This window comes from Streptomyces sp. NPDC005752 (assembly GCF_040630715.1).
Classification (GTDB): Bacteria; Actinomycetota; Actinomycetes; order Streptomycetales; family Streptomycetaceae; genus Streptomyces.
Window position 1 is genome coordinate 115344 of record NZ_JBEXYB010000014.1, and the last position, 53610, is coordinate 168953.

Annotated in this window: 55 protein-coding genes, 1 tRNA gene, 1 pseudogene and 1 riboswitch (1 of these 58 cut by a window edge); of the genes and pseudogenes, 23 read left to right on the forward strand and 34 right to left on the reverse strand. The window is 69.6% G+C overall.

Translation table 11 applies throughout. The features are described 5' to 3' along the window. From ABZ441_RS14470 to ABZ441_RS14480, 3 genes are all read right to left on the reverse strand, one after another. On the reverse strand, positions 1-556 hold the 5' portion of the coding sequence (locus ABZ441_RS14470; protein WP_358972705.1) for a YceI family protein. 260 nt of this gene lie to the left of the window's left edge; only the first 556 of its 816 coding nucleotides appear in the window; its start codon is at positions 554-556; the stop codon falls past the left edge of the window. A gap of 183 nt (positions 557-739) precedes the next feature. Then, on the reverse strand, positions 740-3235 hold the full coding sequence (locus tag ABZ441_RS14475) for an MFS transporter (protein WP_358972708.1): 2496 nt from the start codon (positions 3233-3235) through the stop codon (positions 740-742). A gap of 23 nt (positions 3236-3258) precedes the next feature. Continuing rightward, positions 3259-3771, reverse strand: a complete 513-nt coding sequence (locus ABZ441_RS14480; protein WP_358972711.1) for a MarR family winged helix-turn-helix transcriptional regulator — start codon at positions 3769-3771, stop codon at positions 3259-3261. Positions 3772-4096: 325 nt separating this feature from the next. Between ABZ441_RS14480 and ABZ441_RS14485 the strand changes: the two genes are divergently transcribed. Further along, positions 4097-4312 carry a hypothetical protein gene (locus ABZ441_RS14485; RefSeq protein WP_358972714.1) on the forward strand — a complete coding sequence of 72 codons (216 nt, stop codon included), beginning with the start codon at positions 4097-4099 and terminating at the stop codon, positions 4310-4312. A gap of 245 nt (positions 4313-4557) precedes the next feature. Here ABZ441_RS14485 and ABZ441_RS14490 read toward each other — a convergent pair whose 3' ends face one another. From ABZ441_RS14490 to ABZ441_RS14535, 10 genes are all read right to left on the reverse strand, one after another. Next, positions 4558-5424 (reverse strand): RNA polymerase sigma factor SigF, encoded by an 867-nt coding sequence (locus ABZ441_RS14490; protein ID WP_358972717.1) that lies wholly within the window; start codon positions 5422-5424, stop codon positions 4558-4560. A 234-nt stretch (positions 5425-5658) separates the two neighbouring features. Then, positions 5659-6516 carry an RNA polymerase sigma factor SigF gene (locus ABZ441_RS14495; RefSeq protein ID WP_358972721.1) on the reverse strand — a complete coding sequence of 286 codons (858 nt, stop codon included), beginning with the start codon at positions 6514-6516 and terminating at the stop codon, positions 5659-5661. Positions 6517-6702: 186 nt separating this feature from the next. Next, positions 6703-6996 (reverse strand): Dabb family protein, encoded by a 294-nt coding sequence (locus ABZ441_RS14500; protein ID WP_358972724.1) that lies wholly within the window; start codon positions 6994-6996, stop codon positions 6703-6705. A 9-nt stretch (positions 6997-7005) separates the two neighbouring features. Then, the gene (locus ABZ441_RS14505) at positions 7006-7170 is read right to left on the reverse strand and encodes a hypothetical protein (protein WP_205019220.1); all 165 of its coding nucleotides are present in this window, start codon (positions 7168-7170) and stop codon (positions 7006-7008) included. Positions 7171-7552: 382 nt separating this feature from the next. Beyond that, positions 7553-9157, reverse strand: coding sequence for an MDR family MFS transporter (locus tag ABZ441_RS14510; RefSeq protein WP_358972853.1), 1605 nt, complete (start codon positions 9155-9157; stop codon positions 7553-7555). Between the two features lie 95 nt (positions 9158-9252). Then, positions 9253-9894, reverse strand: coding sequence for a TetR family transcriptional regulator (locus ABZ441_RS14515; RefSeq protein WP_358972728.1), 642 nt, complete (start codon positions 9892-9894; stop codon positions 9253-9255). Positions 9895-10033: 139 nt separating this feature from the next. Continuing rightward, positions 10034-10118, reverse strand: a tRNA-Ser gene (locus tag ABZ441_RS14520). Positions 10119-10197: 79 nt separating this feature from the next. Continuing rightward, positions 10198-10626 carry a tRNA adenosine(34) deaminase TadA gene (tadA, locus tag ABZ441_RS14525; protein ID WP_358972856.1) on the reverse strand — a complete coding sequence of 143 codons (429 nt, stop codon included), beginning with the start codon at positions 10624-10626 and terminating at the stop codon, positions 10198-10200. An 81-nt stretch (positions 10627-10707) separates the two neighbouring features. Then, a complete protein-coding gene (locus ABZ441_RS14530; protein ID WP_358972730.1) occupies positions 10708-11274 on the reverse strand; it encodes a hypothetical protein in 567 nt (188 codons plus the stop codon). A 216-nt stretch (positions 11275-11490) separates the two neighbouring features. Then, positions 11491-11673, reverse strand: coding sequence for a hypothetical protein (locus ABZ441_RS14535; protein ID WP_239580000.1), 183 nt, complete (start codon positions 11671-11673; stop codon positions 11491-11493). Between the two features lie 168 nt (positions 11674-11841). Between ABZ441_RS14535 and upp the strand changes: the two genes are divergently transcribed. Next, positions 11842-12477 carry a uracil phosphoribosyltransferase gene (upp, locus tag ABZ441_RS14540; RefSeq protein WP_031097280.1) on the forward strand — a complete coding sequence of 212 codons (636 nt, stop codon included), beginning with the start codon at positions 11842-11844 and terminating at the stop codon, positions 12475-12477. A 10-nt stretch (positions 12478-12487) separates the two neighbouring features. Here upp and ABZ441_RS14545 read toward each other — a convergent pair whose 3' ends face one another. The 6 genes from ABZ441_RS14545 to ABZ441_RS14570 all read right to left on the reverse strand — a co-directional run bounded on the left by ABZ441_RS14545 (position 12488) and on the right by ABZ441_RS14570 (position 17859). After that, positions 12488-13084 (reverse strand): LytR C-terminal domain-containing protein, encoded by a 597-nt coding sequence (locus tag ABZ441_RS14545; RefSeq protein ID WP_358972859.1) that lies wholly within the window; start codon positions 13082-13084, stop codon positions 12488-12490. Between the two features lie 143 nt (positions 13085-13227). Continuing rightward, positions 13228-13524, reverse strand: coding sequence for a type II toxin-antitoxin system VapB family antitoxin (locus tag ABZ441_RS14550; RefSeq protein ID WP_014155093.1), 297 nt, complete (start codon positions 13522-13524; stop codon positions 13228-13230). A 250-nt stretch (positions 13525-13774) separates the two neighbouring features. Further along, on the reverse strand, positions 13775-15295 hold the full coding sequence (locus tag ABZ441_RS14555; RefSeq protein ID WP_358972735.1) for a M20/M25/M40 family metallo-hydrolase: 1521 nt from the start codon (positions 15293-15295) through the stop codon (positions 13775-13777). Positions 15296-15468: 173 nt separating this feature from the next. Continuing rightward, positions 15469-16080, reverse strand: coding sequence for an HhH-GPD-type base excision DNA repair protein (locus ABZ441_RS14560; RefSeq protein WP_358972738.1), 612 nt, complete (start codon positions 16078-16080; stop codon positions 15469-15471). Positions 16081-16143: 63 nt separating this feature from the next. Next, positions 16144-17391, reverse strand: a complete 1248-nt coding sequence (locus ABZ441_RS14565; protein ID WP_358972741.1) for a sigma-70 family RNA polymerase sigma factor — start codon at positions 17389-17391, stop codon at positions 16144-16146. A gap of 39 nt (positions 17392-17430) precedes the next feature. Beyond that, positions 17431-17859: a YciI family protein gene (locus ABZ441_RS14570; protein ID WP_358972744.1), complete on the reverse strand. Its 429-nt coding sequence runs from the start codon at positions 17857-17859 to the stop codon at positions 17431-17433. Between the two features lie 182 nt (positions 17860-18041). Between ABZ441_RS14570 and cbiE the strand changes: the two genes are divergently transcribed. Both cbiE and cobM read left to right on the forward strand, forming a co-directional pair. Next, positions 18042-19304, forward strand: coding sequence for a precorrin-6y C5,15-methyltransferase (decarboxylating) subunit CbiE (cbiE, locus tag ABZ441_RS14575; protein ID WP_358972747.1), 1263 nt, complete (start codon positions 18042-18044; stop codon positions 19302-19304). Beyond that, complete coding sequence (gene cobM, locus ABZ441_RS14580) at positions 19301-20050, forward strand: precorrin-4 C(11)-methyltransferase (RefSeq protein WP_358972750.1); 750 nt, start codon at positions 19301-19303, stop codon at positions 20048-20050. The genes cbiE and cobM overlap by 4 nt, the downstream gene beginning before the upstream one ends. A 39-nt stretch (positions 20051-20089) precedes the next feature. Here the strand turns inward: cobM and ABZ441_RS14585 are convergent, their stop codons facing one another. Next, positions 20090-21208: a cobalt-precorrin-5B (C(1))-methyltransferase gene (locus ABZ441_RS14585; RefSeq protein WP_358972753.1), complete on the reverse strand. Its 1119-nt coding sequence runs from the start codon at positions 21206-21208 to the stop codon at positions 20090-20092. Between the two features lie 15 nt (positions 21209-21223). Here ABZ441_RS14585 and ABZ441_RS14590 point away from each other — a divergent pair, with 15 nt between their 5' ends. Then, positions 21224-21973, forward strand: a complete 750-nt coding sequence (locus ABZ441_RS14590) for a cobalt-precorrin-6A reductase (RefSeq protein WP_358972756.1) — start codon at positions 21224-21226, stop codon at positions 21971-21973. 77 nt (positions 21974-22050) lie between these two features. Here the strand turns inward: ABZ441_RS14590 and cobJ are convergent, their stop codons facing one another. The 3 genes from cobJ to cobG form a co-directional block, all read right to left on the reverse strand. Then, the gene (gene cobJ / locus ABZ441_RS14595) at positions 22051-23586 is read right to left on the reverse strand and encodes a precorrin-3B C(17)-methyltransferase (protein ID WP_358972759.1); all 1536 of its coding nucleotides are present in this window, start codon (positions 23584-23586) and stop codon (positions 22051-22053) included. Beyond that, a complete protein-coding gene (locus tag ABZ441_RS14600; protein WP_205019232.1) occupies positions 23583-24209 on the reverse strand; it encodes a precorrin-8X methylmutase in 627 nt (208 codons plus the stop codon). The genes cobJ and ABZ441_RS14600 overlap by 4 nt, the downstream gene beginning before the upstream one ends. A 70-nt stretch (positions 24210-24279) precedes the next feature. Then, positions 24280-25584, reverse strand: a complete 1305-nt coding sequence (gene cobG / locus ABZ441_RS14605) for a precorrin-3B synthase (RefSeq protein ID WP_358972763.1) — start codon at positions 25582-25584, stop codon at positions 24280-24282. A gap of 161 nt (positions 25585-25745) precedes the next feature. Further along, positions 25746-25820, forward strand: a riboswitch (cobalamin riboswitch). A gap of 83 nt (positions 25821-25903) precedes the next feature. Here cobG and cobN point away from each other — a divergent pair. Together cobN and ABZ441_RS14615 are read left to right on the forward strand one after the other, a co-directional pair. Continuing rightward, positions 25904-29503, forward strand: a complete 3600-nt coding sequence (cobN, locus tag ABZ441_RS14610; protein ID WP_358972766.1) for a cobaltochelatase subunit CobN — start codon at positions 25904-25906, stop codon at positions 29501-29503. Between the two features lie 85 nt (positions 29504-29588). Continuing rightward, on the forward strand, positions 29589-30338 hold the full coding sequence (locus tag ABZ441_RS14615) for an IclR family transcriptional regulator C-terminal domain-containing protein (protein WP_358972769.1): 750 nt from the start codon (positions 29589-29591) through the stop codon (positions 30336-30338). A gap of 58 nt (positions 30339-30396) precedes the next feature. Here the strand turns inward: ABZ441_RS14615 and ABZ441_RS14620 are convergent, their stop codons facing one another. Beyond that, positions 30397-31131, reverse strand: a complete 735-nt coding sequence (locus tag ABZ441_RS14620) for an SDR family oxidoreductase (RefSeq protein ID WP_358972772.1) — start codon at positions 31129-31131, stop codon at positions 30397-30399. Positions 31132-31279: 148 nt separating this feature from the next. Here ABZ441_RS14620 and ABZ441_RS14625 point away from each other — a divergent pair, with 148 nt between their 5' ends. The 6 genes from ABZ441_RS14625 (at position 31280) to ABZ441_RS14650 (ending at position 35790) form a co-directional block, all read left to right on the forward strand. Next, a complete protein-coding gene (locus tag ABZ441_RS14625) occupies positions 31280-31756 on the forward strand; it encodes an Rrf2 family transcriptional regulator (protein ID WP_358972775.1) in 477 nt (158 codons plus the stop codon). 297 nt (positions 31757-32053) lie between these two features. After that, positions 32054-32668, forward strand: coding sequence for a glyoxalase (locus tag ABZ441_RS14630; protein ID WP_358972778.1), 615 nt, complete (start codon positions 32054-32056; stop codon positions 32666-32668). An 87-nt stretch (positions 32669-32755) separates the two neighbouring features. Continuing rightward, positions 32756-33205 (forward strand): helix-turn-helix transcriptional regulator, encoded by a 450-nt coding sequence (locus ABZ441_RS14635; protein WP_358972781.1) that lies wholly within the window; start codon positions 32756-32758, stop codon positions 33203-33205. A 5-nt stretch (positions 33206-33210) separates the two neighbouring features. Further along, the gene (locus ABZ441_RS14640; RefSeq protein WP_358972784.1) at positions 33211-33621 is read left to right on the forward strand and encodes a VOC family protein; all 411 of its coding nucleotides are present in this window, start codon (positions 33211-33213) and stop codon (positions 33619-33621) included. Positions 33622-33884: 263 nt separating this feature from the next. After that, the gene (locus ABZ441_RS14645; RefSeq protein WP_358972787.1) at positions 33885-34430 is read left to right on the forward strand and encodes a GNAT family N-acetyltransferase; all 546 of its coding nucleotides are present in this window, start codon (positions 33885-33887) and stop codon (positions 34428-34430) included. A gap of 253 nt (positions 34431-34683) precedes the next feature. Continuing rightward, positions 34684-35790 (forward strand): endonuclease NucS domain-containing protein, encoded by a 1107-nt coding sequence (locus tag ABZ441_RS14650; RefSeq protein WP_358972790.1) that lies wholly within the window; start codon positions 34684-34686, stop codon positions 35788-35790. A 305-nt stretch (positions 35791-36095) separates the two neighbouring features. Here the strand turns inward: ABZ441_RS14650 and ABZ441_RS14655 are convergent, their stop codons facing one another. Beyond that, positions 36096-36872 (reverse strand): SDR family oxidoreductase, encoded by a 777-nt coding sequence (locus tag ABZ441_RS14655; RefSeq protein WP_358972793.1) that lies wholly within the window; start codon positions 36870-36872, stop codon positions 36096-36098. A 789-nt stretch (positions 36873-37661) separates the two neighbouring features. Between ABZ441_RS14655 and ABZ441_RS14660 the strand changes: the two are divergent. Continuing rightward, a pseudogene (locus tag ABZ441_RS14660) lies at positions 37662-38369 on the forward strand (UvrD-helicase domain-containing protein); the annotation flags it as partial. 394 nt (positions 38370-38763) lie between these two features. Here the strand turns inward: ABZ441_RS14660 and ABZ441_RS14665 are convergent. Genes ABZ441_RS14665 through ABZ441_RS14675 form a run of 3 tightly spaced genes read right to left on the reverse strand, consistent with a single transcriptional unit; the run spans position 38764 to position 40195 of the window. After that, positions 38764-39066 (reverse strand): hypothetical protein, encoded by a 303-nt coding sequence (locus ABZ441_RS14665; protein WP_358972869.1) that lies wholly within the window; start codon positions 39064-39066, stop codon positions 38764-38766. Further along, complete coding sequence (locus ABZ441_RS14670) at positions 39054-39689, reverse strand: transposase (RefSeq protein WP_358972796.1); 636 nt, start codon at positions 39687-39689, stop codon at positions 39054-39056. The genes ABZ441_RS14665 and ABZ441_RS14670 overlap by 13 nt, the downstream gene beginning before the upstream one ends. 11 nt (positions 39690-39700) lie before the next feature. Continuing rightward, positions 39701-40195: a winged helix-turn-helix domain-containing protein gene (locus ABZ441_RS14675; protein WP_358972799.1), complete on the reverse strand. Its 495-nt coding sequence runs from the start codon at positions 40193-40195 to the stop codon at positions 39701-39703. 144 nt (positions 40196-40339) lie between these two features. Here ABZ441_RS14675 and ABZ441_RS14680 point away from each other — a divergent pair, with 144 nt between their 5' ends. The 4 genes from ABZ441_RS14680 to ABZ441_RS14695 are packed head-to-tail and all read left to right on the forward strand — an operon-like array spanning position 40340 to position 43501. Continuing rightward, entirely contained in the window at positions 40340-40582 is a 243-nt protein-coding gene (locus ABZ441_RS14680) for a 3'-5' exonuclease (protein ID WP_358972861.1), read from the forward strand. Then, entirely contained in the window at positions 40579-41241 is a 663-nt protein-coding gene (locus tag ABZ441_RS14685) for a DarT ssDNA thymidine ADP-ribosyltransferase family protein (protein WP_358972802.1), read from the forward strand. Before ABZ441_RS14680 ends, ABZ441_RS14685 begins: the two co-directional genes overlap by 4 nt. Further along, complete coding sequence (locus ABZ441_RS14690; protein ID WP_358972805.1) at positions 41238-42941, forward strand: ADP-ribosylglycohydrolase family protein; 1704 nt, start codon at positions 41238-41240, stop codon at positions 42939-42941. Before ABZ441_RS14685 ends, ABZ441_RS14690 begins: the two co-directional genes overlap by 4 nt. Then, positions 42938-43501, forward strand: coding sequence for an HD domain-containing protein (locus ABZ441_RS14695; protein ID WP_358972808.1), 564 nt, complete (start codon positions 42938-42940; stop codon positions 43499-43501). The genes ABZ441_RS14690 and ABZ441_RS14695 overlap by 4 nt, the downstream gene beginning before the upstream one ends. Here ABZ441_RS14695 and ABZ441_RS14700 read toward each other — a convergent pair. Then, positions 43489-43956: an NUDIX domain-containing protein gene (locus ABZ441_RS14700; protein WP_358972811.1), complete on the reverse strand. Its 468-nt coding sequence runs from the start codon at positions 43954-43956 to the stop codon at positions 43489-43491. The genes ABZ441_RS14695 and ABZ441_RS14700 overlap by 13 nt on opposite strands. After that, positions 43943-44716, reverse strand: coding sequence for an XRE family transcriptional regulator (locus ABZ441_RS14705; protein WP_358972814.1), 774 nt, complete (start codon positions 44714-44716; stop codon positions 43943-43945). The genes ABZ441_RS14700 and ABZ441_RS14705 overlap by 14 nt, the downstream gene beginning before the upstream one ends. Before the next feature lie 98 nt (positions 44717-44814). On the opposite strand from ABZ441_RS14705, the gene ABZ441_RS14710 reads away from it, so the two are divergent. The 5 genes from ABZ441_RS14710 (at position 44815) to ABZ441_RS14730 (ending at position 48331) form a co-directional block, all read left to right on the forward strand. After that, complete coding sequence (locus ABZ441_RS14710; RefSeq protein ID WP_358972817.1) at positions 44815-45507, forward strand: haloacid dehalogenase-like hydrolase; 693 nt, start codon at positions 44815-44817, stop codon at positions 45505-45507. A 108-nt stretch (positions 45508-45615) separates the two neighbouring features. Then, entirely contained in the window at positions 45616-46518 is a 903-nt protein-coding gene (locus tag ABZ441_RS14715; protein WP_358972820.1) for a radical SAM protein, read from the forward strand. Next, positions 46511-47152 (forward strand): hypothetical protein, encoded by a 642-nt coding sequence (locus tag ABZ441_RS14720; RefSeq protein WP_358972823.1) that lies wholly within the window; start codon positions 46511-46513, stop codon positions 47150-47152. Before ABZ441_RS14715 ends, ABZ441_RS14720 begins: the two co-directional genes overlap by 8 nt. Further along, positions 47070-47723 carry a class I SAM-dependent methyltransferase gene (locus ABZ441_RS14725; protein WP_358972826.1) on the forward strand — a complete coding sequence of 218 codons (654 nt, stop codon included), beginning with the start codon at positions 47070-47072 and terminating at the stop codon, positions 47721-47723. Before ABZ441_RS14720 ends, ABZ441_RS14725 begins: the two co-directional genes overlap by 83 nt. Positions 47724-47743: 20 nt before the next feature. Next, positions 47744-48331, forward strand: a complete 588-nt coding sequence (locus tag ABZ441_RS14730; RefSeq protein ID WP_358972829.1) for a class IV adenylate cyclase — start codon at positions 47744-47746, stop codon at positions 48329-48331. Positions 48332-48899: 568 nt separating this feature from the next. Here the strand turns inward: ABZ441_RS14730 and ABZ441_RS14735 are convergent. The 4 genes from ABZ441_RS14735 to ABZ441_RS14750 all read right to left on the reverse strand — a co-directional run bounded on the left by ABZ441_RS14735 (position 48900) and on the right by ABZ441_RS14750 (position 53551). Further along, the gene (locus ABZ441_RS14735) at positions 48900-50624 is read right to left on the reverse strand and encodes a mobilization protein (protein WP_358972833.1); all 1725 of its coding nucleotides are present in this window, start codon (positions 50622-50624) and stop codon (positions 48900-48902) included. 4 nt (positions 50625-50628) lie between these two features. Beyond that, complete coding sequence (locus ABZ441_RS14740; RefSeq protein ID WP_358972836.1) at positions 50629-51180, reverse strand: MobC family plasmid mobilization relaxosome protein; 552 nt, start codon at positions 51178-51180, stop codon at positions 50629-50631. A gap of 321 nt (positions 51181-51501) precedes the next feature. Beyond that, on the reverse strand, positions 51502-52296 hold the full coding sequence (locus tag ABZ441_RS14745) for a DUF2637 domain-containing protein (RefSeq protein WP_358972863.1): 795 nt from the start codon (positions 52294-52296) through the stop codon (positions 51502-51504). Between the two features lie 295 nt (positions 52297-52591). Continuing rightward, positions 52592-53551 (reverse strand): AAA family ATPase, encoded by a 960-nt coding sequence (locus ABZ441_RS14750; RefSeq protein ID WP_358972866.1) that lies wholly within the window; start codon positions 53549-53551, stop codon positions 52592-52594. Between the last annotated feature and the right edge of the window lie 59 nt (positions 53552-53610).

Genomic DNA, 53610 nt, shown 5'->3' on the forward strand with positions numbered 1-53610 from the left:
GGCCTGCCGGGGTCAGCGCACGGGAGCGGTAGGTGATCTCCGGGAACGCTTCCACGTCCAGGAAGTCCGCCGAGCGCAGGTGCTTGTCCCGCATCGCGTTTCCCGTGTCGATGCTGGAGGAGGCGATGAAGGCATCCACCCGGGACCGCTGGACGTCTTCGCCGATCTCGATGCGGCCGCCGAATTCGGTGAACCGGCCGTGCACGCTGGAGATCCCCAGGTGCTGTGCGACCGCCGCCACCGATGAGTGGACCGGGTCCAGTGACCACGTGCCCGGCGGCGGAAGCTGCACGCCGCCCTGCCGGGCCAGGACGACGGTGCCGGCCTCGACCCGGCCGCTGGCCGTGACGAGCGCGGTGGACGCGGCGGGGGCGTAACCCACCGCGGTGACGATGACCGTGTACGCGCCGGCCTGCAGCAGGCCCTCGGTGCGGACGGCCCCGTTCTCGTCGGCTGCGGCGCGGAGCACCTGGGTGCCCGTCATGTCGGTCACGGTGACGACCGCGTGCTGGACCGCCCAGCCGTCCCGCGTGCGTACCTGTGCGCGAAGTCCCATCCCGTGTTCTCTCCTTGCTCAAATCACTCGTGAAGCAGCGACTCAATGAGTCGGGCCCCGGGGCGGGATCGGCAGGCCGTCCCCTGCCTGCCGTTCCCGCCCCGGGGCCCATTTCCGCCGACGGCCACAGCCTCTCCGCTCGAAGCGCTGTACCGCCAGGGGTCTTTGTGAATCTTCCGGTGGTTACTCGCCCGGGTGGGCGAGTTCGATGTCGTGACCGTCGACTCCGCCGCCGCTCACGGTCAGCGAGCCGGCCACCGGCGGGTAGCCGGTCGCGATCACGGAGTACTCACCGGCGTCCAGGTCGGTGAAGGCGTACACGCCGTCCTCCCCGGTCGTCGACGTGGCGACCACGTTGCCTGCCGCGTCGATCAGTGTGACCCGGGCGTCGTTCAGCGCTGCCCGGCCGGAGCCGGCCCTGACGACGCCCTTGACCAGCGCACCGGACCGCAGTGCCACGTCGACCCGGGTGACGCCCTGGCCGCCGACCTCCACCGGCAGGGCCAGCGGACGGAAGCCCGCAGCCGTGACGGCGACGGTCACCGAGCCGGGGATCAGCTCACCGAAGGTGAAGTCACCCGCGTCACCCGAGACGCCCGTGGCCAGCACGTCGCCGCGCACATCGGTCACGACGACCATGGCTCCCCGGACGGGGGTGCTGCCCTCGGCGGTCCGCACGGTCCCGGAGAGACCGCTCGTACCTGCGAGCAGGATGTCGAAGGACAGCGGCTCGTCACCGACGACCACGGTGGACGCCTGCGGCTGGAAGCCGTCGGCGGAGGCGATCAGGACGTAGCTGCCGGCACCCGGCGCGTCCAGTACGTAGCCGCCCTCGGCCTGGGCGACGGAGCGCCCCAGCTGCCGGCCGCCCAGCGAGATCAGCGTGACGGCGGCGCGGGCGACGGGTGCGCCCTCGACGCCCCGCACCACACCGCGTACGGGCGTGCCCTGGGTGCTCGGCTCCCTCACCGCGACCGTCTCGTCCAGGGCCTGGACGGAGGTGACCCCGGCCGTTCCCTCGGCGATCAGCGCGGTGCCGGTGGTGGCCTCGACGGACTCGGTCGCGGCGGACACCTCGGCCGGGGTGTCGTCGTTGCCGGCCCTCGTCTTCAGGGCGACCTCCTTGATGAAGAGGGTCAGGACGAAGGCGACCAGCGCGGCCGGCGCGGCGTACAGGAAGACGTCGGCGACACCGTGGCCGTAGGCGACCTCCATGACCGTGCGGAACGGGGCGGGGAGCTTGTCCAGGTCGGGGATGCCCCCGCCGCCCGTACCGCCGTGGCCGAAGGCTGCGCCCTCGGGGCCGAGGTCGGCGAGGCCGTCCTTGACGTAGTGGGTGACGCGGTTGCCCAGGACGGCACCCAGCGCCGAGACGCCGATCGCACCACCGAGGGAACGGAAGAACGTCACGACGGAGCTGGCCGCGCCCAGGTCGGCGGGAGCCACCTGGTTCTGCGTGGCGAGCACCAGGTTCTGCATCATCATGCCGATGCCGAGGCCCATGACGAACATGAAGATCGCGATGTGCCAGTACTCGGTGTCGTACCGGATGGTGCCCAGGAACCCCAGACCCGCGGTGAGCAGGAAGCCACCGGAAACGAGCCAGGCCTTCCAGCGGCCCGTCTTGGTGATGATCTGGCCCGACACGGTCGAGGACAGGAACAGTCCGGCGATCATCGGGATGGTCATGACGCCGGACATCGTCGGCGACTTGTCCCGCGCCAGCTGGAAGTACTGGCTGAAGAAGACGGTGCCCGCGAACATCCCGATGCCGACGAACAGCGAGGCCGCGGAGGCCAGCGTGATCGTGCGGTTACGGAAGAGGCGCAGCGGGATGATCGGTTCGCGAGCCTTGGACTCGATCAGCAGGAACAGCGCGGCGAGGACGACGGTGCCGCCGAGCATCGTCCAGGTCTGCCAGGAGACCCAGTCGTACTTGTCGCCCGCGAAGGTCACCCAGAGCAGCAGCAGCGAGACCGCGGCGCTGATGAAGAACGCGCCGGACCAGTCGATCTTGACTCCCTCGCGCTTGACCACGGGGAGCTTCAGGGTCTTCTGGAGCACGATCAGGGCGATGATCGCGAACGGGACACCCACGTAGAAGCACCAGCGCCAGCCCATCCAGCTGGTGTCGGTGATGACGCCGCCGAGCAGCGGGCCGCCGACGGTGGCGACGGCAAAGACCGCGCCGAGGTAGCCGCTGTAGCGCCCGCGCTCGCGCGGGGAGATCATCGCGGCCATCACGATCTGGGCGAGGGCGGAGAGTCCGCCGACGCCGATGCCCTGGACCACACGGCAGATGATGAGCATGCCGCTGCTGGTCGACAGGCCGGCGACTATGGAGCCGCCCACGTAGATGAGCAGGGCGATCTGGACCAGCAGCTTCTTGCTGAAGAGGTCCGCGAGCTTGCCCCACAGCGGGGTGGTGGCCGTCATGGCCAGGAGCGAGGCCGTCACGACCCAGGTGTAGGCACTCTGGCCGCCACCGAGGTCGGAGATGATCTCGGGCAGGGCGTTGGAGACGACCGTCGACGAGAGAATCGCGACGAACATGCCGAGCAGCAGCCCGGCCAGCGCTTCCATGATCTGCCGGTGTGTCATCGGCGTGCCCGGGGGAGCCTCTGGGGCCCCGTGCTTGGCGTGGCCGCCCCGCACACCGGATGGTGTGGTCGTAGCCATTGAATTCCTTCTCTTTGCTTCTGTTACAGGGGTGTACGGGTGCGTGCGTGGTCGGCGTGCCCGACGTGGCAGTCGCCGCTGTGCTTTCCGGGGACGCACCCTCCGGAGCCGCGGCAGGAGAAGCTGTCGCGCAGCCGGGACAACAACGTGTTGAGCTGTCCGACCTCGTCGTCGGACCAGTCGATGAGGTTGTGGGCGAACATCTCGGTGGTCCGCCGGGTCAGATCGTCGAGCAGTTCGTCGCCCGCGGGGGTAAGCCGCAGGATGCGGGACCGCTTGTCCTCCGGGTCCGGAAACCGTTCGACCCAGCCGTTCTCCACCACGTGGGTCACATGACGGCTGGTCACCGACATGTTCACGGACAGGAGCTCGGCAAGCCGGGTGATCCGCATCTCGCCGTACTTGGCCAGCAGCGTCAGCACGGTGGCCGAGCCCCCGGGACACTCGGCGGGCAGGATGCGGGCGAGTCCCCGTTTGACGGCTCCGACGGCGCTGAGCTGCCGGGCCAGTTCCTCGTACTGGCTCCGTGCCGCCACTGGCCCTCCATACGTTTCGCGGGGTCATCTTGTTGCTTAGGGCAACGATAGAAGCAGTTGGTTGCCGCAGGCAAACGAAATGGGGCTTGCAGAAGTAAAGGAAAACCCAAGCCTGTGTAGGTGCCGGGTCAAGCCCGCAGCGCACGGGAGGTGAGCTCCGGTGGATGTGTTCCTCGTCACGAGACGCGCAGGTGAGGGGGCGCGTGGAGACGGTGCGGCGAGCTCCGGCGGGCGGGTGGAGAGGCGGTGTGCGTGGTGGAAGCGCATCACCCTCTGTGGACCCGGGGGTTGGGCGGAAGGGCTGCGTTCGCTAGTGTCCTGGGCCATGGCACACAACCCCCACGCCCCGCAGCCGGGCCCCGAGGGCACTCACGACCCGGCGGGCAGTACGCAGATGTTCCGCGCGTTCGTCGACGACGGCGAGCCGCAGGGCAGGCAGCAGCCTGCCGTGACCTCGTCCGGCCCGAAGACCGGGGTGATCGCGGCCGTCGTGGCGGTCGTCGTCATCCTCGGAGCCGTCGCCTGGCTCGCGCTCGGCTGACCGTCCCCGTCCCGGCCGGCCCACCGCTCCCGTGACCGGGGCGGGTGGCCCGCCCGGCGTCCACGCGAGCGTGGACGCCGTCCTTCCGGAACGCTCCCGCACCGCACGTCGGCGCGGGAGCGTCCGCGTTCGCCCCCGCGGTGCGGGAGCGCCCGCGCGGCCCGGGACGACCGGACACGGCGACGCCGCCGGAGGCGTCGGCGGTGGCGCCCCCGGCGGCTGATGCGCATGCGTGCGGACTCGGGTCAGTCGGCGATGAGCCCTTCCCGAAGCTGGGTGAGCGTTCGTGTCAGCAGCCGGGAGACGTGCATCTGCGAGATGCCGACCTCCTCACCGATCTGCGACTGCGTCATGTTGGCGAAGAAGCGCAGCATGATGATCTGCCGCTCGCGCGGGGCGAGCTTGGCCAGCAGCGGCTTCAGGGACTCGCGGTACTCGACGCCTTCCAGCGCCGCGTCCTCGTACCCCAGGCGGTCCGCCAGCGAGCCCTCGCCGCCGTCGTCCTCGGGGGACGGCGAGTCCAGCGAGGAGGCCGTGTAGGCGTTGCCCACGGCCAGGCCGTCGACCACGTCCTCCTCGGACACCCCGAGCGCCTTGGCCAGCTCCGGCACCGTCGGCGAGCGGTCGAGCTTCTGGGCGAGCTCGTCGCTGGTCTTGGTGAGGGCGAGCCGCAGCTCCTGGAGCCGGCGCGGGACCCGCACCGACCACGAGGTGTCGCGGAAGAAGCGCTTGATCTCCCCCACGACGGTCGGCATCGCGAACGTGGGGAACTCCACGCCCCGTTCGCAGTCGAAGCGGTCGATCGCCTTGATCAGGCCGATCGTCCCGACCTGGACGATGTCCTCCATGGGTTCGTTACGGCTCCGGAACCGCGCCGCCGCGTACCGCACCAGCGGGAGGTTGAGCTCGATGAGTGTGTCCCGCACATAGGTTCGCTCCGGGCTGTCCGTTCCGTCGGGGCCCGAGGCGGGACCCAGCGCGGCGAGCCGCAGGAACAGGGAGCGGGACAGAGTGCGGGTGTCGATGGCTTCCGGCGAGCTGGTGAGCACGGCGGGTGCCGGCGCGCTCTTCGTGAGCGTGAGCACCTTCGAGCTGCCCTGTTCTGTGGACATGCCACCCCCTTGAGGTCGCGGACGGTCGCGGTGGCCACGACCATCGGAGGAACGCAGCCTCCACCTGAATACCGGAGGTGGGGCTGCGGCAAACGCGGTTCCAGCAGAATGTCACATGTCGGCAACGCGCTGTAGTGACATGTCGACAAGTCAGCGCCGAAACTGCGCAGGAAACAGGGGGTGTGCGGCTTTTACGCCCCCGGATCCGGCCCTCCAGGGGTCTACCCGTTCCGGTTACGCTTCGATCCTGTTTGCTGATCGCAGCCGGGCGAAACTTCTGGCCAGAAGCCTTGACACATGCATCTGGGAGACACCCAGTTCGGCGCTGATCTGTGACTGCGTCAGGTTGTTGTAGTAGCGCAGCAGCAGGATCCGCTGCTCGCGCTCGGGCAGTTGTACGAGCAGGTGCCGCACCAGATCGCGGTGTTCGACCCCGGCGAGCGCCGGGTCCTCGTAGCCGAGCCGGTCGAGGAGTCCTGGCAGCCCGTCACCTTCCTGTGCGGCCTCCAGGGAGGTCGCGTGGTACGAGCGGCCCGCCTCGATGCAGGCGAGGACCTCGTCCTCGGAGATCTTCAGGAGCTCGGCGATCTCGGCGGTGGTCGGTGAACGCCCGTGAGCGGTCGTCAGGTCCTCCGTGGCCCCGGTGACCTGGACCCAGAGTTCGTGCAGCCGCCGCGGGACGTGCACGGTCCGTACGTTGTCCCGGAAGTAGCGTTTGATCTCGCCGACCACGGTGGGCATGGCGAACGTGGGGAACTGGACGCCGCGCTCCGGGTCGAAGCGGTCGATGGCGTTGATCAGGCCGATGGTGCCGACCTGGACGACGTCCTCCATCGGCTCGTTGCGGCTCCGGAAGCGGGCCGCCGCGTACCGCACGAGCGGCAGGTTCGCCTCGATCAGCGCGGTGCGCACCCTGTGGTGCTCCGCGGTGCCGGGGTCGAGGTCCTTGAGCCTGGCGAACAGCACCTGGGTCAGCGCCCTGGTGTCCGCGCCCCGGGTCCTGGCGGGCGCCGCGGGGTCGGGTGTCTCGGTCTGGACGTCGTCCGTCTGGACGTTCTGGGGCGGGACTTGAGGCGCTGTACTGGCCGGCACGGTGTCGCCACCCCTTTGCGGTCAACTACGGTCAACTCATCCGTCAAAAGCGGTCATAGCATCACAAGACATGTCCACTGTGCGCAAGCACCGCATGGAGTCGTGTTGAAGAGTATTTGGTTTAAACATGCCGAAAAGCCCCTCTCCTGTACGGGAGGGGCCGGCGGGACCGGAGGTCCGAAAGGGTCAGAAGGGGTAGTCGGCGATCACCCAAGTGGCGAACGCGCGCCACTGGCCGGCCGCCGCCTGGTGCTCGGGGTGCTCGATGTACCGCTTGAGCGCGTCCTCGTCGGCGACCGCCGAGTTGATGGCGAAGTCGTAGGCGATCGGCCGGTCGGTCACGTTCCAGGCGCACTCCCAGAACGTCAGCTCGGGGATCTTCCCGCCGAGCTCCCGGAAGGCCTCCGCGCCCGCGACGACCCGCGGGTCGTCGCGCTCGACGCCGTCGTTCAGCTTGAACAGGACCAGGTGGCGGAGCATGGGGTTCCCCTAGTTCACGAGCTCGGACATGAAGTCTCCGACGCTCTCGGCGGCGCTCGAAATGCCCTCGAATCCTATTTGGACGAGGTCGGCGCTCCGCTTGGGAGAGGTGATGATCGTGTACAGCACGAAGACCACAATCATGTAGAGCGCGATCTTCCTTGCTTGCGCCACGGCCCCGGTCCCTCCCCTTCGATCACCTGTGCAGTCGGGTGAGTCTAGCCGTACACATGGCCGTACCGGCGGGCCGTTTTCGATCACTGATGGCGCTTTTAGGGTCGAAGGGCCTGCTGATTCGGGCCCTTTGTCAGCGGCCGCGGCATACGCCGGGGAGGAGGATGGGGAGTGAGCCCGTCGCGCAGGCAGGATTGCGCGGGCCGAGGAACGGGACCTCCACGAGGTCCCCACCGCGTGACTTCCCCCCGACCGCGGCGAGGGCCTACGGTGCCCGTTCTCACCGGGGGAAGCGGCTTGTCCCCCCGATGCCGCTTCCCCCGACCTGACGACCGAAGGGCCCGGCGCATCGCCGGGCCCTTCGGTCGTTCGTCCGTGCGGGTCAGTCCTTCTTCAGGCCGACCGGCCCGGGGGTGGCGTCCTGGACGCCGGCTTCGGCGCCGTTCCGCGGCGAGGGGACGGTCACGGCCGCGTCCTCGGCGGCGAGGCGTTCCATGCCGCTCGTCGTCTTGAGGGGCTTCTCCTTGATGAAGAGCACCGCGACGAGTCCCAGGAAGGCGAAGGGGGTGGCGATGAGGAAGAGGTCGCCGGTCGCGACGCCGTACGCGTGCTCGACGATGTTCTTCATCGGCTCGGGCAGCTTGGTCATGTCGGGCACGGCGCTGCTGTGGCCGCCGCCGGTCACCGGGAGCCCGTTCTCCGCGAGGCCCTTGGTCATCTCACTGGCCACGCGGTTGGCGAGGATCGCGCCGAGCACGCTGGTGCCGATGGTGCCGCCGAGGCTGCGGAAGAAGGACAGCACGGAGGTGGCGGCGCCCAGTTCGTGCGCGGGCACGTCGTTCTGCGCGGCGAGCACGAGGTTCTGCATCAGCATGCCGACGCCGATACCCATGAACGCCATGTAGACGCTGAGCAGACCGAAGTGTGTGTCGGCGTCGATGGTCGAGAGCAGACCGAGGCCGGCCGTCATCACGACGGCGCCCGAGACGAGGTAGACCTTCCACTTGCCCGTCGCGGAGATGATCTGCCCGGCGACCGTCGAGGACACGAGCAGACCGCCGATCAGCGGGAGGCTCATGAGCCCCGCGACGGTGGGTGTCTTGCCCAGGGAGATCTGGAAGTACTGGGAGAGGAACACGGTCCCGGCGAACATCGCGATACCGACGAAGAAGCTCGCCAGCGTCGTGAGCGTCACCGTGCGGTTGCGGAAGATGTCCAGCGGGATGATCGGCTCCGCGGCCCTGGACTCGACGAAGACCGCCGCCACCAGGAGCAGCACGCCGACGGTCACCAGAACGGCCGTCTGCCAGGACGCCCAGTCGAAGCTGTTGCCCGCGAGGGACGTCCAGATGAGCAGCGCGCAGACGCCGGACACGATCAGGAAGGCGCCCAGCCAGTCGATCCTGACCTGACGGCGCACGGTCGGCAGCTTCAGGGTGCGCTGGAGCAGCACGATCCCGGCCAGCGCGAACGGTACGCCGATGAAGAAGCACCAGCGCCAGCCGAGCCACGAGGTGTCCACGAGGACACCACCGATCAGCGGACCGGCGACCGTGCCCACGGCGAAGACCGCGCCGAAGATCCCCGCGTACTTGCCGAGGCGGCGCGGCGGGATGATGGCGGCCATCACGATCTGGGCCAGTGCCGTCAGGCCACCGGCGCCGATGCCCTGGATGACCCGGCTGACGATCAGGGTCACGACGTCCTGGGAGAAGCCGGCCACGAGGGAGCCGACCACGAACATGCCGAGCGAGAGCTGGAGCAGCAGCTTCTGGTTGAACAGGTCGGCGAGCTTGCCCCACAGCGGCACGGTGGCCGTCATGGCGAGCAGCTCGGAGGTCACGACCCAGGTGTACGAGGACTGGCTCGCGCCGAGGTCCGCGATGATCCTCGGCAGGGCGTTGGCCACGACCGTACCCGCGAGGATGGCGACGAACATGCCTGCCATCAGGCCGGACATCGCCTGGAGTATCTGCTTGTTCGACATGGAGGTGGGCGCCTGCTCGGGCGCCTCGGTAGCGGTCACGGTGTCCTTCTTCGGTACTGGAGCAGAAACAGGATCGGTGGTGCGCGGGGCTACGCCTACGGCCGGGGGAGGCCCTGCGACAGCTGGGCGAAGACGTCCCCGAAGACCTCCGCCAGCACCGTCTCGCCGGGGCGGTCGCACCAGTGCTCGACGGCGACCCGCAGGGCGGTCTGGGTGACGGCGGCGAGGAGGTGGGGGAAGACGTCGGCCCCGGGCGGCCCGGTCGCGACGGGGCGGGTGGCGTCGAGCCAGTCGGTGATGGCGACGGCGAGGGCCCGTTCCTCCGCCACGTGCGCCTTCAGACCGCGGTGGATGAGGTGGGGCGAGCGCTGGAGCACCTTGCACTGAAGGGTCCACAGCTCCTTGCGTGCCTCGAACCCGTCGAGTTCGGCGACGAGGGCGTCTCGTACGACGTCGAGCGGCGGCAGGTCCGCGGGGGCGCGGCGCACGGACTCCCTGATCCGCTCGCCCACCTCGTCGTCGACCAGCACGAACGCGTCGTCGTGGCTGGGGAAGTAGTTGAAGAACGTCCTGGGCGAGACCCCGGCAGCCTCACTGATGGCTTCGACGGTGACGTTCTCGACACCGTGCTCGGCGGCGAGCCGCACGGCCGCTTCGGCGATGGCCCGGCGCGTGGCCTGCTTCTTGCGCTCCCGCAGCCCGGGTACGGATGTCGTCGTCTTCGCCACATCGTGCATAGTAGGCAAAGATGCACATCCTGCAAAATTATTTACCACCGGCCCGAACAGGCGCGGCCGGACCGACCGGCCAGGTGGAAACCGGCCCGGAACGCAGAGAAGGGGCAGACCCTCGCGGGTCTGCCCCTTCATCCATCTGCGGTAGCGGAGGGATTTGAACCCTCGGTGAGTTTCCCCACACTCGCTTTCGAGGCGAGCTCCTTCGGCCGCTCGGACACGCTACCGAGAGAGAGCTTAGACCATGCCGGCCCCTGGTTTGAAATCCGTATCCCGCAGGTGGGCCGAAGCGCCCGGGGCGGGGCCTCAGCGCTCCCGGAAGAACGCCGTCAGCAGGTCCGCGCAGAGGTCCTCGAGGACACCGTGGATCACCTCGGGGCGATGGTTGAGCCTGCGGTCGCGTACGACGTCCCAGAGCGAACCGGCTGCACCGGCCTTCTCGTCCCGTGCCCCGTAGACCACCCGGCCGATCCGGGACTGGACGAGCGCGCCCGCGCACATCGTGCAGGGCTCCAGGGTGACGACCAGCGTGCAGTCGGTCAGCCGCCAGGAGCCGAGGGCGGCGGCGGCCCGGCGCAGGGCGAGCACCTCGGCGTGGGCCGTGGGGTCGCGGGTCGCCTCGCGCTCGTTGTGGCCGGCGGCGAGCAGTGCGCCGTCCGGTCCCAGCACGACGGCGCCGACCGGCACATCGCCGGCCGACGCCGCCTGCGCGGCCTCGTCCAGGGCCCGGCGCATGGGTGCCTGCCACGGGTCCCGTACGGGATCGGGGGAAGGCGGTGGGTGGGGTGTGGGCGGTCGTGCGTTCACCCGCGGACCCTAACGGACGGCCTCCAGCACCTCGGCCGCTCCGAGCGCGTCCGCGATCTCCACCAGCGCGTCGGTACGCAGGGTCAACAGGACCTTCTCGGACAGACCGAGGTCGGTGAGGACTCCGACTTCACCGAGCGGCCCCGCCGGTACGGCGTCGGGGTCGTGGTCCGGATCGGGTTCGCCGGCATCGGTGTCGGTGCCGTCCCTGGGGCCCTCGTCCGGATCGCCGTCCTCCGTACCGTCGAGGCCGACGAGCTCCTCGAGTGCGGCGATCTCGTCCTCGGCCCCCGGTTCGCGGCCGAGCAGTTCATCGGTGAGCAGGATCTCCCCGTACGAGGAGCGGGCGGCGGCGGACGCGTCCGAGACGTAGATACGGGGGTCCTCCTCACCGTCCACCCGGACGACGCCGAACCAGGCGCCCTCCTGCTCGATGTAGACGATGACCGTGTCCTCGTCCACCGAGGCCTCACGGGCCAGATCCGTCAGGTCGGACAGGGTTTCCACATCGTCGAGCTCCGTGTCGCTCGCTTCCCACCCGTCTTCGGTGCGCGCGAGCAGTGCGGCGAAGTACACCGTGACTCTCCCACTGGTCTTAGGCGAATCGGTCCGACGGGAGGGCAGACGTTCATCCGGCTGCTCTGGGCCCCGCCCAATCGGCATCGTGGCAGAAACGAGAGCGCTGCGAGACCTCTTCGGCCGTTGCGTCGGCATCAGTTACCCGAGTGCGTGTCCGCCGATGGTGTTCTTACGGCCCCTGCGGAGGCCCTGCCGACCGCCCCGAGAACCGCCTCACCAGCGGAACGTACGCATCCGCATCTGTTGGCGCATACGGGCTGCGCGGGCGCGGCGCGGCTGGACCCGGTCCCGCAACTGCTTCGCCTCGTGGAGCTCGCGGAGGAATTGAGCCCTGCGCCTCCGGCGCGCCGCGTCACTCTCCTGCGTGTCGGGCACGCTCTCCTGAGCGTCGGGCAGGCCGCGTACGTCGCGTCCGGCCTGCCGCTGACTCCGCTGCTCACCGTCGGGCAATCGTCACACCACCCCAAGCCTGGGTCCGTATCCCCCACCTTCCCCCCGAACTGGTGACTGATGCCAGTGCGGACCGGCGGGAAGCCCGTCCGGGGCCCGGTTACTGTTGACGGCATGCGGATCCACGTCGTCGACCACCCGCTGGTCGCGCACAAACTCACCACGCTGCGCGACAAGCGCACCGACTCCCCGACCTTCCGGCGGCTCGCCGACGAGCTGGTCACGCTCCTCGCATACGAGGCCACCAGGGATGTGCGGACCGAGCAGGTCGACATCGAGACCCCGGTGACGCCCACGACCGGTGTGAAGCTGTCGTACCCGCGCCCCCTGGTCGTCCCGATCCTGCGCGCCGGTCTCGGCATGCTGGACGGCATGGTGCGGCTGCTCCCGACCGCCGAGGTCGGCTTCCTCGGCATGATCCGCAACGAGGAGACGCTTCAGGCGGAGACGTACGCCACGCGTATGCCCGAGGACCTCTCCGGCCGTCAGGTCTACGTCCTGGACCCGATGCTGGCCACGGGCGGCACGCTCGTCGCGGCCATCCGGGAGCTGATCAAGCGCGGGGCGGACGATGTCACCGCTGTCGTGCTCCTCGCCGCGCCCGAGGGCGTCGAGGTGATGGAGCGCGAACTCGCCGGCACGCCGGTCACGGTGGTCACGGCCTCGGTCGACGAGCGGCTCAACGAGAACGGCTACATCGTGCCGGGGCTCGGCGACGCCGGTGACCGGATGTACGGCACCGCCGACTGACCTGGCGAGTTCAGCAGGAGGACGGGGCCGGGGACGGCTTCGTCAGGGCGTCAAGCGCCGATGCGGCCGCCGCGGGGGTGCTGAACGCCTTGAACTTCGTACCGATGATCAGATCGACGTCCGCCGTCCTGCGGGCGTCGGTCTTCTGCGCGGCCCCCGGCAGCTGTGTGCCGAGCACCGGGAACGAGCCGTTCATGGCCTTCGGGCCGCCGAGCAGCATCCCGGTGCCGGGCACCTTCTTGTCGTACGCGGCCGGGGCGTTGTCCACCTTGCCGATGGCGAAGCCGCGCTTCTTGAGTTCGTCCGCGGCGGCCTTGGCCAGTCCGCTGCGAGGCGTGGCGTTGTAGATGTTGACCTTGATGGCCGCCGGTTTCGGCAATGCCTTCGCCGCCGTCGTCGCGGTCGGCGTGGGGCAGGCCTTCGGGCGGTCGGCCGCGTTGGCCTGTCCGTCGCCGCCCGTGAAGACGTCGACGATCTGGAGCGTGCCCCAACCGGCCAGCCCGAGGGCCACCACGGCGGCCGCGGCCGAGAGGGCCAGTTTGCGGCGATGACGGGGGCGGCGCATGCGGGGGTAGGTGTTACCCGTGATGCGGTACTTTCCGCCCATGCCGGGAGGGGTCAGCATGCTCATGGGCGCAGCGTAGTGCGACCTGGTGATGATGCCTACTAAACGATCAACCTATGGCACCCGTACGAGCATAAAAGCACCCGAAAGGCCCGAAATACTCCACGGGTGGGAGTGGCGGGCGCTCAGCCCATCTCGAGCACGCGGGCGTGCAGCACCTGACGCTGCTGCAGCGCGGCGCGCACGGCGCGGTGCAGTCCGTCCTCGAGGTAGAGGTCGCCCTGCCACTTGACGACGTGGGCGAACAGGTCGCCGTAGAACGTGGAGTCCTCGGCGAGCAGGGTTTCGAGGTCCAGCTGTCCCTTGGTGGTCACCAGCTGGTCCAGGCGGACCGGACGCGGCGCCACATCCGCCCACTGTCGGGTGCTTTCCCGGCCGTGGTCGGGATATGGCCGCCCATTTCCGATGCGCTTGAAGATCACACGGAAAGCCTACCGGGCAAGGGCCTCCGGGCGCAGCCAGGGAACAGGACTGCCGTGTCGTTCGAAACGCTGCAGAAGCCGTGAAGTGCCGCCGGTCCGGCATGTGCGCGGGAACGTGTCCGTGAGGTCGCCCCGGTGGCTGCGTGATGACAGGGCGATGTCCGGGCGGTGGCGGTCCCGTGACGCCCGGTGCGCCGCCGCGCGGGCGGGGGGCGTGGCTCGACGCCCGCGCCGGCGCGGCGGCGGCGCGCTACTCGGTGACGCCGTGCGCGTGACCCTCCCGCAGGCCGCCGCTGCGGCGCTCGCCGGTGTCGGACGCGGCAGGGACCGGGCGTGTCAGGGAGCCCAGGTCATGGGCGTAGGTGCCCACCGCATGGGCGATCACATCGATGTTGGTGTCGAAGTGCCCCATGTCGACGTTGTCCAGGTCGTCGCAGGCTGCGTGGTAGCAGGGGTCGTAGGCGACACCGGCCGTACCGCCGTACGTCTCGGCCTGCGCGGCCGTCTTGATGCCCTCCGCGCCCGTGTCGGTGCCGCCTGCCGGGATGCCGGCCTCGATGAACGGCCCGTAGTCGGAGCGCCCGTTGAAGTCCGTGCCGGTGTGCGGCTTGTCCTCTCGGTCCAGGAACGCGTTTATGTCGTGCTCCAGTTGGGCCGAGCCCTCGGGGCCCGGGCCCTCACCGACGCCGTCGGAGTCGTCGCCGTCGAAGACGAACTGCGCGCCGTTGGGGGATGCGATCATGTCGAAGTTGAGGTAGAGCGCCGTCTTCCCGCGCTGTGCCTCGGAGAGTTTCGCGACGTACGCCTCGGAGCCCAGCAGGCCGTTCTCCTCGGCCGACCACCAGGCGAAGCGCACCTTGTTGGTGGGGCTGCGGTGGGTCTTCGCGAGTTCCAGGGCGACTTCGAGGAGGCCGGCCGATCCGGAGGCGTTGTCGTTGATACCCGGGCCGTCGGAGACCGAGTCGAGGTGTGCGCCGAGCATGACCGTCTTCGCCGCGTTCCCTCCGCGGGTCTCGGCCACGACGTTGCGGGTGGTGCGATCCTCCTGGAGCTCACGGACCTCGAAGGCGACCTTCACCTCGCCCTCGGCCAGGTCTGCGACGAGCTTCTCGCCCTCGGCCAGGGTGAGTCCGCCGGTGGGGATCTTCCCCGATGCGACGTCGCCCAGGGTCCCGGAGAGGACCCCCTCGGTGTTGTTGTAGACCACCGCGCCCGCGGCGCCGGCCACGGACGCCGCGGCCTGCTTCTCGGCGAACGAGCAGCCGCCCCGCTTGATGAGGGCGATCGCACCGGTGAAATCGGCCGAGGCGTAGTCGGCGGCCTCGCAGCCGGTGGTGTCGTCGGCGGGGACGGCGACGAGAGCCGCGGTGATCCCGCCCTCCGGGGTGGAGGGGGTGTAGGTCATCGCCTTGATGCCGACGTCGCGGGGCGTGGGGGAGACCACGGAGAGTTTCTCGGCGAGGGTCTCGGTGTAGACGAAGTCGAAGGTCTGGTAGTCGACGCGGTAACCGGCCTTGAGGAGCAGCCGGTGGACGTAGGCGGCGGAGGCGTCGTGGCCGGGCGAGCCGGCGGCGCGGTGGCCGTCCGCCGCGTCCGCTATCGCCTGGAAGCGCTCCAGGTGCCGGAACGCGTCCTTGGCGGACGAGCGGTCGACCAGCTTCCGCGCGAGCTCGGCGGCATTCTTCGACGGGTCGTGCGGGGAGTGTCCGTGGTGCGGGGACGCGGCGAGGAGGAGCGGTGCGGCCAGGGCGGTGGCGGCCACAACAGCCATGGCTCTGCGACGTGTTGCGTGCACAGGAGTCCTTCCGGTCTGAACGGATGTGCAGGAAAGCTAGCGAGCCCACCGCCGTCTGTGAACAGCTGAGGCCGTTCCTGATCGTCCGCGTGGCCTGTCGCTGATCGTGCGGGTGCAGGTTCCTGGCGATCCGCCGGGTTCGTCCGTGATCATGTGGACCGCCTCGCCGCCTTGGCCGCCGCCTTCGCCTGCTGCTTGTACGCCCGGACCTCGGCGAGCGAGTCGGGCCCGGTGATGTCGGCCACCGAGCGGTGCGAGTCCTGTTCCCCGTACGCCCCGGCGGCCTCCCGCCAGCCGGCCGGGCGTACGTCGAACTGCTTGCCCAGCAGGGCCAGGAAGATCTGCGCCTTCTGGGTGCCGAATCCGGGCAGCGCGTCGAGCCGTTCCAGCAGCTCCGCCCCGGTGGAGGCGTCCTCCCAGACGGCTTCGGCGCGCCCGTCGTACTCGGCCACCAGGTACTGGCAGAGCTGCTGCACCCGCTTTCCCATGGAGCCCGGGTAGCGGTGCAGGGCGGGCTTCTCGGTGAACAGGCCGGTGAAGGCCTCCGGGTCGTACGCGGCGATCTCACGGGCGTCCAGGTCGTCCGATCCCAGGCGCTGAGCCAGCGTGAACGGGCCGGTGAACGCCCATTCCATCGGGACCTGCTGGTCCAGCAGCATGCCGACGAGGGCGGCCAGCGGGCTGCGGGCCAGCAGCGCGTCCGCGGCGGGCTCCTGGGCGATCCGCAGGCTGCGGGCCTTGCCGTTCCCACTCTTGGTCATGTAACCGATGATCGCGAGAGTGCCCGGGATCGGCGACTCGGTGAGCCGGTGCGGTGCCCCCGCCTATCCGGCGGGCGGCGGCGGCAGCCGGGCGGCCCGCATCCGCAGATAGTGGGCCTCCGGTGCGCTGAGCGTGTGGTCCGCCGCCCGCAGGTAGGCGGAGCGTGCCGGCCCGGTGTCCCCGGCCTCGTCCAGCAGATGGGCTCGTACGGCATCCAGCCGGTGGTGGCCCGCCAGCCGGTCCTCCAGGGCCGTCACGGCGTCCAGCCCGGCCCGGGGGCCCTCCACCATGGCGAGAGCCACCGCCCGGCCGAGTTCCGCCATCGGGTCCGGCCCGCGACGCACGAGCAGGTCGTACAGGGCGAGGATCTGCGGCCAGTCGGTGTCCTCGGCGCGGGCCGCCTCGTCGTGCAGCGCGGCGATGGCCGCCTGCAGCTGGTACGCCCCGGCGGGGCCCTGGGACAGGGCCTCCTCCACCAGGGCCGTGCCCTCGCCGATCGTCGCCCCGTCCCAGAGGGCACGGTCCTGCTCGTCGAGCGGGACCAGTTCGCCGTGCGGTCCGCTGCGGGCGGCGCTGCGCGCCTCGGTGAGCAGCATCAGGGCCAGCAGCCCGGTCACCCGGCCGTCCCGGGGCAGCAGTCCGCGCACGGCACGGGTCAGCCGGATCGCCTCCCGGGCCAGGTCGGCGCGGTGCAGCTCGCTGCCGGACGTCGCGGTGTAGCCCTCGTTGAAGATCAGGTAGAGCACCTGCAGCACCGCGGCAAGCCGGCTGTCGCGGTCGTCGGGGCCCGGCTGCCGGAACGGCACACCGCGCACCTTCTGCTTGGCCCGGCTGATCCTCTGCCCCATCGTCGCCTCGGGCACCAGATGGGCCCGGGCGATCTCGGCCGTCGTCAGACCGCCGACGGCCCGGAGGGTCAGCGCGATCTGCGCGGCGGGGGACAGCTCGGGGTGGCAGCAGAGGAAGAGCAGGGTGAGTGTGTCGTCGGCGGCCGGTGCGCGGCTCTCCCCGGGCGGCGGGGCCGTGAACGCGTCACGGGGGGTGAGGGCGGCGGCCCTCTCCTCACGGCGCTGCCGTGCGGTGTCCCTGCGCAGCTGGTCCGTCAGCCGTCTGGAGGCGGTCCGGATGAGCCAGCCGCGCGGATTGTCCGGGAGCCCTTCGGCCGGCCACTGCCGGTAGGCGGCGATCAGCGCCTCCTGCACGGCGTCCTCCGCCGTGTCGAAGTGGCCGTAGCGGCGTACGAGCGCGCCGAGGACCTGCGGCGCGTGGTGGCGCAGCAGATCCTCGATCGCGGTCGGTCCGCCGTTCACACGTCCCCTCTCACCTGTGCCCCGAGGAGGACCCGCGTCCTACTCGGCGGCGCCCACGGGCTCGCAGTCGCCGTCGTCGATCGGCCGGATCAGCACCGGGTAGACGGGGGCGCCCTCGGGCTGCGGACACCGGGCGACGCGCGCGGCGATCTCGGTGACCCTCTCCAGACTCTCGCAGTCGAGCACCCAGTACCCGGCGAGCTGTTCCTTCGTCTCCCCGTACGGGCCGTCCGTGATCACGGGCCGGCCGTCGGAGCCCGGCAGCACCGCGCGGGTCCTGGCGGGCTCGACCAGGCCGTTGGCGTCGACCATCTCGCCGGACTCGGCCAGGTCGTTGTTGATGCTCTCCATGAAGGCGAACATCTCCTGCATGTCCTTCTTGCTCCAGACCGGGCTCCCGTCGGACGACTCGCCGCCCATGGCCGCGTAGTCGGCCTGCGAACCCTGGACCATCACGAGGTACTTCATGGTTTCGCTCCTCGGCTCTCGCTCGCCGCCCCTCGCGGGCGACTTCCACAGGGGACGTCGAAGCCCGCGGCCGGTTCTCGACACCACGCGGGAGGATTTCCGAAATCACTCCGCCGCGCAGGCCGGGAAACGGCACCCGTAGAGTTCGGCTGCGTTGTCCGACCGACCCCGAGGTGCCGACCGTGTCCCCCGCATCACCCCTGCCCGCCGTCCCGGCGCCCGTGAGCGTCGTGGGGATCGGTGCCGACGGCTGGGCGGGCCTGGCGGAGACCGCGCGCGCGGTGCTCCTGGACGCTGAGGTCCTGATCGGTGGTGAGCGCCAGCTGGGGCTGCTCCCGCCGGAGTGCGGGGGGCGGCGCGTGTCCTGGCCGTCACCTCTGCGGCCCGCCGTGCGCGGTCTGCTCGCCGGCCACGCGGGGAGCAGGACCGCTGTGCTGGCCAGCGGCGACCCCATGTTCTACGGCATCGGCCGGGCCCTCACCGAGGAGCTGGGTGCCGGGGCGCTCCGCGTGCTGCCGCACCCGTCCTCGGTGTCGTACGCGTGTGCCCGGCTCGGCTGGCCCGTGGAGGACACCGGGACCGTCACCCTCGTCGGCCGTCCCACGGCCCGGCTGGCGGGGGCGCTGCACGACGGGCGTCGGTTGCTGGTGCTGTCCGCGGACGCCACCACACCCGCCGCAGTGGCCGTCCTGCTGCGGGAGCACGGCTTCGGACCCAGCCGGATGCGGGTGCTCGAACAGCTCGGCGGCACGGACGAGGACTGCCTGGACGGCACCGCCGACACCTGGGCGCATCAGCCCGGGGATCCGCTCAACATCATCGCGGTGGACTGCCGGAGCACCCCGGACGCCTTGCGCCTGGGTGCCGTACCCGGGCTGCCCGACGAGGCGTACGAACACGACGGCCAGCTCACCAAGCGCCATGTCCGGGCGGCCACGCTCGGTGTGCTCGCACCCGCCCCGGGCGAGTTTCTGTGGGACGTCGGCGGCGGTTCCGGTTCGATCGCGGCGGAGTGGATGCGGACCCACCCGTCCTGCCGCGCCGTCACCGTGGAACGCGATCCCGAACGGGCACGCCGTATCGCCCGCAACGCGGACCGGCTCGGCGTCCCCGGGCTGCGTGTGGTCACCGGCCGCGCGCCGGACGCCCTGGCCGGACTGCCCGTGCCGGACGCCGTGTTCATCGGCGGAGGGCTCACCGCTCCGGGGCTGCTCGACACCTGCTGGGACGTGCTGCCCCAGGGCGGCCGGCTGGTCGCCAACACGGTGACGCTGGAGTCGGAGGCGCTGCTCGCCGAGTGGTACCGGCGGCTCGGCGGTGACCTGGTCCGCCTCGCGGTGGCCCACGCCGTGCCCGTCGGCGGGTTCACCGGCTGGCGGCAGGCCATGCCGGTCACCCAGTGGTCCGTACAGAAAATCTCGCACGCTCCAGGAGACGACAGATGACCGTGTACTTCATCGGCGCGGGCCCCGGGGCCGCCGACCTGATCACGGTGCGCGGCGCCCGTGTGCTCGCCGCCAGTCCGGTGTGCCTGTACGCGGGCAGCCTGGTCCCGCGTGAACTGCTCGCCGAATGCCCGCCGGACGCCCGGCTCGTGGACACGGCCCTGCTCGACATCGATCAGATCACCGCCGAGCTGGTGCGGGCCCACGGGGAGGGCCACGACGTGGCCCGGCTGCACTCGGGCGACCCGTCGGTCTTCAGCGCGGTGAACGAGCAGATGCGACGGCTCGACGAGGCGGGCGTGCCCTACAAAGTGGTGCCCGGGGTACCCGCGTTCGCCGCGGCCGCCGCGGCGCTCAAGCGGGAGCTGACGGTGCCCACCGTCGGCCAGACCGTGATCCTCACCCGGGTCGCCCAGCGGGCCACGGCGATGCCCGAGGGCGAGGACCTGGCCACGCTGGGCCGCAGCGGCGCCCTGATCGTGCTCCACCTCGCCGCCCGGTACGTCGACCGGGTGGTCGGCGAGCTGCTGCCGCACTACGGGGCCGACTGCCCCGCCGCCGTGGTCGCCATGGCCTCGCGCCCGGACGAGATCATCCTGCGCGGCACCCTGGACTCCATCGCTGAGCAGGTGAAGGCTGCCGGAGTGATCCGGACAGCGGTCATCATGGTCGGCCGGACCCTGGGTGCGGAGCAGTTCCGCGACAGCCACCTGTACTCCCCGGAGCGGGACCGCCACACCTGCTGACGGGCGGGGGCGGGACGGACGTGCCGTCCCGCCTTCCGCTCAGCGCGCCTCGCTGCGCCCCACGACGGCGCCCGCCCGGTCGATGCAGATGACGTCCACCGCGACCTGAGCTTCCCGGAGCACCGACAGCGCCTGGTCCCGGGCCGCGACCGCCACGAGGTCGCCCAGCGGCACGCCTGCCGCCATGCACGACTGCAGTGCCGCGAGGCCGGTGTTGGCGACCTCGATCTCAGCCGCCAGTGCTTCGCTCGCGCCCCCCTGACGTGCCAGCCGCGCCAGGAACGGCTTGTCGACCTGGGAGCGGCCCGAGTGCAGGTCGAGATGCCCGGCGGCCAGCTTGGACAGCTTGGCGAACCCGCCGCAGATGGTCAGCCGCTCCACCGGATGCCGGCGCACGTACTTCAGGACCGCGCCTGCGAAGTCACCCATGTCCAGCAGGGCGATCTCCGGCAGCCCGTACTCGGCCACCACCGTCTTCTCCGAGGTGGAGCCGGTGCACCCCGCGACATGCCGGTGCCCGGCTGCCCGGGCCACGTCCACCCCGCGGCGGATCGAGTCGATCCAGGCCGAGCAGGAGTAGGGCACCACGATGCCGGTGGTGCCCAGGATCGAGATTCCGCCCAGGATGCCGAGACGAATGTTCCACGTGAAACGTGCGATCTCCTCGCCGTCGTCCACCGAGACCGTGATCTCGACGTCGCCGGTGCCGCCGTGCTCCGCCGCCACCCGCGCGACGTGGTCCCGCATCATCTGACGGGGGACGGGGTTGATCGCGGGCTCCCCGACCTCGAGGGGCAGCCCCGGAAGGGTCACGGTCCCCACGCCGGGCCCCGCTCGGAACACCACCCCGGACCCGGCGGGCAGCAGCCGTACGGTGGACCGCACCAGGGCGCCGTGGGTGACGTCCGGATCGTCGCCCGCGTCCTTCACCACGCCTGCCGTGGCCTGCCCGTCGCCGAGCTCCTCCACGGCCAGGGCGAAGGCGGGCGTCCGGCCCTTGGGCAGGGTGATGGTCACCGGGTCGGGGAACTCGCCGGTCAGCAGCGCCGTGTACGCGGCCGTGGTCGCCGCCGTCGCACAGGCCCCGGTCGTCCATCCCGGCCGCAGACCGGTGTGCTTGAGTTGGGCGGCGCGCCCGCCCTGCGCCTCACTGCTCATGGATGGACCGATCGGATGCCCCTGCACGTACTCGTCCTCGGCGGCACGACGGAGGCCCGCCGGCTGGCGGAGTCCCTGGTGGCCGCGGGCGGGTTCCGGGTGACCAGCTCGCTCGCCGGTCGCGTCGCCCGGCCGAAGCTCCCGCCCGGCGAGGTGCGCGTCGGCGGCTTCGGCGGAGCCGAGGGCATGGCCGAGTGGCTCCGCGCACACCCTGTGGATGCGGTCATCGACGCCACCCATCCCTTCGCCGCAACGATCAGTTTCAACGCGGCCACGGCCGCCTCCGCTGTCCATGTTCCCCTGCTGGCCCTCCGGCGGCCCGGCTGGGTGCCCGCCGAGGGCGACCGGTGGCACCTCACCGACTCTCTCGCGGGCGCGGCGGCGCTGCTGCCGGAGCTGGGGTCGCGCGTCTTCCTGACCACCGGGCGCATGGGCCTGGCGGCGTTCGCCGCACTGGACGCGCAGTGGTTCCTGATGCGCTCGGTGGACGCCCCCGAGGCCCCGCATCCGGCGCGGATGGAGGTCCTGCTGGACCGGGGGCCGTTCTCCCTGGAGGGAGAACGGGAGCTGATCCGGATCCATCGCATCGATGTCCTCGTCACGAAGGACAGCGGCGGTGACGCGACCGCCCCCAAGCTCACGGCCGCCCGCGAGGCCGGGATCCCCGTGGTCGTGGTCGGACGGCCGCCGGTCCCTCCGGGCGTGCCCGTGGCCGGTACGCCGGAAGAGGCCCTCGCACTGCTGCGGGACCTCCCGGGCCGGTGATCCGCCGGTCGTGCCACCGGCCGACGTTCTGCCCCGCCTCCGGCACCGGGATGGTCCCGGCACCGGAGGCGGGGCCGTCAGTCCTCCGGGTAGCGGCGCGGTGTCCAGACGATCTGCTGTCCGTCGCCCCTGCGCACCCACCGGGTCTGCGAGGACCCGACGATGAGGATCGTCCGCATGTCCACCTCGGCGGGGTCCAGATCGGCCAGCCGCACCGTCCGCACACTCTCCGCCGGGCCACCGACATCGCGGCCGAGCACCACGGGGGTGTCCGGGGAACGGTGCTCCAGCAGCAGGTCACGCGCCTTGCCGACCTGCCATGTCCGGCTGCGGGAGCCCGGGTTGTACAGCGCCATCACCAGGTCGGCGGTGGCCGCGGCGCGCAGCCGCCCGGCGATGACCTCCCACGGCTTGAGGCGGTCGGAGAGCGAGATGGTGGCGTAGTCGTGGCCCAGCGGCGCACCGGCTCTCGCGGCGGCGGCGTTGGCCGCGGTCACCCCGGGGAGCACCCGCACCGCGATGTCCTCGTAGGAGTCCTGCGAGGCCACTTCCAGTACGGCTGTCGCCATCGCGAAGACCCCGGGATCACCTCCGGACACCACGGCCACCCGGCGCCCCCGGCGGGCCAGGTCGAGGGCGAACTCGGCGCGCTCCGACTCGACCTTGTTGTCCGAGCCGTGGCGCTGCTGGCCCGGTCGGACCGGCACCCTGTCCAGATACGTCGTGTAGCCGACCACGTCGTCGGCGGCGGCGAGCGCCCCGCGTGTCTCGGGCGTCAGCCACAGCGGTCCGGCCGGACCCGTGCCGACCACGACGACCTCGCCGGAGCCCGCTGACGGTGAGGGCCGGGGGGCGTCGATCCGGCTGGGCAGCACGGCGACCGCGAAGTACGGCACCGAGTCGGCGTCCGTGTCCGCCAGGTCCCCTGTGCGCTCCCCGGCCATCGTGGCCCGCTCCACGTACCGCGCCTCGGGCAGCCGCCCGGACGCCTCGAACGCGCGGCGCACGGCGGGGAACGTCCGGCCCAGCTTCATCACCACGGCGGAGTCCGTGGCCGCCAGACGCGCGGTCAGTTCCTCCTCCGGCAAGGTGCCCGGCAGGATCGTCAGCACCTCCTCGGCCTCGACGAGCGGGGTGCCGAGACGGGCGGCGGCGGCGCTGACCGAGGTGACGCCGGGGATGACCTCGGTGTCGTAACGGTCCGCGAGCCGCTTGTGCATGTGCTGGTACGAGCCGTAGAAGAGCGGGTCGCCCTCCGCCAGCACGGCGACGGTGCGCCCCGCGTCGAGGTGGACCGCGAGACGGGCCGCGGCCTCGGCGTAGAACTCGTCCAACGCGCCCCGGTATCCGCCCGGGTGGTCCGTCGACTCCGTCGTGACGGGGTAGACGAGCGCCTCCTCGATGTGGTCGGCGCGGATGTACTGCGCCGCGATCGAGCGGGCGATGGAGCGCCCGTGCCGGGCGGAGTGGTACGCGACGACATCGGCCTCGCCGATGATCTGCACCGCCCGCACGGTCATCAGGGCCGGGTCGCCCGGGCCGAGCCCGACGCCGTACAGCCGTCCGGTGCTGCCCGTTCCGTCGCCCGCCCGGTGCTGCTCGCTCACGGTCACTCCTCCTCGCTGGCGATCGCGTTGAGGGCTGCGGCGGCGATGGCACTGCCGCCGCGCCTGCCCCGTACGACGAGGTGCTCCAGCCCGGACGGATGAGCGGCCAGGGCCTCCTTGGACTCGGCGGCCCCGATGAAGCCCACGGGCACACCGATGACGGCGGCAGGACGCGGGGCGCCCTCCTCGATCATCTCCAGCAGCCGGAAGAGCGCGGTGGGCGCGTTGCCGACGGCGACGACCGCGCCCTCCATCCGGTCCCGCCACAGCTCCAGGGCGGCCGCGCTGCGGGTGGTGCCCAGTTCCGCGGCCAGTCCGGGAACGGCCGGGTCGGACAGGGTGCAGATCACCTCGTTGTCCGCGGGCAGCCGCTTGCGGGTGACACCGCTGGCGACCATGGCCACGTCGCACAGGATCGGCGCACCGGAGCGAAGGGCCGCACGGGCGTCGGCCACCGCGTTCGGCGAGAAGGCGAGGTCACGTACGAGGTCGACCATGCCGCAGGCGTGGATCATGCGGACGGCGACCTGGCTCACGTCGGCGGGCAGCCCTGCCAGATCCGCCTCCGCGCGGATGGTGGCGAAGGACTGGCGGTAGATCGCCGGTCCGTCCTTCTCGTACTGGTGCACAGTGCTGTCGCTTTCTTTCTTCAGGCGTGCTGCGGGTGCTGGCTTCGGGCGTGGTGCGGTTACTCGGTGGTCAGGCGGTACGGGCGCCACGCGCCGCCGCCACTGCGGCGGCGAGCGCGGCCGGGTCGTCCCGGACGGTCGCTACCTCGCCGGCCCGGTCCCCGCGCACATGGGAGATCCGGTGTCCGCCGGGGGTGGCGACCACGTCGATCCACTCGCCGTGCGGATGGCCGCAGCGGCGTTCGCACCCGGACCAGTACACAGGGAGCCGACCGGACGGTCCGACGGCGGCCCCCGCATCGGCCCGGACGTCGGCCAGCGACTTCGCGCAGCCCGGCCGTCCGATACAGGCCCCCACTCCGGCCCAGGGGGAGCCGGGCCCGGTGATCAGGCCGGCTCCGGAGAGGCCGGACAGCAGACCGTCCGCACGGTCGGGTCCGATCCCGGTGACGACGACCCCGCGCCACGGGGTGAGGCGCAGTTCCCCGGCGCTCGACAGCAGGCGCCACTGAACCGGGTCCAGCCGGCCCAGCGGTACGCCGACGGACAGCGCGGTCCCGCGACGGCTGCCCGGGACGGGGCCGTGCGCCGGGGGCGGGGCCGCGGGAGAGCGGGGACGGCGGTCCGGGGCGACGGTGACATCCGCCCGTCGCAGCCGTCGGACGACCTCGCGGGGCAGCGCGGCCGCCGTGTCGTCCGGCAGGTCCTTCACCCGCCAGGCGCCGGAGTCCTGGGCGGCGTCGAGGAAGGCCTCTGCGGCGGTCAGCGCGGCGAGAGGGCCGTCGGGGGAGGGGACGCGGAGGACGGCGTCGCCGTCCCCGATGCGCAGGAGGGCGCTGTCGTCACCGTCGCTCAGGAGAGTGAGGTCGGCCCCGAGCGTGTCCACATCGCCCCGGCCGTCGTCGAGTGCGAACAGGAAACGGCCGGAGAGCGCCGTCGCGCGGTTGCTTCCGCACAGAAGGCGGTCCAACCCGGTCAGCCACGGCCGGACGTCGGCGGCCCCGAGGGCGTCGAGCCCGGAGAACGGGGTCGCGACCACGTTGCGTACCCGCTCGTGGAGGGCGGAGGGCAGGAGCCCGGCCGCGTCCAGCAACCCGGCCAGTTCCGCACCGCAGTCCGGGGCGAGCCCGCGCAGCTGCACGTTCCCGCGGGAGGTGAGATGCAGCTCACCGTCACCGAGGCGCTCGGCGGCCTGCCCCAGCGCGTCTGCCTGACGGGGCGTCAGCACCCCGCCGGGTATGCGGATCCGCGCCAGCGCACCGTCGTCCGCCCGGTGCAGACGCAGTGCGCCGGGGCAGGCGTCACCGCTGCTCCGGGCACACGCATCGCCCGGCGACCGGGACGTGAGGGGGGAGGCGGACATGGCGGCGAGCATACCGACCGTGACCGTGGCGCAGCCCTGCGGTCACTGTGACCTACGGGACATCCGCCGGCCCCCCGCCCGGGCAGGGGCCGTCTGGTCAGGACCCCCCTCCCCCCGCCTACTATGCCTAGCGGCGGTCCGTTCGGTCCGCCATCGCCAGACGGCGAACATGGGAGGAAGCCCGGTGAGATTCCGGCGCGGTCCCGCCACTGTGAGCCCGGCCCACCGGCCGTGCGAGTCAGGAACTCCCTTTCCCAGGCTCTCGGTCCCGCCCGAGCAGCCGATCCGACACTGCCCGGGGCGTGGACACCCCGAGGAGGGCTGACGCCGCATGATCCTGCTCCTGTCGACGTCCGACACCGACCTGCTCAGCGCCCGTGCGGCGCAGGGACCGGTCAGCTACCGCTACGCCAACCCCTCCCGGCTCGCCCTCGACGACCTCCCGCAGCTGCTGGAAGGGACCGACCTCGTCGTCGTACGCCTCCTCGGCGGTGTCCGCGCCTGGCAGGAAGGGCTGGACCAGGTGCTGGCCACCGGCCGCCCGGTCGTCGTCCTCACCGGTGAACAGGCCCCCGACGCCCAGCTGATGGCCGCGTCCACCGTCCCCATCGGCATCGCCGCCGAGGCGCACGCCTATCTCGCGCACGGCGGACCCGCCAACCTGGAACAGCTGGCCCGGTTCCTCTCCGACACCGTGCTGCTCACCGGCCACGGCTTCGAGCCGCCCGCCCCGGCCCCCGCGTGGGGCCCGCTGGAGCGGACCGCCCGGGACGTCACCGGCCCGACCGTCGCGGTGCTCTACTACCGCGCCCACCACATGAGCGGGAACACCGCGTTCGTCGAGGCGCTCTGCACGGCCGTGGAGGACGCGGGGGCCCGCGCCCTCCCGCTCTACGTCGCCTCGCTCCGGACGCCCGAGCCCGAACTCATCGACGAACTCCGTGCCGCGGACGTCATCGTGACGACGGTTCTCGCCGCCGGCGGCACCAAGCCGGCGACCGCGTCGGCCGGCGGTGACGACGAGTCCTGGGACGCGGGCGCCCTCACCGGCCTCGACGTCCCGGTCCTCCAGGCGCTCTGCCTCACCAGCCCGCGTGCCGCCTGGGAGGAGAACGACGAGGGCGTCTCCCCGCTGGACGCGGCCACCCAGATCGCGGTGCCGGAGTTCGACGGGCGCCTGATCACCGTGCCGTTCTCCTTCAAGGAGATCGACGAGGACGGTCTGCCCGCGTACGTCGCCGACACCGAGCGTGCCGCCAGGGTCGCCGGAATCGCCGTACGGCACGCCAGGCTCCGCCACATCCCGGCAGCCGAGAAGCGGATCGCGCTCGTCCTGTCCGCGTACCCGACCAAGCACTCCCGCATCGGCAACGCGGTGGGTCTCGACACCCCCGCCAGCGCCGTCGCCCTGCTGCGCAGGCTGCGCGCCGAGGGCTACGACTTCGGCCCGGAGGAGGAGATCCCGGGCCTGGTCTCCGGGGACGGCGACGAGCTGATCTACGCGCTCATCGAGGCGGGCGGTCACGACCAGGAGTGGCTCACCGAGGAGCAGCTGGCCCGCAACCCGGTCCGCATCCCCGCCGCGGACTACCGCCGCTGGTTCGCCACGCTGCCCGCCGAGCTGCGCGAGGCCGTGGAGGAGCACTGGGGCCCGGCGCCCGGCGAGATGTTCCTCGACCGGTCCCGCAACCCCGAGGGCGACATCGTGCTCGCCGCCCTGCGCCGCGGGAACCTGCTCATCCTCATCCAGCCGCCGCGCGGCTTCGGCGAGAACCCGATCGCGATCTACCACGACCCCGATCTCCCGCCCTCGCACCACTACCTGGCCGCGTACCGCTGGATCGCCGCGTCCGCCGACGACAACGGCTTCGGCGCCGACGCGATGATCCACCTCGGCAAGCACGGCAACCTGGAGTGGCTGCCCGGCAAGAACGCCGGTCTCTCCGCCGCCTGCGGTCCCGACGCCGCGCTCGGCGACCTGCCGCTGGTCTACCCGTTCCTGGTCAACGACCCCGGTGAGGGCACCCAGGCCAAGCGCCGCGTGCACGCCACCCTCGTGGACCACCTCGTACCGCCGATGGCGCGCGCCGACAGCTACGGCGACATCGCCCGCCTCGAACAGCTCCTCGACGAGCACGCCCAGATCGCCGCGATGGACCCGGCCAAGCTCCCGGCGGTACGCGCCCAGATCTGGACCCTCATCCAGGCGGCGAAGCTCGACCACGACCTGGGCCTGGAGAACCGGCCCGAGGACGAGGGCTTCGACGAGTTCATCATGCATCTCGACGGCTGGCTCTGTGAGATCAAGGACGTCCAGATCCGCGACGGCCTGCACGTCCTGGGTGGCGCCCCGACCGGCAAGGACCGCGTCAACCTGGTCCTCGCCGTCCTGCGCGCCCGCCAGATCTGGGGCGGCACGGCGTCGCTGCCCGGCCTGCGCGAGGCACTCGGCCTCGACGAGTCCGCCGCCACCCGCACCGCCGCCGACGAGACCGAGGAGAAGGCCCGCGCACTCGTCCAGGCGATGGACGACGCGGACTGGGACCCGGCGGCCGTCGCCGGTGTGGCCGCCGGACACCCGCAGGCCGTCGCCGACATCCTCGACTTCGCCGCCCGCGAGGTCGTGCCCCGCCTCGCGGCGACGACCGACGAGCTGGACCACACCGTCCACGCGCTGAACGGCGGCTTCGTCCCCGCCGGACCGTCCGGCTCGCCGCTGCGCGGCCTGGTGAACGTCCTGCCGACCGGCCGGAACTTCTACTCCGTCGACCCGAAGGCCGTCCCGTCCCGCCTCGCCTGGGAGACCGGCCAGGCTCTCGCGGACTCGCTCCTGGAGCGCTACCGCGCGGACAACGGCGACTGGCCCACCTCCGTCGGCCTGTCCCTGTGGGGCACCAGCGCGATGCGCACCGCGGGAGACGACATCGCCGAGGCGTTCGCCCTGCTCGGCGTCCGACCCGTCTGGGACGACGCCTCGCGCCGGGTCACGGGCCTGGAGGCGATTCCGTACGAGGAGCTTGGACGCCCCCGTATCGACGTCACGCTGCGCATCTCCGGGTTCTTCCGCGACGCCTTCCCGCACACCATCGGGCTGCTCGACGACGCCGTGCGCCTGGCGGCCTCGCTCGACGAGCCCGCCGAGCGGAACTTCGTGCGCGCCCACACCCAGGCCGACCTGGCCGAACACGGCGACGAGCGGCGCGCCACCACCCGCATCTTCGGCTCCCGCCCGGGTACGTACGGTGCCGGGCTGCTCCAGCTCATCGACTCCCGTGACTGGCGCACCGACGCCGACCTCGCCGAGGTGTACACGGTGTGGGGCGGCTACGCCTACGGCCGTGAACTGGACGGACGCCCGGCCCGGGACGAGATGGAGACCGCGTACAAGCGGATCGCGGTGGCGGCGAAGAACACCGACACGCGTGAGCACGACATCGCGGACTCGGACGACTACTTCCAGTACCACGGCGGCATGGTCGCGACCGTGCGTGCGCTGAAGGGCACCGCCCCCGAGGCGTACATCGGCGACTCGACCCGCCCCGAGACGGTGCGTACCCGCACGCTGGTCGAGGAGACGTCCCGGGTCTTCCGTGCCCGGGTGGTCAACCCGAAGTGGATCGAGGCGATGCGCCGCCACGGTTACAAGGGAGCCTTCGAGCTCGCCGCGACAGTCGACTACCTCTTCGGGTACGACGCGACGACGGGCGTGGTCGCGGACTGGATGTACGACAAGCTCACCGAGACCTACGTCCTGGACCCGACGAACCGCGAGTTCCTGCAGCAGGCCAATCCCTGGGCCCTCCACGGCATCGCGGAGCGCCTCCTGGAAGCCGAATCCCGGGGTATGTGGGCGAAGCCCGACCCGGCGGTGCTCGACGCCCTGCGCAAGGTCTTCCTGGAGACGGAAGGCGACCTGGAGGGCGAGGACTGAGGCGGAGGGCCGGCCGGAGCATCCCCCGGCCGGTGCCCCGCGCTCCTGCCTTGCCGCCTCTCCGTCGAGGGTTCAGGCTTGGGGCATGGGTGATCCGGCGGACCACACGCCCCTGGCCGCTGTCCAGCACGCTTTTCGCCTGCTGGAAGCCGTAGCGGCCCATGCGGGTGGCGCCCCTGTGCAGCAGCTGGCGCGCGAGGCAGGGCTGCCCCTGGAGGCGGCCCTGGAAGCGGTGCGGGCCCTCACGGACGACGGTTACCTCCGCGTGCTCGATGACGGTGGGGTGATCCTGAGCGACCGGCTGCGGGACGGGGACTCCGGGCCCGGAGCGGTGGATCTCGTGCGCCCTGCCCTGGCGGCCCTGCGGGACGACCTGTCCGCCGCCGCCTACCTCACCTTCTACGAGGAGGGCGAGATCCGCATCGCCGAGATAGTCGACGGCCCGCAGGCTCCCAGGGTCGACCTCTGGGTGGGGTTCGAGGAGGCCGGGCACGCCACGGCCCTCGGAAAGTGCGTGCTGCGCGAACTGGACGACGAGGCACGCCGCGACTACCTGGCGCGGCATGCCCTCGCCGACCTCACGCCTCGTACGATCACGCACCGGGACGAGCTGATCCGGCAGCTCGAGTCATCGACGGCCGCACCGGTGGTGATGGACCGGGAGGAGTACGACCTCGGCACCACGTGCATCGCGGTGCCCGTCTACAACGGCGACAAGCTCGGCTCGCTCGGGGTCTCCTTCCGGGCGGACCGGATGTACCGCACCCGCCAGGTCAGGGAGAGCCTGCTGTCATCGGCGAACCGGGTGAGCAGGGGGCTCACCCTCGATCTCTGAGGCTGCCCGCCGGTCCGAGCCGAACCGAGGCCGCGCGTCCGGCCGCAGGCCGGTCACGTCAGGCGTTCAGCCAGTCGCGGTAGCGGGTGGGGGCGATGCGTGCCGCGGGTCCGGCGATGATCGCGTCGCCCTGGACGGCCGCGAACATACCGGCCGAGCTGTCCGTGACGACGGTGCGCTTGTCACCGCGTGCGGCGAGGGTGATGCCGCCGAGTTCGTCGAGCGTGAAGACATCGGCACCCGCGACGTCGAGGGTGCCCTGGAGGGGGCGGCCTGCGGCGACCTCCGCCACCGTCGCCGCCACGTCCGCGGCGGCGATCGGCTGGATCGGGGTGGCGGGCAGCCGGACGGTCTCCTCGTCGGCGGTCCAGGACAGCACCGCGTCCACGAACTCGAAGAACTGTGTGGCGCGGACGATCGAGTACGGGACGGGCCCGGCCTTGAGCAGGTCCTCCTGGAGCACCTTGGCGCGGTAGTAGTCGAGCTGGGGCACCTGTTCCACACCGACGATGGAGAGGGCCACCGCGTGTCCGACGCCCTGTTCACGTGCGGCCGTGAGGAGGTTGTCCATCGTCGTCCGGAAGAAGTCGAGCGACGCCTCGTCGAAGGTGGGCGAGTTGGTCACGTTGACGACGACGTCGGCTCCCTCCAGGGCAGCCGACAGGCCCTCCCCGGTGACGAGGTCGACACCGCTGGACTGCGAGTGCGGCACCGCCTCGTGTCCGGCCGCCTTGAGGTCCTGCACCACCTGTGAACCGATGAGTCCCGTTCCGCCGAGCACTGCGATCTTCATGTCATACCTTCCCACGCATGAATGAGGGCGATTTGCCGGAATTGTCCGACCTCGATCACCCTACCCCTGAAACTCGGATATTTCTTGTCCGAGACAATACTCGGATAAGGAGTGTCCGGGTAGAGGGAGGTACTGTGAGGTGGTGAAGATGTCGGGCGGAGTCGAGTGGGCGTTGCACTGCTGCACCGTGCTCACGACCAGCAGCGAGCCGGTCCCCGCCGCGCGGCTGGCCGAACTGCACGATGTCTCGGGCAGTTACCTCGCGAAGCAGCTCCAGGCGCTTTCGCGGGCCGGGTTGATCCACTCCACCCAGGGCAAGTCGGGCGGCTACGCCCTGACCCGGGCCCCTGAGACGATCACCGTCCTCGACGTCGTCCAGGCCGTCGACGGTCCCGCGCCCGCCTTCGTCTGCACGGAGATCCGGCAGCGAGGCCCCATGGCGACCCCCGCTGCCGCCTGTGTCACCCCCTGCGCGATCGCCCGCACGATGGGGGCCGCGGAGGCAGCCTGGAGGGCGGCGCTGGCCGCGGTCACGATCGCGGACGTGGCCCACGACGTCGAGTCCGACTACGGGCCCCAGGCGATGGCCGGTATCGGCAACTGGCTCGCGGGCAAGGACTCCTGACCGCCTGGCCGACGGGGAGGGAGAGCCGGCCCCGGGGCGGCGTGTGACCGGTACCCCGGTCCCGCACCGGAGCGGGCGGCGCCGTCGGGAGGACGACGTCAGGTCGGCCGACTGCGCGTCCTCCCGCGATCTCGGCGGTCGGGCATCACGGGCGACGGGGCCGCCCCCGCAGGGTCCGGCCCGGGCCGCGTGCACGCGGACGCGATCACGCGAATGACGCCCGGGCCCTGCGCCGAATGGCCGGATCGATCAGGAATCGAGAAGCGCTCGCCATGGAGCCGGACTTAGCGTCTTCCCATGGCTTCTCTCACATCCGTCATCCTCGACGCGGCAGACCCCACCGCCGCCGACCGCTTCTACGCGGACGCCTTCGGCCTGGACGCGCAGGTGAGCGCGCGGGCCTCGACGACGCTGCCGACCGGTTTCCGCGGGTTCACGCTGTCGCTCGTGGTGTCCCAGCCCTCCGTAGTCAACGGCCTGATCGACGCGGCCGTCGCTGCCGGTGCCACCACGGTGAAGCCGGCCACGAAGTCGCTCTGGGGCTACGGCGGTGTCGTGCGGGCCCCTGACGGGGCGCTCTGGAAGGTGGCGACCTCGGCGAAGAAGGACAAGGGGCCGGCCACCCTGGAGATCGACCAGCTCGTGCTGCTCCTCGGGGTGGAGGACGTACTCGCCACCAAGAAGTTCTACGTCGGGCAGGGCTTCACCGTGGGGAAGAGCTACGGCCGCAAGTACGTGGATTTCGAGATGCCCTCGAGCCCCGTCAAGCTGGCGCTCTACGGCCGTAAGGCCCTTGCCAAGGACGCCGGGGTCTCGCCCGAGGGCACCGGACCCCACGGGATCGCGATCGGCTGCGACAGCGGCCCCTTCACCGACCCGGACGGTTTCGAGTGGGTGAAGACGTCGGGCTGAGGCGCGCGCGGCCTCCTCACCGGCGCGAGCACCCGCCGGGCCGGTCGCACCTGGGCAAGTCCCGGCCGCCGTGGCACGATCGCGCACGTGACGAGCAGATCCACCGAGGCGCAGCATCTGCGCGACCTGGCGCTGCTGCGCCGCGTCCGCGACCGGATGGACCGGGAGTACGCGAGGCCGCTGGACGTCGAGGCGCTCGCCCGGGGCGTGAACATGTCGGCCGGGCACCTCAGCCGCCAGTTCCGGCTCGCCTACGGCGAGTCGCCGTACGGCTATCTGATGACGCGGCGGATCGAGCGCGCGATGGCGCTCCTGCGGCGTGGCGACCTGAGCGTCACCGAGGTCTGTTTCGAGGTCGGCTGCTCGTCGCTGGGCACCTTCAGCACACGCTTCACGGAGCTCGTCGGCATGCCGCCGAGCGCCTACAGGCGCCAGGCGGCGAGTGGAGCGGCCGGAGTGCCGCCCTGCGTGGCGAAGCAGGTGACCAGACCGATCAGGAATCGAGAAGCGCGCCCCGTCGAACCGCCGCTAGCGTGACGGCCATGGACATCACCATTCACACGAGCGTCCTCCCGCACGACGACCCGGACGCCTCGCTGGCCTTCTACCGCGACACCTTGGGGTTCGAGGTCCGCAGCGACGTCGGGACCGGCAGGATGCGATGGATCACGGTCGGCCCCGCCGGCAGCCCCGGAACATCCATCCTCCTGGCACCGCCGGCCGCCGACCCGGGCATCACCGAGGACGAGCGCCGCACCGTCGTCGAGATGATGGCCAAGGGCACCTACGGCTGGATCCTCCTGGCCACCGAGGACCTCGACGGGACCTTCGAGAGGCTGCAGACCGGTGACGCGGATGTCATCCAGGAGCCGACCGAGCAGCCGTACGGCGTGCGCGACTGCGCCTTCCGCGATCCCGCGGGCAACCAGATCCGCATCCAGGAACTGCGCTGAGCCCTACGCGCCCGTAACCGCGGCCGACAGCACGCGGCCGGCTGCCGGCTCGTCGTGCAGCGCTCTCAGGCCGATCGCGTCCGAGGCGGTGCAAGCCGGTCAGGGCTCGGGACCGCACGACGGCGACGCACCCTCCAAGGCCCGTGACCCACCCGCACGGGCCAGGCGCGCCATCGCGAGGGCGCCCCCTCGATTTTCTGGCGATCCGACGGCTGCCCCCGGTTATCCTGCGTCGTTCTGAACAGGCCAGGGAGGTCTCCAGCATGAGCAGCACCACGTCGCCCTTTCCCGACCGGATCGAACTCACGGGGGAAGGTCTCGTCCTGCGCGACTGGACCGAAGCGGACCTGACCGCGATGCCGGATCTGTTCGACCACGCGGACATCGCGTACTGGACACCGATCGTCTCCCCCTTCGACGAAGCGGCCGCTCGCGCACGGCTCGACCGGGACCGGCAGCTGCGGGCGGAGGGTACGGCCATCCTGCTCGCCATCACCACGGACGGCGGCGTACCTCTCGGCGAGGTCATGCTGCGGCGCGCTCCCGAGGGCACGGAGATCGGCTACGTGGTCGGCCCGGCACACCGCGGCCGGGCACTGGCCTCACGCGCGGTCCGGGTGATGGCCGCGTACGCCTTCGACCAGCTGGGCGTGGAACAGGTGATCCTGGAACTGGAGGCCGAGAACGACGCCAGCGTGGGTGTGGCCACCCGGGCGGGCTTCACCCTGCTCGAAGTACCGCTGATCAAGGGGGAGGAGAAGGGGCGGTCCTACTCCCTGCAGACGTGGGGCCGGAATTCGGGCACGTGACGGGCTGACGACGCGCCTCCTCCTGGAGCTTGGCCCGTGTGCGACCAGCGGGGATGCCCCGAGAACGAGTCTGCGACCCGGAGTGTCGCCAGCGCGAGCGAGGGCGGAGGCGGGCTTCGATCCCGTGCGTGGTTGCCCCTCAACACGCCTTCCCGCCAACCCTTTTCGTCCTGACGTATACGGTCTCCTCCCCGTCGGGGCCTGCTTGACTGGTCCAGGTAGACCGTTCGTCGGATCGAGTGGGGAGTACGGAGTGCCTCTGGAGTTCGGGCTGTGGCGGGTGGACGACGAGCCGGTGCGAGTGGTCACGCGGCCGATGCCTCTGGAGTCGAGGTTGGAGAAGCTCATAGAGGCTGATCCTGAGATCCTCGGCAGACCACTTCTGCTGATCGGCCGACAGGTGCGGACGGATCACGGAAAATTCGTCGATCTGCTCGGCATGGACGCCGAGGGCGCCCTGCACGTCCTGGAGCTCAAACGGGACTGCACCCCCCGGGAGGTCGTGGCGCAGCTCCTCGACTACGGCTCCTGGGTCCAGGAACTGAGCAACGAGCAGGTGCGGGAGATCTACGCGACGTATGCCCGCGATCGGGGCCTGGTGACGGAACTGGACGAGGCGTTCGCGCTGCGTTTCGGCGGTAGCGCTCCGGAGGCGCTGAACAGTACCCACACCCTTACCGTCGTCGCGAGCGAGATCGACGCCGCCACCGAGCGGATCGTCACCTACCTGGCATCCAGTCACGGCGTCCCCGTCAACGTGCTGTTCTTCCGCTACTTCGAGGACGAGGGCCGTTCTTACCTGGCGCGCACGTGGCTTCTGGACGAGGCCGAGGACGTGGTGCCGCCGTCGGGAACGAAGGGGCGGGGAAAACAGGAGCCGTGGAACGGTACGGACTGGTACGTCTCCTTCGGCGACGAGCCGGGCTCCCGGAGCTGGGTGGACGCGCGTAAGCACGGCTTCGTGTCGGCCGGTGGCGGGGACTGGTTCTCCCGCACACTCCGTTCCCTGCCTGCGGGGGCGCGGGTGTTCACGCACATTCCCAAGACGGGGTACGTAGGCGTGGGTACGGTGTCCGGCGAGCCGCAGCCCTTCGAGGATGCCGTCCTCACCGTTGACGGCGAGAGCCGGCGGATGGCGGACCTCGAGCTCGAAGGCTCCTACCGGCCGCACGGTGGTACAGCGCCCGGAGCGGGCGGGGAGGACCGCCGCGAGTGGGTCGTCCCGGTCGACTGGGAGCAGGCTGTGCCGCGCGAGAGGGCGTTGTGGCGACCCGGCTTCTTCGCCAATCAGAACTCCGCCTGCAAGCTCCGCGCCCGCTTCACGGTCGAGGAAGTCTCCCGCCACTTCGGCGTTGCGTGACTGACCAGGGGTTGTTGAGGTGGTGAGGCGGAGCGCCCGGATCAGGCTGATGCTCGCCGGAATCAGGGATCAGCTCCGCGCGTAGGGCGAGGTCCGTGCGTTCCGCGCCGAGAGCAGGAAGAGGTCAGCCCCCGCAGCGAGCTGCGGGGGCCGTCGATGTACTGCCCGGCGAAAGTAATGGCGGAGGATACGAGATCCGAACTCGTGAGGGGTCGGATCCGCACGCTTTCAGCGGTGACCCTGCGGGACAGCCAGGGACTTCGGTGATCCGGGGGCCCGAGACCGGGGGTGTACTCCGGTCCGGGCTATTCGGGAAAGGGGCCGCGGACCGAGACGCCCCCGTCCAGCACGATCTGCTGACCGGTGATGTAGCGCGCCTCGTCCGAGGCCAGGTAGACGGCCGCGGCAGCCATCTCCTCCGATGTGCCGTAGCGGCCTGCCGGGATTTCGGGGACCCATTCACCGGAGGAGCCGGCGTTGACGGCGGTGCTGATCGCCCCACCTGCCACGACGTTCATCCGGATGCCGTCGGCCGCGTACTCGGCCGCGACCGTCCGCGCCAGGCTGTACAGACCGGCCTTGGAGGCACCGTAACCGGCCTGCTTCGGCGCGGCCATGAATCCCGTGACCGAGCCGATGCTGACGATGTTCCCGCCCGTGCCCTGTTCCAAGAAGAGCCGCAGCACGTGCCGCACTGCGCGGACCACATAGCGCAGGTTCAATTCGTAGACGGTGTCCCAGTCCTCGTCGGCCATCTCGTGCAGCTTGACAGCAGGTACGAACGCCACCTGGCCACCGACCACCGTGACCAGGATGTCGAGCCCGCCCAGCCGTTCGGCCGCCCCGGTGATCGTGGCTTCCAGCTGTTCGAGGGAGCGGACGTCAGCGCTCAGCGCGTGGGCGGCATGTCCGGCCGCCCGCAACTCGTCTGCCGCCTCGGCAGCCCGTGCGGCATCCACGTCGACCACCACCACTGCCGCCCCGGCGGCCGCACAGGCACGGACGATGCTCCGGCCTATCCCTGCCCCGCCACCACCGATCACCAGAGCCCGCTTGCCGTCGAGCCTGCTCAACCCGGCCATGCACCCTCCCCCGTCACCAAGTTGACCGAGGGTATCGACTCGATGGCCGACGGAGAGAAGGAAGAGGCTGAAGAGGTAGCGGAAGTGACGCCATCACCCCTCGTGCCTGTCGGACGCGTCGTCGAACGGCACACCGCTCTTGCGTCGACCCGGCCGGATGAGCAGGAGCACTGCCAGCAGGGATCGGAGGCAGGCGGCCGGCCACGAGCCGACGCAGCCACTACTGCGACCCGTGGGACGGACCGCCGCTGCCATCAGCGCCTCGCCCAGGCCGCGCAGTCAGAGGCGGGGGCGTGCCACCGTGTGCCCCTGCGCACAGACCTTCGACGTATTGCCCGGAGAGCAATGGCGGAGGATACGAGATTCGAACTTGTGAGGGGTTGCCCCCAACACGCTTTCCAAGTCTGCATATGGAGATGCAGGGGCGTGCGGGGACGTTCCGACTTAGGGCGAGAAGGGAGCGGTAGGTGTTTAGAACGGTGCCGTACGTCCGTGAACGAGACCGAAACTGAGACCAAGGATCCGGCCCGCGTTGGTGCAGGTCGGCGGCTTCCCGGTCACGCGGTAGCCGGGAAGCCGCCGATCACCTTGCTGCCATCTCGATGCCGCTAGCACATCAGGATGGGATGAGCCGGCCAGACGAGATCTTCTTACCCAATGTACTGAAAGTCTTACTCTCTGACTCCTGTTGCGGTCTAGCCTAAGCGCCATGTGAGTCCGGCACACCGGATCCGACCTCGGGAGTGGACTATGAGGCTGCTGTCGCACGTTGAGGCCAGCCCGGAGCAGATGCGCATTCTGGCGGATACTCGGCCCGGCTTTCATCTGGTCCGTGGTGCCGCAGGCAGCGGTAAGACGACAACTGCGCTGTTGCGGCTGCGACAGCTGTGCGCCACCAGGTTGAGCCGTCGAGAGCGACTACAGCAAGAAGAGCCGGTACGAGTCCTGGTGCTCACCTACAACAAGACTCTTCAGGGGTACATCGCAGAGCTCGCTCGACAGCAGGTGTCAGGTTCTGCGGGACTGGTCCTTCGTGTTGCGACCTTCAGTAAGTGGGCCGTTGACATGGTCGGCAACGATGGGCTTGTCGATCGCGCGCGGACGCGGCCGGTCATCCGCAGCCTGGCTTCCGCCCTCTCTCTGCCAGATGACTTCATCGTCGATGAGGTGGAATACCTGATGGGGCGCTTCCGCCCCGAGGACATCGAGGAGTACCTGACCGCTCGCCGTGAGGGGCGAGGGCAGGCTCCTCGCGTCGATCGCTCACTGCGAAAGCGCCTCTTGACCGAGGTGGTGAGCCCTTACATCAGCCACAAGGAGAAGTGCGGATGGAGGGATTGGAACGACGTAGCCGTTGAGGCAGGCCGAGCGGGTGGGCAGCCGGCTTGGGACATCGTGATCGTCGATGAGGCCCAGGACTTCAGTGCCAACCAGGTGCGAACCATCAGCGCGCATGTGAGTGGGGACCACACCACGACATTCGTAATGGACGCTACCCAGCGCATCTACCCGCGCTTTTTCACCTGGTCAGAGGCCGGAGTTCAACTTACTAACGCACATGTACTGCGCAGCAACTACCGCAACACGCGTCAAGTAGCCGCTTTCGCACGCGGTTTGGTCGAAGGACTGCCGCACGAAGATGATGGCGCACTCCCCGACTTTTTGGCCTGTGATCGCGACGGCCCTCTGCCCGCCGTGGCGGTCGGACGATTCGGCGATCAAGTGCGCTACGCCATTCAGCGTCTACGAAATGACATTGATCTGACTAGTGAGTCGGTTGCGTTCCTCCACCCGAAGGGGGGCGGGTGGTTTGACTACCTTCGACAGGTTCTACTGAACTTGAACTCGTGTTGTCGGCCCAGGGTCTCGCTGTGCTGCCAGGACGGTTGCTCTACGATCCTGTGCTTTCCAAGCGTGAGGCAACGAGCGCCACGAAGTGCTGGAGGACGGCGAACGGCAGCGTTTGCGTCGCGTCGAAGTAGACCTCTGCCGGCTTCTCCTCCTCGGGTGTGTAGACAAGCACCGTCACAGCTGTCGGCCCTGGAGCCGGTGAAGCAGGCACAGAAGAGGCTCCGCCCGGAACCATGCGGGCCTCGCTGAGCTCGAAATGCGTAGTCCGGCCTTCAGCTGTGCCCGTCTCGGTGGTGAGGGCGCAGAACAGATCACCGTCGTAGTCCCAGGTCAGCAAAGACATGGCAATGATGCTGCCATACCTGGCATCGAAAGCGGTCGGGCACTTTCATCACCGCGTAGGTCAGGGGCCAGATCGATGCTCAGGCCGGTGCCCGTCAGGCAGCCGTCGATGACCTCCGGCCGGTACTGCAGCATCTTGAGCTTGCGCTTCACCGCGCGGGTGATCTGCCTGAGGTCGGCGGCGGCGAGGTTGCCGATGTCGCGTTTGACCAGCGACCAGATGCCCTCCTGCGGGTTGAGGTCCGGGGCGTAGGTCGGCAACTGGAAGACGGTGAGCCAGGCGGTGTTGGCCGCAAAGAACTCCCGCAGCGGCGCGACCAGGTGCATGCGCAGGTTGTCCCACACCAGGACGATCGGGCCGCCGAGCTGGGTGTGGGCGCGGAGGATCAGGTCGCGGTAGTCCTTCCAGCCGAAGCCCTTCGGTTCGTCCTTGCGGCCCCGGTACTCGCGGATCGCGTAGATCAGGCGGGACCGCTCGCCGGGCTTGTAGCAGGTCATCCCCGCCATGGAGACCCGGCCCGAACCGCGCCCGCGCACGCGGACGACCGGGGTGATGCCCTGACGGCCCCAGGTTCTGGCGCGCGGCGGCGTCATCGACTGGCCGGCCTCGTCCTCGAAGACCACCCAGGCGTTGTTCACCGCCGCGGTGCTTTTACCCGCGGCCAGACCTCCCGCCTCCACAGCTCCACCGCGTCGTCGTCGCGTTCGATCGCACGCCGGGCGGGCTGCTGCCAGGACCAGCCGTGCCGCCGCAGCAACCGCCACGTCCCCTCCACGGTGTACGAGACGTGGAACAGACGGCCAATCAGCGTCTTCACCCGGGCCAGCGTCCACCGCTGGTCGGCCCACCCGTGGGCCAGTGGTCCGCGCTCCAACTCCCGCTCCAGCCGCGCGATTTGTGTGTCCGACAGGCGGGGCCGACCGGGCGATCCCTTCGATGCCACCCCGGGCAGGCCATCCTCGCGCCATTGGCGCCGCCAGCGTTCCACCGAGCGCTCTGAGACTCGCAGTGCGGCAGCGATCTCCCGGTTCTTATCGCCAGCCTCGAAGCCAGCCACGGCCTGGAGCCGGACCCGTTCCCGGGCGGTCCTCCCGGCCTCGGTCAAGCCGCCACCCTGCGGATATCTCACCCCACCAGGACTACCGAACCCACCCTCACACTGTCCGGCAAACAGCCCGACATCACCCGATCAAGTTCAGTAGCGTCGGAGGGTATCGCCTGGTGCGAACTAACTCGCGCCTCTGGCTGGCCCTCTGGGCCGGAGTCCGTTGCCCTGAGCACCGTCCACTCGGCCAAGGGGCTGGAATTCGACCACGTGTTCATGCTTGGACTGAACCAACAGGTGACTCCTCATGGGGATGAGGAGGGGGATGCCATGCTCGACATGTTGCGCAGGCTCTTGGCCATGGGTGTCGGCAGATCCCGCAAGACCGTGACGTTGGGCTACAAGGCCGATGACCCGTCCACGCTTATCGATCTCTTGGCCGATGGCACATACGAGGAGGTGCGTGTGTGACTACCACTGGCGACGCCACCGAGGCCAAGGAATCGATTGAGTCGATCATTGCAGATCGGGGAATCTCTGAAGTCCTCCATTTCACCACTAACCTTGGCTTGTTGGGAATATTGGGCACATCTGCCGTGCTCAGTCGAAAGCGGCTCCCCTTAGAGAAATATGTGGAGCACATTTATACGCCCAACTGTAGTACCCGAAAGGATCGGGTTTGGTTGGATTATGTCAATCTCAGTGTTTCGCGAATCAACGGTTCGATGTTCGATGCCAGTGAACGATGGCATGAGGTTGACAACGTGTGGTGGGCCGCGCTGAGCTTCGAGGCCGATGTCCTCGGCGATCCGGGCGTTTACTTCACCACCACAAACAACATCTACCCCTCAGTGCGACGTGCCACGGGGACCGACGGGCTCAACGCCTTGTTCGCCGAGGTCGTCAGCGGCCGGTACTCGCAGCCCATGGCGCGATTTGCTGGTCAGCCTGCGCATTGGACTACTGACCGGCAGGCGGAAGTGCTGTACCCGGGACGCTTGTCTCTGGCGAAGCTGCAGTGCATCTATGTGCGCGAGGAGCATCATGCAGATGACATCAGCGGCTGGTTCGCGAGCTTCCCGTCGACCTATGCTGTGCCGGTCACCTGCGTACCCGAGGTCTTCACATGAGCCCCACCGATGCCAAGTTGGTTTTCCAGCGACGCCTGCACTCAGCGCTCTGGGCGGCTTGGGCCGATTCCCTTGGCTTCATCAGTGAACTGACTGATGAAGCGGGTCTCCGCCGCCGCCTAGCCGACCGAGCCCTCATGGAGCCAGTCGAGTGGAACCGCCGTGTCGGGGGTAAGTTCGGCGTCACCGTCCGGCTTCCCGCCGGAACTTACAGTGACGATACGCAGCTTCGCCTTGCTGTGGGTCGCGCGATTCGCCCTACAGGTTTCGATGCAGAAGCGTTCGCGAAGGTCGAACTTCCAATCTGGACGAGTTATGCACTGGGTGGAGGTAGGGCATCGAAGGCGGCAGCCTCTCACATCTCCGGCGCGAGCGTTCCATGGTTTGGGAATTTCTTCAAAGGCTGGACTGAGGCAGGGGGAAATGGTGCTGCGATGCGGGTGCAGCCCCACGTGTGGGCCGCCCAAGAACCAGGCCGAATTGGCCCCTACCTTCTAGAGGTAATAAGCGACACTGTAATTACTCATGGGCACCCGCGCGCACTAATCGGAGCACTTCTCCATGCGATGGCCTTGGGATACACGCTCGACCGTGGCCAAGTGCCCGGTCCAGATGAGTGGCTGAATGCAATCGATGAATTTCATCAATTCCCAGACATTATCCGTCAGCATGCGGAACTTTCCATGTGGTGTGCGGCCTGGGAGCGAGAATCTGAGAAATCCTTCGATGAGGCATGGAAGGCCACACTGATTGAAGTGGTCGACATGATTCCCGCAGTCGAGGAATTCATCGGAATCGGTGGTGCGGCGGTTGGAAAGCAAGATATGTCTGCTCTCCAAGGTGCCTATGATTCGCTCATTCAGAAGCTCGACTTGCGCTCGCCCGCTACGAGAGGAAGCGGCACGGCTACGGTGGTTGCGGCGCACGCCCTAGCCTTCGCCGGCGTGCAGAATCCTCTTCAGGTCCTTCGGATGACCACAGCGGCACTAGGGACAGACACCGACACGATTGCCACCATGGCGGCTGCCCTGCTGGGCAGCGTGACTGCTGATGAGCCGCCCAGCAGGGTTGCTGACAGGGACTACATTGCGGCAGAAGCTCTTCGGCTTGCAGCGCATTCAGCAGGCGATCCTAGCCAGACCGGGAATTTTGCTTACCCGGACCTGCTCCACTGGGAAGCCCCAAGGACCCAGGCTGGCGCTATGGGCTTGGTGGGGGATAAACCCGCCGTAGCCGGGCTTGGAGTCTGCGAAAATCTGGCGCTGGCTGGATCGGCTCGATCTTTCGCTTGGTCCTGGGCGACCCTCGACTTCGGGCAAACCATTCTCGTTAAGCATCGTAAGGAGCTGGAGAGGCTGCCGGACGCGCAACGTCCGATGATGCACTCAGGAGTTGAGGTTAGGGGAAGTCTTCAATCGGCACAATCAGACCTGGTTCCTGACGCGATGCAGCAAGAAATCGAGCTCGCTATGCCTGCGACTACTGTCCCTGAGGGCCGCGCTCGCCCAAAAGACCGCCAGCGTCCCGCTGGAGGTCAGGATCTAAATGTTGACGCCATGCTGGAATGGCTTCGGTTGCAGGGGTACACAGATCAGGCCGTTGGCTACGCTGTTCGTCGAATTGCCGAACTCGGCACGGTGGAACAAATGATTGCGTTCACGGCTACTCTCCAGGCGGAAATTAAGAGCCGATCAGCATGAACGAACCGATGGCGAAGTGGGCATGCTCGGTGGCCGAGGCGGAGCTGCGTGAGTCTCTTCCTCGTCGATGGATGCACTCGCAAGGAGTCGCGCGGCGCGCGGCCGAGCTGACTGAACTCCTGGGTGGTGACGCGGACCTGCTGGCTTCTGCCGCCGTTCTTCACGACGTGGGCTACGCACCGCGGCTGGCAGCGACAGGCTTTCATCCGCTGGATGGTGCTCGGTTTCTTCGTGACGGCCATGCTGCGGATGAGCGGCTGGTGCGGCTGGTGGCGAACCACTCGCTGGCATTGCTCGAGGCCGAGGAGCGCGGGCTGGAGGGCGAGCTGCAAGCCGAATTTCCGCTGCTCGACGACCACCGGCTCGTAGATGCCTTGGTGTATTGCGACATGACGACCACGCCCGATGGCAGGGTCACTACGGTCGATACTCGGTTGGCTGAGATCACCAGCCGGTACGAATCCAGCAGCCCGGTGGGGCGGTTCATCCGTCGGGCGTCGCCGGACATCCGCGCGGTCGTGGGTCGGGTGGAAGCGGCATTGGCCGCTCAGCCCAGGTAGGGGTAAGTGCCAGCGAGGTAGTCACCGATCTGTTGGCGCATGCTGGGGTGGATGTCGTACTGGTCCAGGTCGCTCGGCTGGACGTAGCGGACGCCGTCGGCTTCGTCGTTGATCGTGGGCTCGCCGCCCACCGGGCGGCCGATGTAGGTGTTCTCGTACTGCTGGCGGATCTCGCCGTCGGTGTAGGCCACGATGTGGTTCGGGTTCGTGTAGACCCCCAAGAAGCCCGTGATCTCGGCGATGATCCCGGTCTCTTCAAGGCATTCACGCACTGCGCACTGGGCGGCAGTCTCGCCGATGTCCTGCGCGCCCCCCGGCAGGGCCCACTGGCCGGTGTCCCGGCGGCGTTGGAGCAGTATGGCGCCGTCGTCGTCGACGACGAGCAGGTTATTGGCGGGGATGAGCGTGTTCGCCTTGGGGGCCTTGGGGTCGTTGTAGTACTCAGTCCTGCCCATGTGGCGAGGGCTCCTCTTGGTCTGGTGTCCAGGGCCGTGCGGTGGCCCAGACAGCTTCGAAACTCTGAGCGTAATTGTCGAACCAGCCCGCCGTGTCTGCTCTGCGGAGATGGAGGAGGGGGTTGGCGCTGGCCGGCTGGCCCCAGACGTGCGGGTTGATCAGAAGGTCATCGTCGTACCGGAACATGGAGGTGTAGAGCGTGGTGTCGTGCAGCCTCACCTCGCATCCGGCCTCGGACAACAAGGGCCGGTAGTAGGTCAGGGAGGCACGGATCTTGGCGGCGAGTGTGTCGCCGATTCCCTCTTCGTGGCCCCGGATTGCTGCCGCCTGGCCCTTCGAGTCGCCGAAGCAGAGCCGCACTCGCACCCCGCTCGACGCGCGCTCGGCGAGCATCTTGGCGACGTGGGGGTTGGACTGGGCGAAGAAGGTGCCGGAGAAAACGAGGACGCTGATTTGTTCCTGGGCGCCGTTGAGCAGCGACAGCCACGTGTCGCGCGGGACGCTCGCCCGGTTCTGGTAGGTCCCGGTCAGCTCCTTTCCTGAACCAGTGAGTTGCTGCTGGGTGCTCGGCGCCGGTGCGGGCCAGAGGAACAGTTCCTCCACCCGTAAGTGCTTGGCCACGCGGAAGCGGTGGCGAGGATGGGGAACGCGTCCGCCGAGCCACCGGCCAACGGTCTTGGGGTCCACCTCGCAGACTTCGGCGAGTGATTCGGGTGGGATGCCGCGCTGGGCGAGCACGGAGTGCAATCGCTCGTTCACAGACGCCATACAAGCCGAGACCGGTCAGGAGCGGCAAGGACGTTTCGGGACGTTCCACGGAATGAGGGGGTCATGGCTGCTGTATTTACGCTGGATGCATGGAGCTCATCGTCCTGTGGGACATCGACCACACCCTCATCGAGAACGCCGGGGTCAGCAAGGAGATCTACGCCGCCGCCTTCACGGCCCTGGCGGGAAGGGCGCCCGCAGGGCCGGCGCGGACGGAAGGGCGTACGGACCGGCTGATCATGCGCGACATGTTCGAGTGGAACGGCTTGGCCGAGCCGGACTGGGCAGCGGTCGAGGGAGCGCTGTCCGACGCAGGGGAGGCGCGTCTCCAGGACCTCAGCCGTCGGGGAACAGCCTTGCCCGGCGTACGGGAAGTCCTGAAGGAGGTCTCTGTACGCAGCAGTTGGGTGTCGTCGGTGCTCACCGGCAATATCGCGGACAACGCCCGCGTGAAGGTCGCGGCCTTCGGCCTTGATCCACTCCTCGACCTGCCGGTCGGTGCCTACGGGGCCGATGCCCTCCAGCGCCCCGACCTGGTCGCTGTCGCCCGGGAGCGGGCCCAGCGACTGCGGGGCGCCCAGGATGGCGTGCCCGTCGTGCTCGTCGGAGACACCCCAAGGGACGTGGAAGCCGCACTCTCCACGGGCTCCGAGATCATCGCGGTCGCCTCCGGCGTCCACAGCGCCCAGGAGCTGGCAGACGCCGGTGCCCATACGGTCCTGCCCGATCTCACGGACACCGGCCGTGTACTCGGGATCCTGGAGGGGCTCTCCGCACGCTGAAAACGTCCCAGGACGTCCTTACAGCGTCCCGATACGCGGTGACGAGGTCCGTACCTGTCCCGCCAATATCAGGTCTCCCACCAGGCAAGCGCCTCGAAGGAGACCCTCGTGATCAGCGAAGTCACCGGGATCCGCAGGATCCGGATGCTGTACCTGCAGTTGCTCTACCGCTGCAACTTCGAATGCCTGCACTGCTTCCACGGCAAACGGCTTCAGCACGCCGACGCCTTCACCACGGACGAGGCGGTCAACCTCCTTACCCTGATGCGCGACGAGTACGGCACCGAGGCCGTCACCCTGCTGGGCGGCGAGCCGTTCGTCTATCGGGACCTCGCCCAGGTCGTCCGGTACGCCAAGCGGGACCTGGGCATGCAGGTCGAGATCTGCACCAACGGCTACCGCATCGAGCGCCGGTTGACCGAGATCGCCCCCGACCTGGACCTGCTCCGGGTATCGCTGGAGGGCATCGGCACGACCAACGACAAGATCCGCAAGTTCGGAAGCTACCGCAGTGCCCTGAGCGCACTCGAAATCGCCCAGCAGCTCGGCGTCCGCGCCGGCGCGACCATGACGGTCACCTCACGCAACATCGACGAGGTTCTGCCGCTCGCCCGCACACTGCAGCACTACGGGGTGGAGCAGCTGAAACTCCATTGCCTCCGGCCGGTCGGCAACGCAGCGGATCACCCCGAGCTCCTCGTCAACGACGCCACGGCCTACACCCGGCTGCGGGAGCGCCTGGCCTCGGCCGAGCTGGACATTGAGGTGATCCTCGACGAAGACCTGTCCGAGCTCGGTGCGCCGGACGCTTGCCTCCCCGCTGGGGGCCCTTTGGAGATCGAGCGGATCGAAGCCGACCCGCGCGGCGCGCTCACCATGTCCTGCAAGGCCGTCGGCAAGGACTCGCACGCCTTCTGGTACGACAAGCTCGCCGGCCACATCGACCACCGGCCGTCAGCCACCGACGAACTCACTCTCGCGGTGCCGGATGTGGTGTACGGACGTGTCTGACCCGGCGTCGTTCGAGAGCGTCGAAGGACTCCGCGGCACCGGCAAATCCACTCTCGCCCCCATGCTCGCAGCCGCCCGTGGCGCAGTACTGGTCCCGACCGTGCCACCCAGCTACCAGGCAATGCGGCAGGAGGTCGACCGGCTGGGCAACGCCGAGGCACGCATGTGCTTCTACCTCTCGGCCCTGTTCACCGCCACCGATCAGATCCAGCGGTACCTGTCCGCCGGCATCCCGGTCGTCGTCGAAAGCTACTTCGCACGGTGCCTGGCCAACCACCGCGCTTTCGGCGCCAACCTCTCCGTGTCCCTGCCGCCAGGCATCCCGCGTCCCGTCACCCACTACCTCGTCTGCGCGGAGGACGAGCGCCAGCGCCGACTCGCCAGGCGCGACAAGCCCGTCTCGCGTTGGGACGCCCTCGCCGAGATCACCGCAGACAAGATCACCGACGCCTACGCCTCGTTCCCGATGCACCGCGTGAACACCACCGGACTCACCACTGACGAGGCACTCCGAGCCGTCCTGAGCACCCACCCGCAAGGAGAGCAAGCCAGTGCAGACACCCAGCATGTGGCGACACACCCTCACCTTCTTCCCTCAGTTCCTCGCCGCGCTCAAGGAGCGTACGGAGCCTGACTCCACGGTGACGGTCATCGGCGCGAGCGACGGCAGACTCGTCGTGCCACTGGCCGCGGCCGGCTACCGGGTCATCGCCATCGAGCGCGACCCGCTCGCCCTCCACGGCGGCGAGGTCCAACTTCCGGGTGACAGACCCGGTCACGCGATGGGAATGATCGAGCGGCTGAAGCAGGAAGGGCTTCACGACCGTGTCCAGGTCGTGGAGGAGGACTTCCTCGCCTCCGAACCCGCCACCGCCCCCTGCGATGCCGTCTGGACGAGCTGCTCGTGGCATTACAGTGCCAACCACCACCGAACGTTGGGCGAGTTCGTCGACCGCATGCAGCGCCTGGTCAGGCCCGGCGGTCTGTTCGGCGCGGAGTTCATGATGCCCCTCACGCAACGCCACCACGTGCTGGAGCACTACACATCCCCCGAGAAGCTGCGGCGTTACTTCATCGGGGACTGGGACGTCCTGCTCACACTGCGGACCAACGAGTTCACCGAGCAGGCGCACGTCGGACAGCTGCAGGACCACAACCACCGCATGGGCCTCCTCCTCGCCGCCCGTGCGTCCACCCCCTCCTAGAGCTACGGGAAGAAGGACCTATGAAGCACGAGTACGAGGCCAAGTTCCTCGCCGTCGACGTCGACGGCCTCCAGGCCAAACTGATCGCGCTCGGAGCCGTCCAGGCATTTCCGCGCACCCTCCTCACCCGGAAGATCTTCGAGAACGACGCCCTCGAAGGCGGCGCCTGGGTCCGCCTGAGGGACGAGGCCACCCGCTCCACTCTCACGCTGAAGCAGGTCACCGACTCCACGACGATCGACGGCACCACCGAGATCGAGACCGAGGTGTCCGACCTGCACGCCATGGCCGAGATCCTCCGCAACGTCGGCCTGCGCGAAGTCCGCTACCAGGAGAACTACCGCGAGGAGTGGCGACTGGGCGAAGTCGCCTTCGATTTCGACACCTGGCCGGACCTCCCCACCTTCGTCGAGATCGAAGGACCCGACGAGGCATCGGTCCGCCAGGCAGCAGCCCTGCTCGACCTCGACTACACCGAGGCACGATTCGGCAGCGTCGACGAGATCTACAAGAGCGAGGCCGGCAGGGACATCCTGGCCGAGCCCACGCTCCTCTTCGCCGACGCCGAGAAGCAGGCTTCGGCCAGGGCAGCTGTCCCGAGCGAGTGATCTTGGGGACCGAGCTGTGTTGATAGAACTGGCCGTGACGCCTCGGGTCATACCCGGCATCGCCGAGTTCGCGCGCGGCGGTCTGCCCGCCGCCGCAGACACTGACGACGGCAATACGTGGACTGACGGCTTCTGCTGGCTCTACTGCGGCCAGCGGTGGACCCGTGTTCTGTGGATCGGCCCGGTGAGTGTGGCGGGTGCCCAGGCGGCGATGTTCGCCTGCGGCCCGTGCATCCGCGTCTTGCAGGAGCAGGTCTGGCAGTCCCTCCTCCTTCACGACGAACCGACTCGCCTCCCACCTGTGAGCACGGCTTCTGCAACCGAGCAGCCTGAGGGACGACGCGTTGGAAAGCATCGCGCACGGGGCGGCATGTTCCGTCGGGAGTGAGGCCGAGAACGGACAGGCGCATCAGCGGCTGGGCCGGTCACCACGCGTGGTGACCGGCCCAGCGCTGATATACAGGCGCCTCTCCGACGTAGGTCCACGCTACCGGGGCTCACGGGCGTCCTGAGGAGACCCTCGCCGACACTGCTGGCGGGTCTCTGGGGATCTGGCTCTCCTGCCGGGTCAGCGTCGGTGGCGGCTCGGCTGGCTCGTGGGCGCTGCGGTTGTCCTCGACTGGGCGCTAGGTGAAGGGGAGCCGAAGGCTGGTGCGCTGACGCTTCGTAGGCGGGCTGCCTCGGCGCGGCGGTTGGGTGCGGGGTTGCGGCTGGTGTGCTGGATGCGGGTGATCAGGACGCGGGCCGGTTGGCGGGCTGTGGTCAGTTCACGTTGGGCTGCGGCTTCCTTGAGGAGCTGGTGGGGTTTGTGGCCGCTGGCTTCGGCGTCGGCAAGGACGGTGGCGAGGGCGGGCCAGCCCGGGTCGGAAAGGATCCGCTCGGCGTGTTCGGGAACGGCTGCGCGTACGTCGTTGGCAAGAGTGCGGCGGGTCCCTTCACCGGGACGCCGGGCTTCGAGTTCGGTGAGCGTCGGAGCGAGCGCGGCGTCGGCTGCCGACTGGAGGTGCTGGACAGCTTGGCGGGCAGCGTTGGCCTGGTGGGCATGGCCCTTGGCCTCGTGCCAGCGTGCGGCGAGGATGGCGGCCCAGAGGAGTGCGGCGGTCAGGGCTGCGAAGGCGCTGCCGTCGGGGCCGGTGGCGGTGTACGCGATGTCGCGGGCCGCGGTCCGCAGGGCATGGGCGGCACCGTCCTCGGCCCGGATCTGCGACCGCTGTGCACGGGTGAATGCCACGCTGGCCGAGCGCAGTTGAGCGCGATGGTCAGGGGGCGCGGCTTGCGCGGTGGCTTCGATCAGTTCGCCCAGAGCGCTGATGTTCGCCTGTGTCCGTGCGTCCTCGTCGGCGCTCGTGTTGGTGCTCTCTGGGCGGAGGATGTTGAGGACTTCGGTGGCCTGATCCCAGGGGGTGGTGGGTCGGTCGCGGCGGGCGGTGGGGTGTTCCTCCGGTGCGCTGCTTTCCAGGCGGGCCGTGAGTTTGGGCAGGGTGAGGTCGGGGGCGATCTTCCCGCCGGGGTGGTAGATCTGCTCGTCGTCCTTGTTCAGGTCGCCGGGCCGGCCGACGGCGTAGCCGAGGAGGTCTCCTGAGGGGCCGCGGCGGGGCTTGACCAGGATGTCGTCGGCTTCGAGGTAGGCGAGGAGTTCCTCGGCGCTGGTGGCGTGGGGGATGGCGGCGCGGATGCGGTCCTGGAGCCACTGGCGGCTGGTCTGCTCCCAGCCGAGGCGCTCGGCCTTGTGCATCTCCGCCTGGGTGGGGCGGCGGGCGGCGGTGCCGTCGCCCTTCTTCAACTGCCGCAGCCCGTAGTCCTTCTCTATCTGGCGGCATTCGTCGCCGACGCGGATGCCGCTGTCGTGGAATTTGGGGCGGCGGCCGTCCTCGCGGACGGTGGTGGCGAGGATGTGGATGTGGTCGTCGGCGTGGCGTACGGCGATCCAGCGGCAGGCCAGGTCGTCGCCGTCGGGTGCAATGCCGGCTGCCTGGACGATGCGTTGGGCGATCTCGCCCCATTCGGTGTCGGAGAGATGGCGGTCTTCGGGTGCGGCGCGGACGGGGCAGTGCCAGACGTGGTCGGTGACGGGCTTGCCGAACTCGCTGTTCCGCAGGTGTACGGGCTCATCGAGGTGGCGGGCAAGTTCGGTGAGGGTCGCGTTCTCGTCGCGGCCGGGGTCGGGCATGCCGAGCATGGCGAAGGCGTCGACGAGGTGCGGGTCGAAATGTTCGTCGTGTCGGCCGGGGCCGTAGAGGTAGGCGAGCAGTCCGCGGGTGTTGGATCCGGTCGGTTTGATGGCGGCGATCATCCGGTCAGACCTCCGTCGGGTCAGTGGGCCGGCGCAGGGCTTCGGCGATCAGGGTCAGCAGGTGGTGGAGTTCGTCGAGGCGCTGACGGATGTCGGGCGGCGTGAAGTCGCTGTTGAGCGCGCGGGCGATCTGGTTGACGTTGACGCCGATGCGGTTGAGCTCGCGCAGCACCTGGGTGCGGAACATATGGGTGCGGCGGCGGTCCTCGGACAGCGGCAGGTTCGCGGTGAACCGGCCTGTGACGAAGGCGAGGACGATGTCGGCTGCGACGCCGGATTCGCCCTTGTAGCCGTGCTCGGCGGCGGCCTCCTGGAGGGCGGCGTGCTCGTCGTCTGTGAAGCGCAGCGGGCCGACGCGGACGGTTCGCTTGGTACCGGTGAAGCGGCGGATCGCCGGCTGGATGCTCTGCACATCGCGCTCGCTGGCCGTCGGCTCGGCGGTGGGCGTGGGGTGAAGGATCTGCTGCTGGACGTTACGCAGCTCGTCCTGGTCGGGGCCGCCCTCGGCCCCGACCTCCCGGCCCGGCGCCCCCTGGCGCAGGGCCGTCTCCGCCACCCCCGGGGCGGAGCCCCCCGAAGACCGGCCATGAGTCGGACTCGGGGTACTACTGGCTCCGCCAGGAGCCGTCCATCCGAACGCCCGCCGCAAACGCTCTGTCAGCGTAGGCGACTTCGTCAGTGTCGGCGGCCCATCGATGGAGCCGTCAGCGTGGTTCGGGTCGTGGGTCACGGATAGCTCTCCGGAAGGTGTGGGCCGGGTGGTGGCGTGCGGAGGCCACGGCTACGGCTACGGGGGTGTGGATGAGTGATCGGGCGGAGAGGCGGGGGCCGTCGCGACCGGTGGCCGGAGGAGTTCCGGCCACCGGATGGCGGGGGATCAGCCGACGTTCCGACCGGCGCCGGGTTCCGACCGGAGGACCTCCATGACTTCGGTCAGCCTCTGGCCGCCGACCGTATGTCCCTTGGCCCGTATTGCCTGTTGCACGATGCCCCGTGTGAGCTTCCGCTGCTCGGCCGCGGCGATCCGTCCGATCTCAACCAGTTCCTCGACCGTCGCGCTGACCGGACGCCCACCACGCGGCTGGCCCTCCGAAATCCGGGGCGGCGGCATTCGGCTGGAATCGGTTGCCTGCGGATTGGCGATGCGTTCGGATGGTGTGGCCCGCAGTTCCGGTACCTCGGCGGAATTGAGTGCCGGGCGGTCGAGGGGCCGGTCGACCAGTTGGTGGATCTGCCGCATCAGCACGCCGAAGGCCAGCAGGGCTGCGGTCGGGGGAACCGCCGCGACCACGTAGTCGAGCAAGGGCACGATGCTCGCGTTGCCCGTGCCGCTGACACCGGCCACGTTGAGCGCAATGGATCCGACCGACCCGGTAGCGGTCAGGGTGACCGCCCACCAGTCGGTCACTCGACGGAGGCCGGCGCGGAGCATGAGCAGTTCGCCCGCGACGATGAAGGCGTCCAGGGTCGCGGGCCAGGCCCATTGCCGGACCGGGGAGCTTCCCAGGCCATGCTGCCCGGCGACTTGGGCGAGGTGTGCGTAGGAGAGCCAGAAGCCGCCGGCGGTGAGGGCGATGATGACGGTTCCGGCTGCGGCGAGGGCGTACCGCTCGGCCGCATGGTGGGCCGTTGCTTGTGGCTTCACGTCCTGGACGTGCTCGGCGTGGGGCATCTCGTTGCCCTGCTGGGTGGTGTCATGAGGCGTGGCGGGTGTGGTCATGCGGGTTCTCCGGGGTGGTTCTGCGGAGGCGATCACGGCGTTCACGCAGGGGGCGTACACGCGAGCCCCCTTCTAAAGGGGGGCTCACGCGTGAACGCTGGTGTGCGTGTACGGCGTGAACGATTGCGTGATCGTCTGACCTGGGGTTTCGTTCTTGGCATGTACGCCTGCGGCGAGGCGTGGGCCGGTGCGCGGGGAAGGGGTGCGTGTACGCCCTCGTGTACGGTCCCGGCCTTCGGCGATCAGGTCAGGAGACGGCGCCGATATGGCGGACTGAGGCGCGGTAGCGGGCTTGCTGACCGCCTCCGGTGCCGCCTGCGGTGCCTTCGGCCTTGCCTGCGAGTCCGGCCCTGACGAGTCGGTCCAGGGTGCGCCTGGCTTTCTCGGTGGCCGAGCGCTCGGGGTTGTTCTGGCCGCTTTGGATCATGGCGAGTTCGCGCACGGTCAGGCCGTCGGGGCGCTGTCGCAGGATGGCGACCGGGTCGAGGGCGGGGTCGAGCGTCGAGATGCCGCGTTCGTGGTCGTGGATGACCTGGAGGGGGCCGATCTCGCCGGTGGGCGTTTTGAGGTGGTGCAGGGTGACGGCGAGGTCGCCGGCCTCCCCGGCGACGAAGAGAACGCTGCCCGCGCCGGAGGTGATCCACGTGGAGCCGTAGACGCGGTCCAGGGTGGGCTTCTGGGCACGTGGAGCGCCCTCGGTGGCCTTGCGCTGATGGTGGAGTTCCATGATCTCGACGCCATTGCGGATAGCTCGCTGGCGGGCGTTGTTGTAGGCGACGCCGAGGGCGTCGTCGACCAGCGTGCTTACCGCGTCCTTGAGGCTGTCGATCACGATGGTGTCGGCCTGGTGGGCTGCGGCGAGGTCGGCGAGGAGGTCGGGCTCCTTGTCCAGACTGGCGGGCAGGGGGCCCTGCCAGACGGCGAGCCCGTCGCGCAACCGCTGCTCATGCTCGGGCCCGACGCTGCGGGCCATGGCGCGGGCGATCTGTTTGTACCGGTCCAGCGCGAGGTAGAGCACCCGTCGGCTCGGTGCGACCGGCATGTCCAGGACGCTGTCCGACAGGCTCAGACGAGCGAGGATCACTTGGTGGGCCAGCGTGGTCTCCCCGACTCCTGGCGCTCCGACGATCATCAGGCTCTCTCCCGACGACCAGGCCGTCTGCTCCCTAGTTGTTCTGTCCGGGGAGGTTGTGGACGGGTGATGCAGGTCTCGGCTGAGGGATCTTGAACGGGTGAGGGCCTTCCGGGTTCGGTGTGGATTGCGAC

Coding starts and splice junctions, on each gene's coding strand:
- ABZ441_RS14645 (WP_358972787.1), top strand. CDS start 33,885: ATGAGCAGCACCACGTCGCCCTTTCCCGACCGGATCGAACTCACGGGG.
- cobN (WP_358972766.1), top strand. CDS start 25,904: ATGATCCTGCTCCTGTCGACGTCCGACACCGACCTGCTCAGCGCCCGT.
- ABZ441_RS14640 (WP_358972784.1), top strand. CDS start 33,211: ATGGACATCACCATTCACACGAGCGTCCTCCCGCACGACGACCCGGAC.
- cobG (WP_358972763.1), bottom strand. CDS start 25,584: ATGCTCGCCGCCATGTCCGCCTCCCCCCTCACGTCCCGGTCGCCGGGC.
- ABZ441_RS14695 (WP_358972808.1), top strand. CDS start 42,938: ATGAACGAACCGATGGCGAAGTGGGCATGCTCGGTGGCCGAGGCGGAG.
- ABZ441_RS14500 (WP_358972724.1), bottom strand. CDS start 6,996: ATGCTCCGCCACCTGGTCCTGTTCAAGCTGAACGACGGCGTCGAGCGC.
- ABZ441_RS14590 (WP_358972756.1), top strand. CDS start 21,224: ATGCCCCTGCACGTACTCGTCCTCGGCGGCACGACGGAGGCCCGCCGG.
- ABZ441_RS14710 (WP_358972817.1), top strand. CDS start 44,815: ATGGAGCTCATCGTCCTGTGGGACATCGACCACACCCTCATCGAGAAC.
- ABZ441_RS14515 (WP_358972728.1), bottom strand. CDS start 9,894: ATGCACGATGTGGCGAAGACGACGACATCCGTACCCGGGCTGCGGGAG.
- ABZ441_RS14620 (WP_358972772.1), bottom strand. CDS start 31,131: ATGAAGATCGCAGTGCTCGGCGGAACGGGACTCATCGGTTCACAGGTG.
- ABZ441_RS14665 (WP_358972869.1), bottom strand. CDS start 39,066: ATGTCTTTGCTGACCTGGGACTACGACGGTGATCTGTTCTGCGCCCTC.
- cobM (WP_358972750.1), top strand. CDS start 19,301: ATGACCGTGTACTTCATCGGCGCGGGCCCCGGGGCCGCCGACCTGATC.
- ABZ441_RS14615 (WP_358972769.1), top strand. CDS start 29,589: ATGGGTGATCCGGCGGACCACACGCCCCTGGCCGCTGTCCAGCACGCT.
- ABZ441_RS14475 (WP_358972708.1), bottom strand. CDS start 3,235: ATGGCTACGACCACACCATCCGGTGTGCGGGGCGGCCACGCCAAGCAC.
- ABZ441_RS14570 (WP_358972744.1), bottom strand. CDS start 17,859: ATGAAGTACCTCGTGATGGTCCAGGGTTCGCAGGCCGACTACGCGGCC.
- ABZ441_RS14560 (WP_358972738.1), bottom strand. CDS start 16,080: ATGACCAAGAGTGGGAACGGCAAGGCCCGCAGCCTGCGGATCGCCCAG.
- upp (WP_031097280.1), top strand. CDS start 11,842: ATGCGGATCCACGTCGTCGACCACCCGCTGGTCGCGCACAAACTCACC.
- ABZ441_RS14630 (WP_358972778.1), top strand. CDS start 32,054: ATGGCTTCTCTCACATCCGTCATCCTCGACGCGGCAGACCCCACCGCC.
- ABZ441_RS14700 (WP_358972811.1), bottom strand. CDS start 43,956: ATGGGCAGGACTGAGTACTACAACGACCCCAAGGCCCCCAAGGCGAAC.
- ABZ441_RS14490 (WP_358972717.1), bottom strand. CDS start 5,424: ATGTCCACAGAACAGGGCAGCTCGAAGGTGCTCACGCTCACGAAGAGC.
- tadA (WP_358972856.1), bottom strand. CDS start 10,626: ATGCGCCGGGCCCTGGACGAGGCCGCGCAGGCGGCGTCGGCCGGCGAT.
- ABZ441_RS14545 (WP_358972859.1), bottom strand. CDS start 13,084: ATGGGCGGAAAGTACCGCATCACGGGTAACACCTACCCCCGCATGCGC.
- ABZ441_RS14485 (WP_358972714.1), top strand. CDS start 4,097: ATGGCACACAACCCCCACGCCCCGCAGCCGGGCCCCGAGGGCACTCAC.
- ABZ441_RS14735 (WP_358972833.1), bottom strand. CDS start 50,624: ATGATCGCCGCCATCAAACCGACCGGATCCAACACCCGCGGACTGCTC.
- ABZ441_RS14690 (WP_358972805.1), top strand. CDS start 41,238: ATGAGCCCCACCGATGCCAAGTTGGTTTTCCAGCGACGCCTGCACTCA.
- ABZ441_RS14510 (WP_358972853.1), bottom strand. CDS start 9,157: ATGTCGAACAAGCAGATACTCCAGGCGATGTCCGGCCTGATGGCAGGC.
- ABZ441_RS14730 (WP_358972829.1), top strand. CDS start 47,744: ATGAAGCACGAGTACGAGGCCAAGTTCCTCGCCGTCGACGTCGACGGC.
- ABZ441_RS14625 (WP_358972775.1), top strand. CDS start 31,280: ATGTCGGGCGGAGTCGAGTGGGCGTTGCACTGCTGCACCGTGCTCACG.
- ABZ441_RS14745 (WP_358972863.1), bottom strand. CDS start 52,296: ATGCCCCACGCCGAGCACGTCCAGGACGTGAAGCCACAAGCAACGGCC.
- ABZ441_RS14655 (WP_358972793.1), bottom strand. CDS start 36,872: ATGGCCGGGTTGAGCAGGCTCGACGGCAAGCGGGCTCTGGTGATCGGT.
- ABZ441_RS14585 (WP_358972753.1), bottom strand. CDS start 21,208: ATGAGCAGTGAGGCGCAGGGCGGGCGCGCCGCCCAACTCAAGCACACC.
- ABZ441_RS14555 (WP_358972735.1), bottom strand. CDS start 15,295: ATGGCTGTTGTGGCCGCCACCGCCCTGGCCGCACCGCTCCTCCTCGCC.